Source organism: Haloferax sp. AS1 (assembly GCF_014530665.1).
Classification (GTDB): domain Archaea; phylum Halobacteriota; class Halobacteria; order Halobacteriales; family Haloferacaceae; genus Haloferax; species Haloferax volcanii.
Genome location: NZ_SPSA01000003.1, coordinates 344,279 through 401,949 on the forward strand (window position 1 = coordinate 344,279; position 57,671 = coordinate 401,949).

Sequence of the window (57,671 nt, forward strand, 5' to 3'; positions counted from 1 at the left end):
AACGCGTTGCCCAGAAGCGAGGCGTACAACAGCCCCAGAATCGTGAGCGTCGGGATGAACGCGTTCTTGAGCGTGTACTTGTACGTGACGAGCCACGAGGGGAGGCCGAAGCCGCGCTCGGCCTCGACGTAGTCTTGGTCTTTCACGTCAATCATGCTCGACCGGGTGATGCGCATCACCTGGCCGATGCCGGCGAGCGAGAGCGCGAGCGCCGGGAGGATGATGTGCGCCCACGCGTCGACGTGGGCCGCGAGGTTCCCCGACAGCAGGGTGTCCACGAGCAGGAAGCCCGTGAACCGCGAGACGCCCGAGCCGAACTCCGAGCCGAGCCGCCCCGTGATGGGGAGCCATTCGAGCAGGTAGCCGAATATCAGCTGGAACATGATTGCGATGAAGAAGCCGGGCACGCTCACGCTGAAGAACGCGACGAGCCGCGTCGCGTTGTCGGCGAGCCCGTCTTTGTTCTGCGCGGCGATGACGCCCAGCGGGATGCCGATGACGACGGTGAGGAACATCGACACCGTGATGAGTTCGAGCGTCGCCGGCAGGTAGTAGACGATGTCGGTGCTGACCGCGCGCTTCGTTTCGAGGCTCGTGCCGAGGTCTCCGACGAGCAGGCCCCGCATGTAGTCGAGGTACTGCAACGGAATCGGCTTGTTCAGGCCCATCTCGGCGGCGAGCGCCTGCACCTGCTCTTCGGACGCGAGCGCGCCGAGGGCCATTCGCGCGGGGTTCCCGGGGAGCACTCGTGACGTGGTGAAGATGATTATCGACAGGCCGATGAGACTCACGAGGATGCCCGCGAGCCGGCGCACGAGATACTGCCAGTACTTCATTCTTGGTAGAAGTCGGGGAACCAGTAGTCGAAGCTCATCGACGGCCGGAAGGTGTAGCCCGCCACGTCGGCGGCGAAGGCGTGTTTCTTCGACTGGACGAAGATGAACAGGTCGGGGTACTGGTTCGCGATGCGTTCTTGCACCTCGGCGTACAGCTCGGCGCGGGCGTCGGCGTCGACCGTCGAGCGCGCCTCGTCGATGAGGGAATCGACGTTCTCGTCTTCGAGGTGTTCCATACTCATCCACGTCGAGGCGGCCTCGGAGTGGTACTGGTTGTAAAACACCGTGTCGGGCGAGGGGTACACCGGCCCGTAGAACACCTGATTGATGTGGGGCGTGTCCTCGACGCTCGTGGCGAGTTCGGTCATCGTCCCCCACGTCTGGGGGTTCAACTCGACGTCGATGCCGATTTCGTCCATGTTCTGCTGGAACAGCAGCCCCATCTTCTCTTCGAGGCCGTAGTCCTTCACGTAGGTGTTCTGGACGGTGATGTCGCCCTCCTCGTAGCCGGCGTCGGCGAGAATCTGCCGCGCCCGCTCGGGGTCGTAGGTCGGCTGGACGATGTCGTCGTTGTGGACGCCGAACGACGACGGGAGCGGGCCCTGCGCGGGGAGCGACCCCGGCGCGATTTCGTTGCGTGCCGTCTCGTAGTCGAAGCCGTAGGCCATCGCCTCGCGGACCGCGGGGTCGTCGGTTGGGGCCTTCTGGGTGTTGATTTTGAAGTAGAACGTCGTCACCGTCGGCACCGACTCGACGCGGATGTCGTCTTCGGCAGCGAGCGCCTCGTAGGTCTCCTCGCTTTGGTACTGGCTCGACATGTCGAGTTCGCCCGTCTTCATCAGCGAGCGGACGGTCGGGTCGTTGGTGATGATTTGGACGGTGACGTTGTCGTACGCGCCGTCTTTGAACGACCCCCAGTAGTCGGCGTAGCGGCTGAACGAAATCTGCGCCTGCCGCTCGAAGCCCGCGAGTTCGTACGGACCTGAGCCGGCGTCGTTGTCGTTGAGGAACGACTGGCCGTAGTCGCCGCGGTCACCGAAGTCGCCGTCTGCGGCGTTGTCGAGGACCAGTTGTTTGTCCACGACGAACAGGAGCACGAGCGTCGCGAGGAACGGCGAGTGGACGCGGTCGAGCGTGAACGACACCGTCCGCTCGTCCTCGACGGTCACGTTCTCCTTCGAGAGCACGTTCCCGAGCAGCGACGAGTAGCCTTGGTTGATATCGAGGAAGCGTTCGGCCGAGAACTGCACGTCCTCCGCCGTAACGGGGTTGCCGCTGTGGAACGTCGCGCCCTCGCGGAGCGTGAACGTGTAGGTCTGGTTGTCGTCCGAGACGGTCCAGTCCTCCGCGAGGTGCCCCTGCAAATTCCCCTCCGTATCGGGGAACACGAGCGGGTCGTAGAGGTTGACCAACGCGAGCACCTGCGTGTAGTCGGTCCCCTTCGCGGGGTCGACGGTCCCGAAGCGCTGGGTCGCGCTCATGCGGAGCGTCGAACTGCCCGAGTCGCCGCCGGACGACGACTCCGTCTCTGTCTCCTCGTCGTCGCCGCCCGAGGCCGTGGTCTGTTCTTGGCCGTCGTAGCTCTCGCCGCCGCCGGAACAGCCCGCGAGACCGGCGATTCCGGCCGTCCCGAGCGCCTTGAGGAAGTTCCGCCGACTCGCCGCGTCTCCGAACCGAGCGCGGACCGACTCCGACGCCGAACCCACCTGCGACCGCATCTGTGTGATGTCTTTTCTCGACATACGTTACTCATTCTCACAGAGGTGCAATGGAACATAAAGATACCGTATAGTAACCTAAAACAATATTCCTGGTTCAAAACGGAATACTCGGTGAACAATATGGAACAATGTGGCTGTCTGTCGTCTGCCACACGTCTGGTCGTGTCTCCGTAATCGACGGACTGCACGACCGTCCGAAGCACGTCACCGGCTGTCGTGGACGATTGGAAGTATTAGTTTTCCGCCCGCTGGCGCTCGCTCGCCGCTCGCGCCCGCGCTCTCCCCGCTACTGCGACGAGAGTCCGTTCCCGACTATACAGTTCTCGGTCGTTCGAGACGGATTATTATAAGAATACAATGATATTTTGAAACCTGACAAATTTATCCCGGTCTCATAAGATTTCTAACATAAATTCATAAAACGGATTCTAAAACGCCTATTTATGGCTATAATATCGGTTTTATACCCTTACCACGGGATACTTATTAATCATTGTGACTCGACAACTGATTGCCTATATATCTGAAATCCTATATTTTAAGAAGACTATGTGTTTATTTACTTTTTATGTCCTCACACAAGACGCTGTTCCGAACCGTCTCTCCGGCTTGGTTGCACCCGACTCGTTCGCCCCGTTCCATCTCGCAGAAGTGATTCTGAAATCGGAAATCTAGTTGACAATTTGGCACGTGGAGTGACTCGGACGACGCTTAAGTCCCCGCGGGGAGAACGACCACTCGATGGCATGGGAGTTCGAGCGGGTCGCGGGTCCGTTTCGGGCCACCGAGGGCCCGATTTGGACCGGCGACGCGGTTCGATTCACGGAGATAATGGAGCATCAGGTCCTCGAATACGACCCGGGGACGGGAGAGACGAGCGTCTACATCGACTCGACCGCCGGCGCGGTCGGCCTCCACGAGGGACGCGACGGCGAACTGTACGCCTGCGAGGCCGAGGGCCACCGCATCGCCGCGTTGACACCGGGTGAATCCGCGTCGGTCGTCGTCGACGAGTTCGAGGGGACGCCGCTCAACGGGCCGAACGACCTCGAAATCGACCGCGACGGGGATATCTGGTTCACCGACCCCGACGACAAAGACCGGGGTCTGCTCGGTCACACCTCCGTCTTCCGCGCCGAGCGGGTGGATGCGGACGCGAGCGACGGCTGGCGACTCGTCCGCCTCACAGACGAGATGGACCGACCGAACGGCATCCTCCTCTCGCCGGACGAGTCGCGACTGTACGTCGCAGAATGCACCTACGGCCCGGACCAAGAGACCGACCTGCGGGCCTATCCGATTCGCGACGACGGGTCGCTCGGCCCCCGCGAGATACTGCACGACTTCGGTGACCATCGCGGTATCGACGGCATGACGCTCACGGAGTCGGGCGACATCGTCGCCTGCGCCGGCTGGGAGAAAGGCGGCCCGGGACCGTCGATATACGTGTTCTCCCCGGAGGGCGAGGTGCTCGAACGTCACCCGTTCCCCGAGAACCGCCCGACGAACTGCACGCTCGGCGGGCCGGACGGCTCGACGCTCTACGTCGCGGACATGACGGGCAGCCTCTACGCGGCCGAGACCGACCGCTCGGCGTACGTTCGCTTCTGACCGAAACGGGACCGCGAGGACAGAGACGCTGGAGTGGCTGTTGTCGGAATCGACCCCGACCGCGGCGACTCCGACGCGGGCGTCTCAGCGGAGAGGTTCGAACGCGTCGAGCCCCGCTTGGGACGCTTCCATGTCTTCGGACACCGCGCCGCCGCTCGCGCCGACCGCGCCGACGACGACGCCGTCGTGTTCGACCGGGAACCCGCCGCCGAAGACGACGACGCGACCGTTATCGGTGGTGTGGAGGCCGTACACGTCGCCGCCGGGTTCGGCTCCTTCCTTCAGTTCGTGGGTGGGCTTCTTCACCGCGGCCGCGGTGTAGGCCTTGTTCTGTGCGATGTTGCTCGCGACGAGCTTCGCGCCGTCCATCCGGCGAAAGCCGAGGAGGTTCCCCTCGCTGTTCGTCACCGCGAGGTTCAGCGGAACGCCGAGTTCCTCGGCTTTCTCCTCCATCGCGTCGAGAATCGTCTTGGCTTCGGCTAGCGTCAGCTCTTGTACCATCGACTCGACCGTCGGCGGCTCGGAGCAAAAATCCACCGCTCACGGGGAGAACCGCCGCCGGAACGGCCACAGACGGCGATGCGGCTATTCGAACCGAATCGAACGCTGCGGACTCGACTGCGCGTGTTCGCGTTCCCCTGTCGTCGTCGCGTCGGCTTGAACGTACGGGTTACCGCGGGAGGGCGTTCCCCGACCGCTCGAACGACGCCACGTCGCCGGCGTCGGCGGCGTCGATGAGGTCGTTGTTGACGAACAGGCGCTCGTCGGCCGTGTCCGACAGCGAGAGGAACGTTCCCGTTCCCTCGGTCGCCCGCGAGTTCCGAACCGTGATGTCCGTCGTGTCGGAGAGCGAAATCGCCGCCGCGTCGTCGTCGCGGTGGGCCTGTCGGCCGACGAAGCCGTCGACCAGCAGGCCGTCCACGTCCTCGCAGGCCAGTCCGCTCCGGTAGTAGTCGGGCAGGTCGCCGTCGTCGTCCCACTCGACGGTCACGTCGCGCATCGTCACGTCGCGGGCGTTCTCGACGTGGACGCCGGCGATGTCGTTGGCGAAGATGGGCGTGACGACCGAACTCGGCTGGAGGTCGAAGTTGCCGCCCACCTCGTCGGCGTGCTCGCTTCCGGCGAGGTCGATGCGGACGTTGTCGAACTCGATGGTCTCGATATCGGCGTCCGCGGAGCCGTAGACGAGCGCGCCGTTCTCGCTGCGCGCGACGATGTTCGAGAAGCGCACGTTCCGAATCCCGCCGAGGTCGGTGTCGCCGTCCCGCGGGACCGACGTGACGTAGATGGGCTCGCCTTTGCCCCACCACGGGCCGGGGAGCATGTTGGAGTTGACGACGATGTCGGTGAAAAGCACGTTCTCGACGACGCCCGAGTCGCGGTGCTGGATACCGAGGCCGCGGTTCGATTCCTGCACGACGATGTTCTGGAACAGGCAGTCGCGAATCGTGTCGTCGGTGCCCGAGCCGAACTTGATGGCGCAGGCGCTCGACCGGAGCGTGCAGTTCGTCACGACGATGCCCTCGCAGGTCACCGGCTCGTCGGGGCGCGCGCCGAAGGTGATGCTGTCGTCGCACGACTGGATGGTGCAGTCGGAGATGTGGACGTTCTTCGTGTCGCCGAGCGCGATGCCGTCGCAGTTCGGGATGAGCAGGTGGTTGAGGATGTCGACGCCGCGGATATCGACCTCCTCGGTCCCGTGGAACGACAGCGTCCACGCGGGCATGTCGCGGATGGTCACGTCGCGGACGCGGACGTTCGTACAGTTGTTGAACCGGAACATCGGCCCGGGCCGGAAGTCGGGCTTGGCGACGGGCCAGCCGTCCGTCCCCTCAGTCCGCGAGAGGTAGGCGTCGCCCTGCCGCGCCTCGTGGGGGCCGTTCGAGATGAGCGGGTGCGACGCGCTCTCGTTGGAGTGGCCCTGAATGGGCGTGTCCATCCGCATGAACTCGGTCCCGAGGCCGTCGAACTCGCCCTCGCCGGCGATGGTGACGTTCTCCCCGTCCTCGGCGAGGAAGAAGATGCGCTCGTTGTCGGGGCCGATGAACTTGTCCGTGTATTCGGACTCGTCTTTCGCGGGGCTGACGACCGCGCCGGCTTCCAGATAGAGCGTCACGTTGCTTCGGAGGTGGACGGTTCCGACGGTGTACGTCCCGCTGGGGACGGTGACGGTCCCGCCGCCGGACTCCGAGCAGTCGTCGATGGCCGTCTGAAACGCCTCGGTCTGGAGGTCGTCCGTCTCGTCGGCGTAGGCTGTCACGTCGAAGGCACTCGCTGCGGGTGGCATGTACCCGTACCGTCGCGGTGACCTATCTTTATACTACTGGTGGTCGGAGTTCGGCCGTGAGTGATGCTCGCCCAAACGTCCTGTTCGTGATGACTGACCAGCAGCGGTCGGACACGATTCAGGCGCTCGGAAACAGTCGAATCCACACCCCGAACATCGACCGCCTCGTCGACCGCGGCGTCTCGTTCACCAACGCCTACTCGCCGGACCCGATCTGCATCCCGGCGCGGCACACGATTCGAACCGGCTGTGAGGCCGTCTCGACGGGCTACCTCGGGAACGAAAAGCGCGACGCGCGACACCTCGAAGACCGGTGCGGCCCCTTCCTCGCCCGGAGCATGCGCGAGCGGGGCTACCGGACGTTCCTCGTCGGAAAGTACCACGCCCACCCGCGCGACATCGACCTCGGCTACGACCACCACCTGAGTTTCGAGGCGTTCCGCGAGGAGACCGGCCACGAGGTCAAGACGACCGCCCGGCAGGGCGCGATGGTCCATCTCCCCCAGCAGAACCGACTCCCGCCGGACGACAATTACGAGGCGTGGATGACCGACCGCGCGGTGGACCTCGTCGGCCGCGACACCGACGAGCCGTTTTTCGGCCTCGTCTCGTACGAACCGCCGCACCCGCCGTTCGCGCCGTCGCCGCCCTTCGACCGGATGTACGACCCCGAGCGGCTCGGAAACCCGGTGAAAGGTGACCTCGAAACCGACCACATGGACGAGAAGATTCCCGCCCAGAACCACCACTTCTGGACGACCCGCGAGGGCGGCATCGACGACACCACCGTCCGGGTCATCAAGGCGTACTACTACGGCATGATTTCCGAGGTCGACCGCCGCATCGGTCGCCTGCTCGACGCGGTCGAGGCCCGCGACGACGCCGACAACACCCTCCTCTGCTTCTTCTCGGACCACGGCGAACTCCTCGGTGACCACCGCGGCTGGGAGAAGTCGTCGTTCTTCGAGTCGTCGTGTCGCGTCCCGTTTCTCGTGAGTTGGCCCGCGGAGCTTCCGGCCGGCGAGCGCCGCGACGACCTCGTGTCGCTCACCGACCTGTTCGGCATTGCGACGACCGCTGCGGGCGACCCGGAACTCCGCGATGGCGTCGACGTGCTCGGGACGATTCGGGGCGACGCGGAGTCCCGCGAGCGACTGTTCGGCTACCACCGGACGCCGCGGCTCCCGCCGAACTTCACCGGGATGGTCCGCGAGGGCCGCTGGAAGTACGTGTTCATGCGCAACGGCGGCCGCGAACAGCTGTTCGACCTCGCGGCCGACCCGAACGAACTCGACGAATGCGCCGCCGACAACCCCGAGGTCGTCGCCGAACTTCGCGACGCGCTGGCGGCGAAGCTGGCCGACGCGAGCGCGGACGAGTTCGTCGAGAACGGGACGCTCCGGCGCGCGCCGTACCAGGAAATCGACATGGGTCGGCTCGTCCGCGAGCCGTACCCCGAGGAGCCGGCGGACGTGCTGGACTGACGCGTCGTCGTCGCCGGATTCTCTCTCGTCTTTTGCTCCTCCACGGCCCCTCGAAATCGCCGCTCCCGCCGTACTTTTATGACCGTTCCGCGTAACCGACTACCACGAATGGAGATCAGCGACATCCGTACCATCCGGTTCAGCTGTGCGTCCCACATCGACCCCGACGAGAAGGGTCACGGCCACCCCGGCGAGCCGAGGGAGTCGACGCGGACCATCACCCACGTCGTCGTCGACGGCGGCCCCGACGGCTACTGCCGCGGCGGCCACGAGGCGGCCAACGAGTTCGCCAAGAAGCACCTCGTCGGCGAGAACCCGCTGTACCGCGAGAAGCTCTGGCAACTGCTCTGTCGGGCCGAGCGACTGAACAAGGGAACGCTCACTGACAAGCGCGTCGCGCCCATCGACTGCGCGCTCTGGGACATCGCCGGCAAGGACGCCGGCCTCCCGGTCTACCAACTCATCGGCGCGGCCCGTGACTCGGTCCCGGCGTACGGCAGTACGATGGTCGGTGACGACGACCCCGACGGACTCGGCTCGCCCGAGGCGTACGCAGACTTCGCCGAGGAACTCGTCGCGGAGGGGTATCAGGCCGTCAAACTCCACACGTGGATGCCGCCGTTCGGTGACGACCCCGAACAGGACATCGCCGCCTGCCGGGCGGTCCGCGAGCGCGTCGGCGACGACATCGACCTCATGCTCGACGCCCACCACTTTTACAGCCGGAGCGAGGCCAAGAAAATCGGGAAGGCGCTCGAAGACCTCGACTTCCGCTGGATAGAAGAGCCGATGGACGAACACTCGATGTCCTCCTACGAGTGGCTCTCGAACGAACTCGATATCGCCGTCGTCGGTCCCGAGACCGCCGAGGGTCGGATGCACACCCGCGCCGAGTGGATTAAGCGGGACATCGCAGATATCATCCGCGTCGGCGTCTACGACGTTGGCGGCCTCACGCCGGCGCTGAAGGCGGTCGGCCTCTGCGAGTCGTTCAACATCGAGTGCGAGATTCACGGCCGCGACGCGCCGAACCTCCAACTACTCGGGACGATGGCGTTCCCCGGCCGGTACTACGAGCGCGGCCTCCTGCACCCGAAGCACGACTACGAGACGTACTTCCCCGGTCTCGAACACCCGCCGGACGAAATCGACGACAACGGCGTGGTCGAACTGCCGCAGACGCCCGGCCTCGGCTACGCGTTCGACTGGGACTACATCGACGCCAACCGCGTCGCGTAACTGCCTCGGCGGGCGGGACGGAACGACCCCGGGTGCGACGAGAGAGAACGACGACGCGACGGCGGTCGCTCGCGAAACGCTATCCCCGTTTTTCCGAGTGGTGATTCAGTTCGCCGTTCCGGTCGGTGGCCGAGTCTCGGAGGTCAATTGTACGCGCCCCAGAGTCGGAGCAACAGGTAGCCGCCGACGGCGACGCCGACGAGCGAGATGCCCCAGACGCCGAACATTCCTGCAATCGTCCCGTCGAGGACGAAACGCGCGAGGAGAATCATGCAGACGCCGGCGAGCGCGGTCATAATGAAGTTCCGGTTCGACGCCGCGGCCTTCCGGAGCGAAGGCACGCGCGATGCGTTGACTGACATACGTACCCACACGGTCGCTCTCCGCACACAAATAGATACTGCTCGCTCGGAGGTCGTTCGACCGGCTCGGACGGCTCTGCGGGGCGAAAACGTGGTGCTGGAAAGCGGCTGACGGTCAGCGGTCGGTGGTCGGCGGTCGATAGTTGGCCGCGCACGGCGTCCGCGACCCCGGTTCAGTCGTCGACGATGCTCGGACTGTCCCAGTACTCGTGGTCTTCGTCGGCGCGGAAACACCGCGCGGCGTGGCCGGTCTCGTCTTCGAACGCGCCCGGGTCGTTCGTCTCACAGACCTCGCGCGCCTTCGGACAGCGCGGGTGGAAGTGACAGCCGCTGGGCCGGTTCGTCGGGTCGGGGATGTCGATTTTCCGAATCGGAAGGTCGTCGTCCTCGTCTCCTTCGTAGAGGTTCGGGGTCGCCCACTTCAGCGCCTGCGTGTAGGGGTGCTGAGAGTCACCGATGACCTGCTCTATCGGCCCGACTTCGACGATGCGGCCGAGGTACATGACGGCGATGCGGCCGCCGGACTTCTCGGCGATGTACCGAGCGTTCGAGAGGTCGTGGCTGATGAAGACGTAGGAGGTGTTGAACAGGTCTTGCAGTTCGAGCATCAGGTCCATCATCTCCACCCGGAGGCTCACGTCGAGGGCGCTGATGGCCTCGTCGGCGAGGATGACGTCCGGGTTCAAAAGCAGCGACCGAACCAACACGACGCGCTGTTTCTCGCCGCCCGAGAGCTGGTGGGGGAACCGCTCGACGAAGTCCTCGGCGGGCGTGAGCCCGACGCGTTCGAGGAGCGCGTAGATGCGCTTTCGGCGCTCCTCCTCGCCGAGGTTCGGGTTCCACTTTTTCAGGGGGAGCATCAGCGAGGTGAGGATGCGCTGGTTCGGATTCAGCGCGCTGCCGGGGTCCTGGTGGATAATCTGGAGCGACCGCCGAATCTCCGAGAACGGGATGTCCGGGTCGCGGCTGTTTTTCGCCTCCCAGATATCCTGTCCGCGGTAGGTAATCGAGCCGTGGGTCGGCTCCTGCGCGCCGATGATGGCCTTTCCGAGCGTCGACTTACCGCAGCCGGACTCGCCGATGAGCGTGACCACGTCGTTTTCCCCGATGTCGAGCGAGATGCCGTCGACGGCGCGGACCGTCTGTCGCTCGCCGAACAGGCCGAGGAAGCCGCTGCTGTCCGTGAAGTGGACCGATACGTCGTCCACCGAGAGGATGGAGTTATCGACGCTCATTCGGCCTCACCGCCCTCTTCGGCCGCTTCCATCGCGGGAATCGGAATCTCGTCGGACACGTCGTCGTGGTAGAAACACGCGGTTCGGTGGCCGCCGCCGCGGTCCGCCATCGGTGGCTCCGCCTCCGCGCAAGACTCGTCGGCCATCGGGCACCGCGGCCGGTACGAACAGCCGGGGATGTTGGTCACCGGGTCGGGCTTCGACCCCGAGATGGACTGCATCTCCTCGATGGGGGCGTTCAGGTCCGGCGTCGCGTTGAGGAGCGACCGCGTGTAGGGGTGCGCGGCGTCGTACAGTATCTCCTCGGTCGAGCCGATTTCGACGATGTCGAACGCGTACATCACGACGAGCCGGTCCGCGAGCTTGGTGAGAAGCGGCAGGTCGTGGGTGATGAAGATAATCGTCAGGTCGTACTCCGCTTTGAGCTCCTTGAGCAGCGAGACGATAGAGCGCTGCATCAGGAGGTCGAGCGCGGCGGTCGGCTCGTCCATCACGAGCACCTCCGGTTCGAGGATGAGCGCGAGCGCGACGAGCGCGCGCTGTTTCATCCCGCCCGAGAGCTCGTAGGGGTACGAGTCGAGGACGCGGTCGGGGTCTAAGTAGAGGTCGCCCAGAATCTTGCGGGCGCGGTCGAGCCCCGCCTCCACGTCGCGGTTGTGGTCTTCGAGGGTCTCCCTGAAGTGGCCGCGGACCTTCTTGACGGGGTTGAACGAGCTCATCGCGCCTTGGAACACCATGGCGACTTCGCCCCAGCGGAACTTCCGCAGCTCTTCCTCGTCGAGGTCGAGCACGGAAATCGGCTCGCCGCCGTCGGGCGGGTAGTAGGTAACTTCGCCGGAGGTCTCGCCCGGGCTGACGACCGCGTTCATCAACGCGGACGACGTCATCGACTTGCCGCTGCCGCTTTCGCCGACCATCCCGAGCGTCTCGTTGCGGTAGATGTCGAAGTCGACGTTGCGGACGACTCTCGATTCGCCTCGGTTGGTCCCGAAAGTGACCTCCAGGTCGCGGACTTCGAACACGACGTCTTGGTCGGGGTCCGAGTCGTTCTGATTCGACGTTCGCATTGCTTGGTTGGTAGTCATCGTCTGGTTATAGGTGTTGGCACGGGGTCAGTCCCCGCCGGTCGCCTGCGATTGGTTGTTCTTCGAGGTGCCTTTCTTCGAGGTGTTCGCGTGGCGCGCCCGGAGGCGGACGTTGAACAGGCTGTCGAGCCCCTGCGACAGGAGGACGAGCCCGAACGACAGCAGGAAGATGCAGACCATGGGCGCGACCATCCACGGGAGCATGTCCGGGCGGGTGAGCGCGTTGCCCTCGTACGCGAGGTTCATCATGACGCCCCAGTTGAACGTGGTGAACGGCAGGATGCCGAGGAAGTACAACCCCACGGACTCGAAGATGATGCGCCGCGAGGTGAGCGCCCCGTTTATCATCACGTACGGCATGAGCTGCGAGAGGATGTCCCGACGGAGAATCGACGACAGCGGGATGCCCATGATTTCGGACGCCTCGACGTAGGACTCCTCGCGGATGCTCAGCACCTGCGAGCGGACGGTCCGCGCCAGCCCCGGCCAGTTGTCGATGCCGAGGAAGACCCCGACGATGTAGGGGTTCTCGGGCTGGAAGATGGCCGTGATGACGATGATGAGCGGCAGACCCGGAATCGTGATGACCACGTCGGTGACGGTCATCAGGAACGAGTCGATGCGCGTGCCGTGTTCGAAGCCGGCGACGACGCCCACGAGAGCGGCGAAGCCGACGCTCACGACCGCGCCCGCGAATATCATCTTGAACATGCCCGGCGTCGCGTGGATGAGCTGGGCGTGAATCGGCTGGCCGAACACGTCGGTGCCGAGCGGGTACGCCAGCGATTCGAACGGCGCGGCGAGGACGGGCGCGTCACCGCTCGTCGGTCGCTCGACGAGCCAGACGCCGACGGTGCCCATGAGGAGGAAAAAGGCGAGAATCGCGCCGCCGACGAGCGCGCGCCAGTCGTCGGCCGCGATGCGCGCGGGTGCGATAACGTTCATTTCGAGGAATCGCTTTGCGCGGTCGGCACCCGATTCGGGGTCCGGGTCGATGTCCTCCTCGTAGAGGTCTTTCAGGTCGAACGTGTCGGAATGTGCTTCACTCATGGTTACTCCTCACCCACCGAGATGCGCGGGTCGATGAGCGTGTACGTGAGGTCCGCGATGAAGATAGCGGTCAGCGAAATCGCCGTGAACACGAGGAGCGTGCCCATCAACAGCGGGTAGTCCTGCGTCTTGACCGCCTCGAACATCAGGAGGCCCATGCCCGGGTACGCGAACACCTCCTCGACGATGACGGCGCTGCTGAAGACGCCGGCGATGCCGATCATGAACTGCGTGTACATCGGGAGGATGGAGTTGTGCCCGAGGTACTGCGTGGCGATGCGGGTCTCGCGGAGCCCGCGGAGTTGCGCCACGCGGATGTAGTCCTCGCCGAGGACGCGAACCGCGTTCCCGCGCATGGCGAGCGCGCCGGAGGTCGCGAGCGCGCCCATCGAAATCGCCGGGAGCGCCGCGTGTTGCACGAGACTGAGCATGAACTCCGGATTGTACCCTGCGGCGATGCCCGAGCCGATTCGGCCGCCGGTCGGGAAGTAGTTGTTCTGGATGGCGAGGAAGTAGATGAGCACGACGCCGACGATGTAGTACGGAATCGAGTTGAGTCCGATGATGAGCGATGACACCGTGGAGTCGAACCGCGACTTCTCCCGGTAAGCCGTCATCACGCCGAGGAAGATGCTCAGCGAGTAGCCCAGCGCGAGCGCGTAGACGCTGATGAACATCGACCACGGGATGCGCTGCATGATGAGCGTCGTGACCTCCTCGTTTTTGAAGAACGAGGTGCCGAGGTCCTGCCGGAGAATCACGTCAGACGCGTAGTTGAAATACTGTACGTGCATCGGCTGGTCCGGGTTCACGTTCGTGTAGAGCTGTATCATCCTGTTCAGTCGGTCGATATCGACGCTCCCGCCGCTCTGCGAGAGGATCACGCTCCGCATCGCTTCCGTCGGGCCACCGGGCATGGCCTGGTACAGCAGAAACGAGACCGTCATCGTGACGAAAAACGTCAGTATCGCTTGCCCGAGACGCTTCAACAAATACTTTGGTGTCATTATTAATAGTTTGGCTTCTAGCGTGAGAGAGCTTAATTGTGGTGGTTAAGCCCGTCGAGGCTGCCGTCTCACCTCACTGCGAGTTGGAGCTAATCCATCCGTTTTTGAAGGAGAACTCGCCCGGTCGGTTCGTGTTGAGTTCGTAGTCGTCGCCCGTCGGCATGGAGAAGTCCTGCGTGTCGCCCCAGTAGCCGGAGTCTTCCTCGACGAAGACGAAGTCGGGAAGCGCGTAGTTGAACCACTGGACGAGGTCGCGGGTCCGCTCTCTGACCTGCTCTGCGGACTCGGAGTTCGGCAGGTCGTTCATCAGCTGTGCGGGCTGAATCTCTTTGCCGCTGCCGGAGATTTCGGTCGCGCCGACCTCGCTCGGGATGGTCGTCGTAAAGGGCTTGCCCGTCGGGCCGGTCTCGTTTCCACTGGAGGGGTCACCGACCTCGATGCCGTAGAAGTTGTTCGAGAAGTACGCCGTCGGGTGCCACAGCGCCTTCGCGACGTGCCATATCCAGAAGATGTCCGCCTCGTACGTTTGGAGGCGCTGGTAGTAGTCGGTCGAGCTGACCGTGCTGATTTCGGTCTGGATGCCGAACGCGTTGAGCTGGTCGTTGAAGACCTTCGTCGCCTGCACCTGGGTGTTGTTGTTCTGCGTCAGGACCGTGAAGGTGAACGACTCGCCGTCCGGGTCGACCCACGTCCCGTCTTCCTTGGTGTAGCCGGCGTCTTCGAGCAGTTGCGTCGCCGCGTCGAGGTCCTTGCCGACCGGGTAGTCGATGAGCTGGTCGACGAAGTCCTCGCCGAGGTACTCCTCGTGAATCGTCGAGCGCAGCGCCGTCTGGTTCTCGGCGGGTGCGCCGACGGTCCCGGCCTGCCGCATCGCGGCGACCATCGACTCGAAGTCCACCGCGTTGACGATGGCGCGCCGGACCGGGAGCCGCGCGATGTGCTCGTTTTTGAAGTTGAACGTGAACTTCTGCGTGCGGAACCAGTTGAGTCGGTAGACGTTCTCGATGTTGTCCGGGTACCGGGACTGCTGGGACTCCGACATGAGCACGTCGGGGTTCATGTCGAGCTGGTCGTTCACCGACAGCGACTCCACGTCGGCGGTCGTCTCGGGGATGATGCGCACCTTCGGGATGTCCGTCCGGCTCGCGTACGGGTGGTCTTCGAACTTCTCGAGGACGGTCTCCGAGGAGTTGAAGCCGGTGACGCGGTACAGCGCGTTGCCGAGCCCCTCGTCGATGAGCTGTTGGGTCGTGATGCTCATGTCGAGGAGGTCGCTCGTCACGCTCTCGCGCTCGCTCTCACTCGATGCTTCCTCGTAGCGGGTGAGGTATTCGCGGTAAATCGACCGCGGGGTGTTGACGAACGTCTCGGCGACGTTCGCCTTCATCAGGTTGGGCGAGACGGCCGTCTTGAACGTCCGCTCGATGGTGTAGTCGTCGACCAGCGTGTTGCTCTCGATGGGCGACTGCTCGGGCGATTGCAGGCGGTCGATTTCGAGACCGATGTAGTAGTCTTCGGCCGTCAGGTCGTCGCCGTTCCACCACTTGAACCCCTCGGGGAACGTCAGCGTGAGCGTCCGCCCGTCGACGGTCATGTCTTCGAGCAGGTCGGGTCGGACCGTCCCGTCGGCGTAGCCGCGCGCGACTTCCTCGAACAGTTGGTCCTGAAGGGTGTGCGCGTAGTTGCCGAGGCTGTACCGGTTGAACTGCACGTCCGTCGCGGGTCGGCCCGCGGGGTAATCGAGGGTGTCGTCGGCGATGCTCGCGCCGCCCTCGGTGGTCGTGCCGCCGTCCGTGCCGTCCCCGGTACTGCCGTCTTCGGTCGTCTGCCCGGAACTATCGAAGCAGCCGGCCAGTCCAGCCGTGCCAGCCACCGCCCCGTACTTGATAAGGTCTCGTCTACTCCAGTTGGTTGAACGCTTTCCAGCCATGCGGTATCATCTATCATGATACTCCCCGTTAATATAGATACTGGATTTGCCCATCCCAACCATGATAGAGAAAATAACAGTTCCCCGCCCGTTCGCGCTGGTTTTCGCCCCGTCTCACGCGCTCCTCGCCGTCCACAGCAACAGTCCGAGCATCACGACCGCTAATCCGCCGAACGTCGTCAGTTGGAGATAGACGAGCGCGTGGGTCGTCGTCCCCGGTTCGATAGACGGCAGCGAGAGGAGAAGCAGGGCGATAGAGGCCAGCGAGATGACGAGGACGAGCTTCATTCGGGTCTCGTAATCGCGGAGCACGTCGGCGAGACTCGTTTCGGGCATGTCTGCGTAGAGTACCGCGGTGTATTTCAGTATACTGCCCCGGCCAGCCTCACCCTCGCCGTCCCTTTCCCCGGTAGACTTAGATAAGGCGAGACGGAATGAGGGTGCATGGACAGAGGATTAGTACTCATCGAGAACACCGACTCGCACGCGGACCTCCTCCGGGAGGCCAGAGAACACGCGCTCGGCGCGGACGCCGACCTCGTCCTCCTCGTCACGCTCACCGAAGACGAGTTCGAGGAGACCCAGGAGGTCCTCGACACCATCGGCGACGTCGAGCACACGTCGTACACCGAACAGGACGCGTTCAAGGGCGCGATGAACGACGCCGAGGAGGTCGCCCGGAAGGTCTTCGCGACCGACGACGAGGTGTCCTACGAAATCGTCCCGCGAATCGCCGCCGAGAAAGAGCGCGCCGAGAAGGTCATCGAAGTCGCTGACGAGGAGGGCGCAGACCACGTGTTCATCCTCGGCCGGAAGCGGTCGCCGACCGGAAAGGCGCTGTTCGGCGACCTCGCGCAGTTCGTGATTCTCAACTTCGACGGCTACGTGACGCTTCACACCGAGTGAGCGTCGTCGCGGCGGACTGACCCGACTCTCGTTTTTTCTGCCCCCGCGACCGCGTAGCCGTCTGTACTCAGTCGTTCGAGACTACTCCGGCGGGCTGTCCCACTCCTCGCCGTCGTCCTGCGGGTGGTAGCCGATTTGCGAGCGGGCGTGTTCGAGGTCGTACCACCGGCGCTGGTTGTCGCTCACGCCGCTGAAGATACCGAATTCGACGTCGTCGTCTTGCAGACAGCAGTCGATTTCGTGGGCGAAGTCGCGGCGGGACTGCCACATCGCCTTCATGCGCCCGACGGTTTCCTCGTACTCGGCGCTCCCGCGTTCGAACTCGCCGTTCTCGACGGCGGCCTCGGCGTCGCCGTAGGGGTGGTCGTACTCCGGCATCCGGACGCTGCACACCCGGAGGGCGTAGAACTGCTTGGGGTATTCGTAGTTCTCGACGTAGTACCGACCCATGTCCTCGCCGTACGCCTTCGACGCGCCGTAAAACGAGTCGGGGCGGACGGGGTCCTCGTGGCCGATGACGAGTCCGTGACCCGGCTCGTATATCTCGGGGGAGAACTCGTCCTCGTAGCCGCCCATGACGTGGTTGGTCGAGAGGAAGACGAACGACTCGATTTCGTTCTCGCGGGCGACTTCGAGCGCGTTGTACATCCCGATGATGTTGGGCTCGAAGATGTCCTCCCACGTCCCGTCGGTGTAGGGGTACGCCGCCATGTGGACCATCGCGTCCTGCCCCGCCGCGGCGCCGTCGAGCGCGTCGTAGTCGGACACGTCGCCGACGACGGTGTCGTAGCCGCCGTAGGGGTGGTCGTCGGGGCGGTCGGAGCGGTTGAAGTACGTGAAGTCGTAGGCGTCGTCGTCGTGCAGGTGGTCTATGACTGCGGTGCCGCACCGGCCATAGACGCCGGTCATCAAGACGTCCATACGAATCCACTCTGACCAAATCGTAATAAATTGATGGGTGACCGCGACGTCCGACTTCAATTCGGGTACCGCTTCGGCCCGCCCGTTCGGGTCACGAAGCCTGACTGCCGCGCACCAGATGGACGACTCGCGGGCGCTCTCACGCGCGTGAACGCCGGATTCAGGCGTTGACGATGGGTTTATCACGGTTGACTCAGATTGACTGTACCATGCCACTCGCAGACGACCGTGTACGCAGTCGTCTCCGTGGCGTCGCCGTCGGCTTGCTCACGCCGTTCGACGACGACCTGGAGATTCAACACGACAAACTCGAAGCGAACGCGAAGTCGCTTTCCGGCGACGGTATCTCGTCGTTCCTCGCGGCCGCGAACATCAGCGAATACCACTCCCTGTCCCAACAGGAGCGCGTCGACGTGACGGAGACGGCGGTCGACGCGCTCCCCGACAGCGCCTGCGTCCTCGCCGGCGTCGGCGGGTCGACGAAGGCCGCGACGGACCTGATGGAAGCCTACGACCGCGTCGGCGTGGACGCCATGATGGTCATGCCGCCGGACCACACCTACGTCCACGAGCGGGGACTCATCCGCTACTACGAGAAACTCGACGCCGCGACCGACACGCCGCTCGTTCCCTACGTCCGCGGCTTCGACCCCTCGGTCTCCTTCCTCCGCGACCTCTCGCGCATCGAGGGCGTCGTCGGCGTCAAGTACGCCATCGAGGACCCGGTCAAACTCGGTTCCGCCGTCGCCGTCGCGGACGACGACGTGGTCTGGGTGGACGGCCTCGCGGAACCCTACGCCGTCTCGTTTTGGAACGAGGGCATCGAGGGGTTCTCGGCGGGCGTCAGCAATTTCCGCCCGGAAATCGGCCTCGCGCTGTTCGAGGCGCTCACCGAGGAGAACTGGGAACGCGCCCGCGAGATTCGCGACCTGACGCTCCCGTTCCAAGCTCTCCGCGGCGAGACGGGAACCGACAACGACCTTCCCGGCGCGATAAGCGTCCCGATAGTGAAGAAGGGCCTCGAACTGGCCGGCCTGCACGGCGGGTCGGTCCGCGAGCCGATTCGGTCGCTGTCGGCCGACGACGAGCGCCGCGCCGAGGAACTGTACGAGGAACTCGACGACGGCATCGCCCGCGTCATCGACTGACTCATCGACATCGACCCGGGCGCGCACCGACGACTCCGACCGCACCGATATCGACTGACCACGCTCACCGCACCTGCCTGACGCTACCCGACGGCAGCCGTCGGAAGCACCCCACCCCATTTTTCGCCGTCTCGACGTTCCCTCGCTCCCTGTTGAGCCGTTTTCACGTCTCACCGGCCCGCTCGTCCCCCACCGGACTCCCGGCCCGCACCAATCATAACACACCTTCAGCTCCGGCAGTTGAGCGGCTACATTCCCAGACTGACCGCACGAGGGCAGCGTCATACTCCATCTTGTTCGCCGGTGGGGAACGAACATCGGGCGAATCGTGCCCAATTATTCACTCTGGATGGGTTTTGCGTTCCCCGGTGGCGAATATTCGGATTTAGGCCTCTCTGTGGGCTCTAGATTGGGTTTGGGAGGGTTGGCGTTTTGGTCGGCTGTGCGTCACTCACGACGAACGCGCGAATTCGACGCTATATCCGCCCATATATTACAATCATATGACTGTAATTTTCCCGCCTCGGGAACCGATGATGCCACTTCGGCGTCTGTCTCCGTCCAGCACCGGCGCGCCCGTCGCCGCGCGTCGGTCGCCGGAGGTAGGGATAAGTAGGTGTGGCGTGTGCGTGACTCACACGGTATGCAGCACGACGATATCCAGCACGACGACGTTCAGTTCCACAACGTCAGGGCGCTCCAGCGGGTCAGACCGCACGAGGGACTTCGACTGCTCCGCGTTCCGGAGGCCGTCAGGAGCGGCCTGAACACCGGCGCGCAGACGCGGATGTCTCACCCGGCGGGAACCGAGATTCGACTCGTCCCCGATGAGACGGTTCGAATCACGCTCTCCTCCGAGGAGCGAGACAGCCTCGTTCGGCCGTTCTGGGGGGACTTTCAGGCGACGGGCGAGGAGTTCACGCTCGGGCCGGAGCCGAAGACGGTCGAACTGTCTCCCCCGGAGTCGCTGTCCGACCTCGACCCGGCGGCGACCGGCGAGATGCGTTACGCGCCCGAGGTGTGCCGACTCGTCTTCCCCGGCGACCACCGCGGCGGCCACATCTACTACCACGGCGTCGAGGGCGCGCGGCGGCCGCCGACCGCCGACGAGGTTCCGAGCCTCCGATACCTCGCGTACGGCACGTCGATTACCGAGGGCGAGGACCCGTCGGCGGAGATGCTCACGTACGTTAACCAGACGGCCCGGAGACTCGGTGCGGACCCGATAAATCTCGGCTCCTGCGGGACAGCCTACTGCGACCCCGCGATGGCCGAGCACATCGCCGCCCGCGACGACTGGGACGTGGCGACGCTCTCGCTGTCGGTGAATATGGTCGGCCGATTCTCGCCCGACGAGTTCCGCGAGCGCGCCGCGGACATGGTCGAAACCGTCGCCGCGGCGAACCCGTCCAAACCCGTCGCCTGTATCACGCTGTTCCCGCACGTGCGCGAGTACAAGCGCGACCACGAGGAAGCGACGCTCTCCGAGACGTTCCGCGAACACCTCCGCGACGTGGTCACCGAGTGCGGCTACGACAACGTCCACCTCGTCGAGGGTCCCGACCTCTTGCCGACCGCCAGCGGAATGACGACCGACCTCGTCCATCCCGGCGACGACGCGATGATTCGCATCGGCGAGCGCCTCGCGCGCGAGCTCGAATCTCTCATGGACGATTAACTGGAATACGCGGTTCTCAGGCGCTCTCGTGGTCGAACTACCCGAACGAAATCTCCGCGAGCGTAACACGGAAGAACCCCCCTGTTCGATGGACGTGTATGACCGTCGCCGCAAATCTGGGCTACATGCTCGGGGTGCTCTGCCTCGGGGCGCTAGCGAAGCGTCTCGGCCTCCTCGACAGCGGCCGCCGCGACAAACTCACGTTCTTCGCGTTCGCCTTCGCGCTCCCCGCGCTCGTGTTCACCTCGACGTACGACCAGCCGATTCGCGAAGTCATCGAGCCGACGCTCGTGTTGGGCTTTTGGCTCGTCCTCTTTACGATGCTCGCCGTCGGCTGGGTCGTCCACCGGCGGGTGTCGCCCGACTCGGTTCGCAGTGTCGCCATCGTCCAGTCGTACTACTCGAACCTCGGCTTCCTCGGGCTCCCGCTCGTCGATTCGACGTTCGGTTCGCTGGCGTCTGCGAAGGCGGCCGTCATCCTCGGCATCGGCGCGCTCACCCACGTCCCGCTCACTATCACGGTCCTCGTGCTCGTCAACGGCGCTGACGTATCGTTCAAAGAGGAGTTCGTCGGCGTGCTCAAGACGCCGGTCATTCCGGCGCTCGTGTTGGGGCTCGCCTTCTCCGGGCTCGGCCTCGGCGTCCCCGGCGTCCTTCTGACGGGGCTCGACGCGCTCTCCTCGCTCGCGCTCCCCGTGGCGCTGCTCTCCATCGGCGCGTCGCTCACGATTTCCACCGAGTCGTTCGACTTTCGCACCGTCGGGGCCGTCGTCGGCAGCAAAGTCGTCCTGATGCCGCTTCTCGCCTTCGCCGTCTTCTCGACGTTCGCGTCGAGTTGGTCGACGGTCCAAGCCGGCGTGACGATGCTCGCGACGCCGACCGCCGTCTCGTCGTTCATCTACGCGAACGAACTCGGCGGCGACGCCGATCTCGCGTCGATGAACGTGTTCGCGACCACCGCCGTCTCGGTCGCCACCCTGTTCGTCGTCCTCCAGTTCCTCCTTTGAGGCGGCGGCGACTCGTCGATACCAGTCCGAACCTCGCGAATTCGCTTCGCTCACACCTTGCGACGGCCACGAGCGCGCGGCGGCCATCCGCGCTCGCCATGAGAAGCTTACTTAGTGATGGCTGTGCATGGCTAGGTCGAATGTCGAGAACCTACGGTAACTTCATCGACGGCGAATGGACCGACTCCCAGTCGGGAGAGACGTTCGAAGTGACGAACCCCGCGGCGGCCGGCGAAGTCGTCAGCGTCCACCCGGCGTCCACCGAGGCGGACGTCGAGGCGGCGCTCGACGCGGCCGTCGCCGCGCAGGACGAGTGGGCGTCGACGCCCGGTCCGTCCCGCGGCGCGATTCTCCGCGAGGCCGGTAACAACCTCGACGCGCGGAAAGAAGAGGCGACCGAGGTGCTCGTCCGCGAGGAGGGCAAGACGCGCTCCGAGGCGGGCGGCGAGGTACAGCGCGCCATCGACATCTTCCACTACTACGGCGCGAAAGCGCGGGATTTCGGCGGCACCGTCAAGTCCGCGAGCGCCCCCGGGAAGGACCTCTACACGAAGCACGAACCCCTCGGGACGGTCGCGCTCATCACGCCGTGGAACTACCCCATCGCCATCCCGGTCTGGAAGCTCGCCCCGGCGCTCGCCGCCGGCAACACCGCGGTCCTCAAGCCGGCGTCCGAAGCGCCGGGCGTCGTCGCCATCGTCCTCGAATGTCTCGACGACGCTGGACTGCCGGCCGGCGTGGCGAACACCATCACCGGCTCCGGGAGCGAGGTCGGCGGCCCGCTCATCGAGAGCGAGCGCATCGACGGCGTCTCCTTTACCGGCAGCACCGCCGTGGGGACGATGGTCGCCGAGACGGCCGCGGTCGACCTCAAGCGCGTCCAGTGTGAGATGGGCGGCAAGAACCCGACCGTCGTCATGCCCAGCGCGGACATCGAAGACGCCGCCGAGACCGTCGGCGTCGGCGCGTTCGGCACGACCGGCCAGTCGTGTACGGCCACCTCGCGCGCCATCGTCCACGAGGACGTGTACGACGAGTTCGTCGCGGCCGTCTCCGACTACGCAGACTCGCTCGTCGTCGGCGACGGCCTCGACGACCCCGACATGGGCCCGCACGTCTCCGAGGACGAACTGTCTACGACGCTCGAATACGTCGACATCGGGTCCTCGGAGGGCGCGACGGTCGAAGCCGGCGGCAGCAGGCTCTCCGGCGACGACTACGACGACGGCTACTTCGTCGAGCCGACGGTGTTCTCCGGCGTCGAAAACGACGCTCGCATCGCCCAAGAAGAGATTTTCGGCCCCGTGCTGGCGGTCGTCAAGGCCGACTCGTTCGAGGACGCGCTCGCCCTCGCCAACGACGTCGACTACGGCCTGTCGGCCAGCATCGTCACGCAGGACCTCAGCGAGGGCAAGCGCTTCGTCAACGAGGTCGAAGCGGGCGTCGCGAAAATCAACGAGAAGACGACCGGCCTCGAACTCCACGTCCCCTTCGGCGGCTACAAGGACTCGTCGACGAACACCTACCGCGAGCAGGGCGACGCCGGCCTCGACTTCTTCTCGTCGGTGAAGACCATCTACGAGAACTACTGAGCCGCCGGCCCCGCGCCCTCAGGAGAACTTCGTGTTCAGTTCGATGACGTTCGCGGCGCTCCGGACGTAGTCCGCGAGTTCGCCGTGCAGGCGGTCCTCGGTGAACCGACTCGACGGGCCGGTGATGCTAATCGCGCCGAGAATCGTCTCGTCGTTCTTGACGGGCGCAGAGACGCAGCGCAGACCGTTGATGTTCTCCTCGTCGTCGATGCCGTACCCTTGCTCGCGGATGGTTTCGAGCTCCTCGAACAGCTCCTCCGGACTGGTGATGGTGTTCGCCGTCTTGGGCTCGTACTCCATCGCGGCCGCGATTTCCTCGATGCGCTCGGGCGGCAGGTACGCCAGAATCGTCTTGCCCAGCGACGTGGAGTACATCGGCTGTTGGGTCCCCACCCGCGACAGCGTCTCGACGGCGTGTTCCCCCTGCGCCTTGTGGAGGTACGAGACCTTGCCGTACTCCTCGACGCCGAACTGGACGATTTCGCCCGTCTCCTCGGCCAGCGAGTCGACCTCTTTTTGAACGATGTCGAAGTTGCCTATCTGGTCGCGGACGTGCGAAGCCACGTCGAGAAACCGCAGGCCCAGCCGGTAGCCGTCGCCCTCGCGCACGATGACGCGGCGCTCTTCGAGCGTCCGGAGGTGGCTGTGGACGGTGCTCTTCGAGTGGCCGAGCTCGTCGGCAATTCGCGTCACGCCGATGCCCGCCTCCTCCTGGAGGAGGTCGATGATATTGAACGCTATCTGGACCGAGCGGATTGTTCGACCGGGGCGTTTGTTCGGTGGGGAGCTCATGGTGTGGTAGTCGAACCAGAGCCGTATATATTTGTTCCCGCCTGGGGAACGTGTCTGTCGCGGCGAACGAGTACCCCCGGCTCCGGACTGGCTGACCGACTGGCCCGCGCGGCCGCCGTCCGGTGGTGGCGCGACGCCATGGGATACATTTTTCATCCTCGCACGTCTTCGTGTGGGTACTGTACTCATGCCAATAGACGAGCTTACACCAGTCCAGCGCGCCGCCTCGTACCTCAGGTCGCTGGACATCGACGGTCAGTCGTGGATTACCGGCGTCGCCATCAACGGCCTGCTCGCCGAGGGGGGAGCCGAGTCGGTCGAGCGCGCGAAGCACCTCGTCGACACCGCGGTGGCGACACAGAACGACGCCGGGCAGTTGAGCTACGGCCCGAGCTACCCGATAGAGGTGTTCAGCCACGGCCGCGAGTACGAGGCGAGCTGGGAGCTGACCGTCAAGAAGTGCATGAACACGAACAACAGCACCGCCATCGGTCACGGCGTCCTCGACTTCTACGACCGCACGGGCGAGGACCGCTACCTCGACGCGGCCGAGCGCGCCTACGAGTCGCTTCTGTCCTTCGAGCGGACCGAAGACGGCGGCATCCCCCACCACGACCCCGACCTCGCGGGCATCAAGTCGCTGTGGATAGACTCCGTCTACATGATGTGTCCCTTCCTCGCCCGCTACGGCGCGGCCGCGGGCGACGCCGACGCCTTCGACGAGGCGGTCGAGCAGATTCTGATTCACGCCGCGCACCTCCGCGACGGCCACACGGGGCTGTTCCGCCACATCTGGGTCGAACAGCCGAACCACTACCCGCAGGGCGCGTTCTGGGCGCGCGGCAACGGCTGGGCCGCCGCCGCCTCGGCGGACGTGCTCGAACGGCTCCCCGAGGACCATCCGAAGCGCGACGACCTCCTCGACCTGTTCCGGTCGCACTGCGAGGCGCTCCTTCCGCTCCAAGACGGTAGCGGTTTCTGGCACAACCTCGTCGACGACCCGCACACGCCGCTCGAATCGTCGGGGACGCTCATGTTCGCCTACGCGTTCGCCCGCGGCATCGACCTCGGCATCCTCGATGCGGAGACCTACCGCCGACCCGCCGAAGACGGGCTCGCAGCCGTCTCTCGCGTCGTCGGCGAGGAGGGCGCGGTCAACCGCGTCGCCGGCCCGCCGGGCGGCCCCGAGGCCCCGCTGACGGACACGCCGTACGGACAGGGCTGGTTCCTGATGGCCGCGGCCGCGCTCGACTGAGACCTTCGTCCCCAGCGTTCGTTTCGACTCTTTCGGCCCGGCACCACAGTTATGCGCTCCGGCGCACATTGACGAACGAACTCCCGCGACAGGAGACACTATGACTTACCACGCAGGCATCATCGGAACCGGCGGCATCGCAGGAATGGGCATCCTCGGCATGCACGACGAGGCGGCCATCGGCAAGGAGAAAATCGACGCGAGCCACGCGGGCGGCTACGCCGCGACCGACGACATCGAACTCGTCGCCGTCGCAGACGTGGACGAGTCGAAACTGGACACCTTCGGGGAGGCGTGGGACATCCCCGCCGACCGCCGGTACGTCGGCCACGAGGCGATGCTCGACGCCGAGGACCTCGACGCGGTGTCGGTCTGCACGCCGTCGTTCCTCCACCGCGACCACGTCGTCGACGCCGCGCGCTCCGCGGCCGACCCCTCGGTCGTCTGGTGCGAGAAACCCATCGCGTCGGCCGTCAGCGACGCCGAGGAGATGGTCGCCGTCTGCGACGACACCGACACGGAACTCGTCGTCAACCACTCGTTTCGGTTCACGGACAAGCTCCGTCGGCTCCGCGACCTCGTCCGCGAGGAGGAAATCCTCGGCGACGTGAAGTCCGTGAGCGCGCAGTACCGCATGGAACTCATGCGGAACTCCACGCACGTCCTCGACACCCTCGTCTACCTCCTCGACGCGCGGGCCTCGCGGGTGAGCGGCCACATCACCGGCGAGAACGAGGCGCTCGACGCGCTGGACGCCACGGAGTCGGTCGTCGACGCCGGCGGCGGCGGGCACGTCGTCATGGACGACGGCACGTTCGTCACCGTGGACTGCACGATTCCGCGCGACGTCTCCTCGATGACGCTGAGTTTCATCGGCACCGAGGGCAAACTCTACATGAACAACGACGACGGCGAGTGGCGCTACTGGTCGCTCGAAGACGGCGACCACGTCGAGCGACCGCTCCCCGGTATCGAGGGCGCGTGGACGTGGGAGGGCGACTACAAGGGCTCCTTCGCAAACGCGGCGGCCCACGTGCAGGAACTCCTCGACGGCGACGCCGAAAACTACTCGCCCGGCGTCGCGGCGACTCGCTCGCTCGAAATCATCGTCGGGTTCTACCTCTCGCACTACACCGACTCGACCGTCGATGTCCCGCTTCCGGGGCCGCTCCGCGAAGTTCCGATTACGTCCTGGTAGCCCGCGGGCGGTCGGTTTGTCGCTCACCACGTGTGACCATCCGACATCACCGGATACCGGATTCCTGTCGTGGGTCACTGACAACGCCCTAAATATTCGTGACAGACGCGCTGTCGGTACAGAGTAGCGCCGTTTCGTCACGTTCTCCCCTGGCGGGCGTCAGCGTTACTGACTCACGTCCGGTCACCATATTATTCCCGAATCAATTTAAATGGAACCAACTCTGAATTACAGTTCTATGTGCGTAATGATTTGCGGCGTACGACCCGCGTTGCCGGCGAGAGCACTCAATTCGCCCTTGCGTCCTCGCCTCGACGGACAACCGCAACTGGTCGATTCCACCCCGGACGGACTTCCGTCATCGCCGGACAATCATCCGGTAGAACCGGAGCCGCAGGAATCTTCTGGAATCGTCCCGGCGTGGGGATTGAAACGGCCGAAAACGAGTATCTATGGGTATCTATTCGACACTGTTGGTCTTGATATATTCGGTCGGAACGGCGTTTCGTCCGCCATGCCCGGACAATTCTCGTCTCCCGGGCGTCAGACCATCCGGTAGACTTCGTCCATCCAACTGTCGTCGGTCTCGACGGTGATGCCGCTCATGACCTCGCCCCAGTCGGCCTGCGCCTCGCTGTTGTCCATGACTTCTTGGATGGCCTCCGGGTCGTCGACTTCCATGAAGCCGAAAACGTGGCCGTCTTTCTCGAAGACGCTGTACGTTTGCAGGCCGGCGTCGGAGTCCAAGTAGGCGGATTCGAGCGCCTCGGGGACGTTCTCGTGTTTCGTTCGGTACTCTTCTCGCTTGCCGTCTTTAATCTCCAGGTGGAACGCGATTCGCGCCATACGGCCTCCGATTCGGCGGCCCCCGTCTTAGCTTTTCGGCGGGTAAGATTTAGTACGGGAACGCCCGTCGTCGATTGTAATGATAGATACCCACACCCACGCGTGGGGTGCCGCGAGCCCGGACCACCCGTGGACCAACGGCCCCATCTTGGACCTCGTCGACAGCTTCGACGTGCACACCGTCTACACCGCCGACCGCCTGCTCGCCGACATGGACCGAAACGGCGTGGACGAGGCCGTCGTCGTGGGCTACCCCATCTGCGACTGGACGGACAACTGGTACACCCGCCGGGTCGCCGCCGAGTACGACCGACTCCACGGCATCGTGATGCTCGACCCCTTCGCCGCCGACGCCGTCGAGCGACTCGACCGCTGCATGGAGACCGACGGCGTCCTCGGCTTTCGTCTCGGCGCGGCCTGTCCGTACGACCGCATGTGGGAGACGTTCGACCCGAGCGTGACGTGGCTCGGAGAGAGCGTCGAGGAGACCGCGTTCTGGGAGGCCGCGGTCGAGCACGACGCCACGGTTCAGATTCTCTGCGACCACGGCCAACTCGACCAGGCGCTCGAACTCGTCGAGGCGTACCCCGACCTCACCTACCTGTTCGACCACTTCGCTCACGCGGGCCCGGACACCCCCACCGACGAGGGGACGTTCAGCCGGTTCGCCGACCTCGCGGAACACGACTCGGTCGCGGTGAAGGTCTCGGAAATCGTTCACATGTCCGACTCGGCGTTCCCCTACGCCGACATGCACGACCACGTCCGGTGGCTCCTCGACACCTTCGGGCGCGAGCGGGTCGTCTGGGGCTCCGACTACCCCAACGTCAGCGACGTTGCCAGCTACGCCGAGGCGTGTAACTGGCTCAAACAGGTCGACTCGTTGTCGAAAGCCGACCGGTCGTGGCTGACCGAGAAGTCGTTCCGGCGGCACGTCGACCTCGGGTGAGTGTAATCGGTCGTCACAACGTGCCTCGCCCGCCCCATCGTCGATTCGGTGGCTGCTATTCCCGCTCCAGATTGCATCGGTATATTTATTATAATGAATTATAGTGGTTTGTAATGGTACACCATGGCAAACAGTAGTTCATCGAACCGGCTCAGCAGGCGGCGATACGTGACTGGGCTCGGAGCGGGTCTCACCGCGGCGTTGGCTGGTTGTATGGGTGGCGGAAACGACGGTGGCAACGGTGGGGGTTCCGGCGGAGGGGACGGCTCCGGCGGCTCCGGGGGCTCCGGCGGCGGTGGTTCGGGCTCCCAGTCTATCGACTTCTGGCTGTTCGGCGGCATCCCCGCCGAACGGGAGTACATCAGTAACCACTACGGCAGTTACGGCGAGCACGACGTCACCTACCAGCACCAAGAGTGGGGACAGAAGTACCAGATTATCGCCTCCGCGGCGGCGAACAACAACCTCCCGGACGTGATGGCCGGCCAGACCCAACAGATTCCCGACTACGTCGGCGCGAGCGCCATCCAACCGCTCGACCAAGAGCAGTTCGCCGACGAGCTAGAGGAGATAAACAGCCGGTTCATCCAGGCGAACGTCGATACGCAAATCTACGACAGCCTCGGTGACACCGAAGGGGAGCGGCAGTGGGGGCTCCCCGGCGGCTACGCCGACCTCGGCCCGTTCGTGGACATCCGAACCGACTATCTCGAACAGACGAGCTTCGACAGCCCGCCGCGCAACTGGGAGGAACTCATCCAACTCGGCGAGGAGATGCAGGAGCTAGACGAGGTGTCGGCGGCGATTACCGCGCCGGGGACCGACTTCGGCCTGACGACCGGCTACTTCATCGGCTTCGTCTACGCCAACGGCGGCCGGTACTTCGACCCCGAGACGCTGGAGGCGACGGTCGACCAACCCGGCTTCGTCGACGCCGTCAGGCTCTATCAGGACATCGCGGACGCCGGGCTGTTCCCCAACTCGATAGCCGAGAACGACCACATCGGTGCGGGACGGCTCCTCCGCGAGGGCGAGTCCGGCATCTTCATCACGTACTCCCACGCCAACGCGGTCTACCAGACGACCGGCGCGCCGCAGGAGTGGCTCGACGGCGAGGGTCACACCGTCACCCGCGCGCCGCTGCCGGACAGCCCGTCGGGGAGCTTCGAACCCCGCGACCTGCTCTTACAGAACGCGCAGGGGTTCATGCTCGGCAACGGCACCGATTCGGAGGCCGAGCTCCGGGCCGCCTTCGACTTCACCGAGTGGTGGAACTCCGAAGAACAGCTCGCGCCGTGGACCTACGACGCCGAGAACGACGTGGGCATCCGCGGGCGCGTCCCGACGCTCGAAAGCGCCTTCGAGGACCCGAGCGACCTCTTCCGGAGCCAGTTCGGGGACCTCGTGACGCTGTACGAGAACGACGACCTGTTCACGCGCACCTCGCGGTTCCCGTCGTTCTCGGGCATCGCGTCGGTCCAGAGCATCATCAACACCGAGGTCATCCAGCCGGTCGTCCTCGGCAACGCGACGGCCGAAGAGGCTTGCAGCGCCGCCAACGAATCGGTTCAGGAAGTCATCGACGAGGAGCTGGCCTGACCATGCGATTCGGACCGTCGCTCGAACGACCGCGGGCCCGCGGTGGTGAGACGAAGCCATGAGCTACTCGAAGCAGGCGAGAGGGTCGTTCGAGAGCGTCTCCGAACGGATTCCCGAAGGGGTCAAGGTGTACCTCCCGGTCCTACCGGTGACGGCGCTCGTCGGACTGTTCATCCTCTACCCCATCGCGCAGGCCATCTACTCGAGCTTCTTCAACAAGGACCTGCTCGCGCCCAGCGAGGCCGAGTTCGTCGGACTGGCGAACTACGCCGAAATCTGGTCGAGTCCGACCATCCATCAGGTCCTGTGGAACACGCTCGTCTGGGTCGTCGTCGGTAGCTCCGCCGCTATCGTCCTCGGCTTCTTGATGGGCTGGCTCCTTCACGAGAAGCTCCCGTACACGAGCGTCGCGAGCGCCATCGTGCTCATCCCGTGGGTCCTCCCGCGGGTCGTCGGCGCGTCCATCTGGCAGTTCATGTTCGGCGGGTCGCAGGGTATCATCAACGAACTGCTCGTCCAACTCGGCGTCGTCGACGAGTACATCGTCATGCTCGGCTCGACGGAACTCTCGTTGTGGCCGCCCATCATCGGGATGATTTGGCGGCTCGCACCCCTGTTCGCGCTGTTGACGCTCACGTCCTTGCAGGGAATCGACGAGCATCTCTACGAGGCCGCGCGGATGGACGGTGCGACGCCGTGGGAGCAGTTCCGGTTCATCACCATCCCGATGATGCGGTACAACCTCGCCATCGGGTTCCTCCTGATGCTCATCTACAACATCAGGAACTTCTCGATGATTTGGGTGATGACGAAGGGCGGCCCCGGCGTCTCCAGCAGCACGCTCCCGGTCATGATTTACCGGACGGCGTTCGTCGACTTCGACGTGGGGCTGGCGTCGGCGCTGTCGCTCATCCTGTTCGTCGTCCTGCTCGTGTTCTCGTACTACTACATCCAGGTGTACGACCAAGTGCGGGGTGACGTCTGATGGCGGCACAAGACTCCGACGCCGACCCGGCCGCCGAGTTCCGGCGGAACGAGTCGTGGCTGTTCGACACCACGGCGGGTGCGTACGTCCGCAAGACGGCGGTCGCGCTCCTGACGCTCGTCGTCTTCGCGTTCGTCCTCTTCCCGCTGTACTGGATGGTCGTGACGGCGTTCAAGACCACCGCGGAGATTCAGCAGATTCCGCCGACGGTGTTCCCGAACGACTTCTCGCTTGAGGGCTTCCGGCTCGTCGTCGAGTCGTCGATTCAGGCGGGCGGCTACACCTCGCTGTTCGCCAACCTGTTCGGCTGGCAGGCGTCGTCGGCCATCGACATCGACATCCTGTCGCTCGTGTTGAACAGCCTGAAAGTCGCCGTCGGCGCGGGCGCAATCGCGCTCGTCCTCGGGACGGCCGCGTCGTACGTGCTGTCGCGCCGCGACTTCGTCGGGAAGAACGCGCTGATGAGCATCTTCCTCGCGTCGCTGATGTTCCCGGGGACCGCCATCATGGTCCCCGAGTGGGAACTCGTCTCGGCGCTCGGCCTGTTCAACACGCACCTCGTGTTGATTCTCATCTACGGCGCGATGACCGCGCCGTTCGTCGTCTGGCTGATGAAGGGCTTCTTCGACGACTTCCCGGACTCGATTATCGAGGCCTCCCGCATCGACCAGTGTAGCTCGATAGAGACGTTCTGGTACGTCATCGTGCCGATGGCGCGGAACTCGCTCATCGCGTCGTTCATCTTCGCGTTCCTCCTCGCGTGGAACGAGTTGGTGTTCGCGCTGACGCTCCTCGACAACTCCCGGTACACGGTTCCGCCGGGGCTCCTGACGTTCGTGCAGGGGTTCAACACCCAGTGGAACGTCGTCGCCGCGGCCTCCATCATCATCTCGCTTCCCGTCCTGCTCGGACTGGCCTACATCCAGCGCTACTTCGTGCAGGGACTCACCGGCGGCGCTATCAAGGGATAACACCCTCTCAGCCGCCGTCTTTCAGTGCCGCACACCGCGGCCAATTTTCGCATTCAGTCGCTAGCTTTAAGAGGTGTACTACGGTAATGTTTTACAATGACACACCTCACAGTAGACGGTGTCACGAAGATTTTCGGCGACCCCGACAAGGACGGAGTCGTCGCGGTCGACAGCCTCGACATCGACGTCGAAGACGGGGAGTTCCTCGTTCTGCTCGGACCGAGCGGGTGCGGGAAGACGACGACGCTCCGGATGATCGGCGGGCTGGAGACGCCAACCTCCGGGGAGATTCGCTTCGACGACGTCGTCGTCAACGACATCAAAGCCCGCAACCGCGACGTGGCGATGGTGTTCCAGGACTTCGCGCTCTATCCGCACATGACCGTCCGGGAGAACCTCGGGTTCGGCCTCAAGCGGGAGGACAACGGGATGTCGAAGGCGGACATCGACGAGCGCGTCGAGGAGGTCGCCACGATGCTCGAAATCGAACAGCTCCTGAACAACAAGCCCGCACAGCTCTCCGGCGGCCAGAAACAGCGCGTCGCGCTCGGCCGGGCTATCATCCGCGAGCCGCGGCTGTTCCTGTTCGACGAGCCGCTGGCGAACCTCGACGCGAAGCTCCGCAAGACGATGCGGACCGAAATCGACGAACTGCAGTCCGAGGTCGGAATCACCTCCGCGTACGTCACCCACAACCAGGAGGAGGCGATGACGATTGCCGACAAAATCGCCGTTCTCAACGACGGCGCGCTCCAGCAACTGGGACGCCCGGAGGAAGTGTTCAACGAGCCGGCGAACCTCTTCGTCGCGCAGTTCGTCGGCAGCCCGGACATGAACATCTACGACGGTGTCGTCGCCGACGCCGACGGCGGCGCTCGCGTCGAACTCGACGGCGTGAGCTTCGACCTGCCGAGTGACGCCCTCGATACGGAGGTGCCGCCCGGGCGCGTCAACGTCGGGTTCCGCCCGCAGGACTTCTACCAGACGAACAAGCGCCGCGCCGACGGGCTGACGTTCGACGTGGAGGTCCGCGTCGTCGAGCCGGTCGGCACGAAAGCAATCGTTCACGGAAACGGACCGATGGGCGACGTCACCGCCGAAATCGGCGAGTTCCACGGACTGTCGTCCGGCGACACGCTGTCGCTTTCTATCGCGCCCGAACACGTCTACTTGTTCGACGCCCAGACGGAGGCGCTGCGCAAGGGGCGGCGTATCGAGAACCGAGCCGCCGTCCAGTCGCAGTCCCAGTCGTCCGAGTCCGACGGCGTCGAAATCTGAGCCGAACGTCCGGGAGACATCACCTTCGCCTATCGGACGGGCTTTCGAAGCCCACTCAGCCGCGGCTTCAGCCGCGCTACGGCCGAAATCTCCCACCCGCACCCAAACATATTAATCGGTGTGTTCACATGGTGTAAAACGAGACGAACCCACACGGTTATTCGCAACTATGAAAGCCATCATTCAGACCGGGCCGCGCTCGGTAGAGACACAAGAGCGGGAGGTACCCACTCCCGACGCAGACGAACTGCTCATCAAGGTCCACACCGCGGGACTCTGCGGGAGCGACGCTCACGCCTACAAGTACGACGGCGGCTACGAGTGGATTCCCATCCCGCGAATCATGGGCCACGAGTACTCCGGGACGGTCACGGAGGTCGGCGCGAACGTCGAGACGTTCGAGGTCGGCGACAAGGTCGTCGAGGAGCCGATTCACGACTGCGGTCACTGCTTCCAGTGTCGGAACGGTCAGCCGAACGTCTGTCAGAACTTCTCCATTACGGGGATGCACCGCGACGGCGCGTACACGGAGTACGTCACCGTCACCCCCGAGCACGTCCACGCGGTTCCCGAGGGCGTTCCCCTCCGGCACGCCGCCATCACGGAGCCGACGAGCATCGCCACCCGCGCGGTCCTCGACCAGTCGGTGACGACGCCCGGCGACAACGTCCTCGTCGAGGGGCCGGGCCCAATCGGCGTCCTCGTCGCCGCCGTTGCCGACTCCCTCGGCGCGAACGTCGTCGTCTCCGGACTCGGTCAGGACGCGGCGTATCGCCTCCCGCTGCTCGAAGACCTCGGCATCGACACGGTGAACCTCGAAGAAGAAGGCGGCCTCGACGGGCGGGTCGAGTCGCAGACCGACGGCATCGGCTTCGACGTGGTCTTTGACGCGACGGGTCACCACAGCGGCGTGGTCTCCGGGAACGACGTGGTCCGCAAGGGCGGCCAAATCGTCGTCGTCGGCATCCCGAACTCGGCTAGCGAACTCAGCCTCACCTCGACCGTCCGCGGCGAGGTCGACATCAACACCTCCTACGGCTCGACGTGGACGAACTTCGAGCAGGCGCTTCGCCTGATGGAGCGCGGCGAAATCGCGGTCGAGAAGATTCTCGACACCTCTTACAGCGTCGACGACCCCGCCGCGGCGTTCGAAGCGTTCCTCGGTTCGGAGACCTGCAAGCCGGTCTTCCAGTTCGACGGCTGAACGGCCCCGCATTCCGGCCGCGAACCGCTCGACGACAGAAACTATTTTACCCGTGCCGATTGGATGTGAGGTCGTACCAAACAAATCATGGAGATTACAGACATCTCAGCGACGAAAATCAGCAACGAGTCGTGGGGCGAGTTCATCGAGTTCCCGCTCGTCACCATCATGTCGAAGTACGACGAGTACCGCAACGTCGACGGTGAGAACCCGCAGGCCCGCCGCAAGTGGATGGGCCCCGTGGGCGACGTGGTGGTCGAGGTCGAGACGGACGCGGGCATCACCGGCGTCGGCGTCGGTAACTGGGGTACCGGAGCCATCGCCACCGTCGTCGAGGAGACGCTGTCGAAAATCGTGGTCGGGGAAGACCCGATGCAGCGCGAACTCCTCTGGGAGCAGATGTACCGCGCTACGCTCCCGTTCGGCCGGAAGGGCGTCGCGGTCATGGCCATCAGCGCGGTCGACCAGGCGCTGTGGGACATCGCCGGGAAGGACGCCGGCAAGCCGGTGTACGAACTGCTCGGCGGCCCCACCAAAGACGAGATCCCCGCCTACGCGTCGAACCTCCACCCCGTCGACATGGAGAAGCTCGAACGCGAGGCGGTCCAGTACGTCGAGGAGGGCTTCGACGCGATGAAACTCCGCTTCCTCCACGGCCCCGAGGACGGCCGCGCGGGCATGAAGAAGAACGAGGAAATCGTCGCGACGGTCCGCGACGCCGTCGGCGACGAAATCGAAATCGCGGGCGACGCCTACATGGGCTGGTCGGTCAAGTACGCAAAGGAGATGACCCAGCGCCTCGGCAAGTACGACATGGCGTGGGTCGAAGAGCCCGTCATCGCCGACGACATCTCCGGCTACGCCGAGGTCCGCGAGGCCGCGCCGATGCCGATTTCGGGCGGCGAACACGAGTTCACCCGCTGGGGCCACGAGGACCTCCTCGAAGAAGGTGCGGTCGACATCCTCCAGCCCGACGTGGGTCGCGTCGGCGGTATCACGGAACTCCAGAAGGTCGCCGACATGGCCGAGGTCCACGACGTGCCCGTCATCCCGCACGCCGGCACGAACCCGACGCTCCACGCCATCGCCGGTCACACGAACATGCCGATGGCGGAGTACTTCCCGACTCCCGAGTGGTTCGAGGAGCGCCAGGAGAAACGCGAGTCGACCTACGCCGACGCCATCTTCCAGAACCCGCCGTCGCCGGAGAACGGGTCGATTCCGCTGCCCGACGAGCCCGGCGTCAGCACGCAACTGAACCGCGAGGCGCTCGAACACTTCGCCATCGAGTAACGATGTCGGACATCAGCTTCGAGTACAACGTCCCCGTCTTCGCCGGCGCGCCCGACGAGGGGACCGAGCCGACGCACCGCGACACCCCGCAGTACGAGGCGCTCGACTGGGAGACGACCAAGATGGGCGTCCAGAAGGCGGAGGAACTCGGCTTCGATGCGGTGTGGGCACCAGACCACCTGCTGTTGGGTCGCGACCACGCCGAGTACGAATGTTGGACGCTGCTGTCGGCCATCGCCGGCTTCACCGAGGACATCAACCTCGGCTCGCTCGTCCTCTGTAACGACTACCGCAACCCGGCGCTCGTCGCCAAGATGGCGGCCACGCTCGACGTGATTTCCGACGGGCGGCTGGAACTCGGCCTCGGCGCGGGCTGGCACGAACCGGAGTACGACGCCTACGGTTGGGAGTACCGCGACGGCTTCGAGCGCCTGATGCGACTCGACGAGTCCATCCGTCTCATGAAGCGCATGTGGGCCGCCGGCACCGACGGCGCGAGCTTCGACGGGAAGCACTACCAAATCGAGGACGCCTACTGCGTCCCCGGTCCCGTGCAGGACCCCCATCCGCCCATCCTCGTCGGCGGGCAGGGCGAGGAGGTCACGCTCAAACTCGTCGCCAAGCACGCCGACGTGTGGAACACCGACGTGTTCAACGGCGACGTGGAGACGCTCGAACACAAAATCGGCGTCATCGAAGACCACTGCGAGACCGTCGGCCGCGACCCCGACGACATCGAGTACTCGTGGGACGGCCACGTTATCTGCACCCGCGACGAGGAGAAGTTCGACCGCCTGCTCGACCTGATGACGCCCATCCAGTTCGAAGAAGAGTACCAAGACCAAGCGCCCATCGTGACGGAGGAAGACGCCCGCGAGTACTTCATCATGGGGACGCCCGAGGAGTGCGCGGAGGCCATCGAGCGCCGCATCGACGCCGGCGTGACGAAGTTCCAGGGTTGGTTCATCGACTTCCCCGACACCGGCGGCATGGAACTGTTCGCGGACGAAGTCATCCCGCAGTTCAACTGAGGCACCCGCGAGTCGAGCGCGCCGCGCTCGGGTCGCGCTCGCGTCGCCCTTGCGCACTCGCTTTCTTTTTTCGCATCCTCTCGTCAGTCGTCTCCCCGACAGGTACAGAATTTGGATTATTTAAATTATACAAAACATTCTCCCTCCCCGAGTTCGGCGCTCGTGACCGTTCCACCGTTTCCGGCAATAGCGGAAAGACATTTGAGGGATGAGGGTTCATAACCAACTATGACGAAGGACGTCCCGGTCAACGCGGTCAAAATCTCGCTCGAACTCGTCGACCTCCTGCGGGAACTCGACGGGGCGGGCGTCTCGGAGGTAGCCAAGCGACTGGACAAGCCGACCAGCACGATTCACGACCACCTGCGGACGCTGGAGCAACAGGAGTACCTCGTCAAGGAGGGCGACACCTACTACGTCAGCACGCGATTCCTCCAATTGGGCGCGCACGCGCGCTCTCGACAGAAGGTGTTCAACATCGCCCGCCCCGAGATAAACGAACTCGCGCAGGTGACCGGCGAGCACGCGAATCTGATGATCGAGGAACACGGTATCGGCGTCTTTCTGTACCGCTCGCGGGGTCCCGACGCCGTTCGTCTGGACACCCACGCCGGGATGCGCGTCCCGTTGCAGACGACGGCGCTCGGGAAGTCTATCATGGCGAACCGGCCGCGGGAGGAAGTCGAGGGCATCTTGGACCGCCACGGACTGGAGGCGGTGACCGACCGCTCTATCACCGACCGCGAGGAACTGTTCGACGTGTTGGAGCAGGTCCGCGAGCGCGGTTACTCCTACGACGACGAAGAACGGGTCAAGGGCATGCGCTGTGTGGCCGCGCCGATACTCAACGAGGACGACTACGCCATCGCCGCCGTGAGCGTCTCGGGGCCGAAAAGCCGGATGCGCGAGGAGCGCTTTACCGAGGAGCTGCCGAACCAGATTCTCAAGAGCGCGAACGTCATCGAGGTGAACCTCACGTACTCGTAGTCGGCGGGTCGGCGGCCTCGGGCCGCCCGCCTCGCTCCCGTCGTCGCAATGCTGCGTAGAGCGCAACAGTTACGTACCACGGTGTGGCAGAGTGTAACGATGCAACTCGTTCGATACACCGCGGGCGGTGCTCCCGAGTGGGGCGTCCGCCGCGACGACGATGTCGTCCCGCTTTCCGGCCTCCGCGAAGACGTGACCGTCCAGAACCTCAACAGCCCCGGCTTCCTCACCGTCGTCGAGGACGCCGCGGACGCCGCCGAGGACCAGTCGGTCCCCGTCGAGGAGGTGAAACTCCTCGCGCCCGTGCCGCGCCCCGGTAAAATCGTCTGCGTCGGCCTCAACTACCACGACCACGCCGAAGAACAGGACGAGGAAGTCCCCGAACGCCCGCTCCTGTTCGGGAAGGCCGGTACGTCCGTCACGAACCCCGGCGACCCCATCGTCCACCCGGCGGCCATCGACGAGGTAGACTACGAGGTCGAACTCGGCGTCGTCATCGGGCAGACGGCCAAGAACGTCGACGCCGAGGACGCTTTCGACTACGTCGCGGGCTACACCGCCATCAACGACGTGAGCGGCCGCGACGCGCAGTTCGACGACGGCCAGTTCTTCCGCGGCAAGAGCTACGACACGTTCGCCCCGATGGGGCCGACGTTCGTCCCCGAGGGCGACGTCGACCCGCACGACCTCGACGTCGCCTGCCGCGTCAACGGCGAGACGAAACAGGAGTCCAACACCTCCGAGTTCATCTTCGGCGTCGACGAGGTCGTCGAGTACATCAGCGGCATCACGACGCTCCGCCCGGGCGACGTCATCTCCACCGGCACGCCCGGCGGCGTCGGCATCTTCCGCGACCCGCCGGAACTGCTCGAACCGGGCGACAGCGTCGACGTGGAAATCGAGGGCATCGGCACGCTCACCAACCCGGTCGTCTCCGAGCGCGACGAGTAACCGCCCGCCGTACAGCACAATTATTTATAGGACATCCCGGTACTACCGACTATGAGCACGCACACAGACACCCGACTGAGAGACAGGCATATCGTCGTGACCGGCGGCGCGCGCGGCATCGGCCGCGGCATCGCGGTCCGCTGCGCCCGCGCCGGGGCCGACGTATCGATTTTCGACACGAAGCCCGAGGTGGCCGCCGAGACGGCCGACCTCGTCCGCGAGGAGGGCGGCGAGGCCGAGGTGTACGAGGTCGACGTGACGGACGCCGAAGGCGTCGAGACCGCCGTCGACGCCGCAATCGAGGCGCTCGGTGACATTCACGGCCTCGTGAACAACGCGGGCGTCCAGCAGGCCGTCCCGCTCCTCGAAACGACCGAAGACGACTGGGACCTCCACTTCGAGGTGAACGCCAAGGGGACGTTCCTCGTCTCCAAGGCCGTCGCCAGCCGGATGGTCGACGGCGACATCGAGGGCAGCATCGTCAACATCTCGTCGGTCGGCGCGGAGCGACCGTTCGCCGGACAGGGCGCGTACGGCGCGTCGAAGGCGGCCGTCCTCGCCTTCACGACCGTGCTGGCGAAGGAGCTGAGCGACCACGGCATCACCGTCAACGCGCTCAAACCGGGCACCGTCGAGACGCCGATGGTCGAGGAATGGCTCGACGAGCACGCCGAGCAGTCGGGCAAGTCGCCGGACGAAATCCTCGCGGAGACGCTCGACGTGCACATCCTCGACCGAATCGGCCAACCCGAAGAAGTGGGCCACGTCGCGGTCCTGCTCCTCTCCGAGGAGGGCGACTGGATAACCGGCGAGTCCATCGCCGTCGACGGCGGCTACCTCAAACACTAGTGTTCGCCGCGACGACTTCGAGAGCCGCCCGAAGCGTCCGAAATCGATGCTTTCGACTCCCCGAGCCGGAGCCGGAACCCGAGCGTTCGGCCACAGTACTCACACGCAGTCCGGCATTATCGGATATTGATTGTGTAGAATCTGGCGGCCGGGCGAACTGAACCGCGGCGTGCCCGTCGCGGCGCGCGCGACCGCCGCGAGGATGCGAAATCAAGCGACTCGGAGATGTCCGCACCGACTCGCGCCGCCGCAGTTGGTGGCCTGTCGTCGCCGTCCGTGACTCGTCCAATTCACCTCTGGCACTCAGCGACGAGCTCGTGGCTTTGAGCACCGGATTTCGCCTCCGTGGCAATAATTATTATAAACATAACTCATATATCGGTGTGTCGTGTAACAGCACGTGGGTGGAGCAATCCGACCCATGTGTAATCAGCATCCCGTGCATCCAGCACGATAGCCATCAGTACGTCAGTCATACTGTACGCACGGTAGCCCCCACCGAGTACGCCTGCCCAACTGATACTCGTGAACACGTGGCGCGGCTACCTACCGAGCACAACGTCCCATTGATGCTCTATTTTTCGGTCGTCTCCCGTCGGCTACGTAGCGTCTGCCTTCCCGACTCCGGCCCCGCGTTACTGCCCAGTCTCCGCGCGAGTCGTCGAATCCCATCTATTCCGTCCGACATTGCCGGATATTACTAGTTCGATTCCGACGAACGCGCCTCACCGAGTGTGGCGAATCGCTCTCCAAACCTGAAGATATTTCACGCCACCGTGTGAAAAGCGAGTAATGGGTACCGACCAAAGCACGAACCGTCGCCTAAGCAAGGTAGAGCGGGTCATCGAGACGTACGACTTGGACGGATTCGGCGAGCAGCTCGCCGACCGCTGGACGGCTCCCGAGGACAGCGACAGCCTCCGGGACCTCGCGGATCTGATGAACGAGAAGGTGCTCGACGCCGCGCTCCGCAAGGCGGGCGAGGACGTCCTCGAAGGCGAGGTCGAGAACCTGTACACGCTTCTCACCGGCGACGAGACCACGGAGGGGATGCGCGTTCAGGCGAAGAACACGCTCCAGTCCCGCGGCGTCGACGTCGACCAACTGCTCTCGGATTTCGTCTCTCACCAGGCGGTCTACACCTACCTGACGGATATTCGCGGCGTCTCGAAGGACTCCTCGTCCGGAAACAGAATCGACAACGTCATCGAGTCCATCCAGCGACTCCGCGGCCGACTGGTCGCGGTCATCGAGCAGAGTCTGAGTTCGCTCCGCAACACGAGCAAACTCCGACTCGGTGACTTCGATGTCCTCGTGGACACGCAAGTGTACTGCCGCGACTGCGGGACGCAGTACGAGGTCGTCGAACTGCTCCAGCGCGGCGGGTGCGACTGCGACGAGAGCGAATCGAACTAACTGATTACATACTTAGCGCTGTCACATTATCCTCGACTCAACGGGTGATTTTATATTGGTGTACCTGTTGGGTCAAGGTATGAGCTCAGAACAAGTGTCAAAATCCAAAGTCCACCTTTCGGTCGAGAATATCGGTGGCATCGACGACCTGTCAACGTCGTTCGAGCCGGGCGTGACCGTCTTGGCGGGTCGAAACGCCACGAACCGAACGTCGCTCTTGCGGTCCATCATGGCCGCCCACGGGAGCGACGACGTGGCGCTCAAAGGCGACGCCGACGAGGGCTCCGTCGAACTCACTATCGGCGACGAGACGTACACTCGAACGTTCGAGCGGCAGGGCGACACGGTCATCTCCGGCGGGAACCCCGTCCTCGACGACCCGGACCTCGCGGACCTCTTTGCGTTCCTGCTCGAAACGAACGACGCCCGACAGGCGGTCGCCCGCGGCGACGACCTCCGGGACCTCATCATGCGTCCGGTGGACGTCGAGTCGATAAACGAGCAGATCGAGTCGCTCCAGCAGGAGAAACGCGACATCGCCGACGAGCTCTCGACGCTCAGCAACCTCTCCGACCGCCTGCCGCAGCTCGAACGCCGGCGGACGAAGCTCGAAGACCAAATCGAGGAGAAGGAAGACGAACTCGCGGAGAAAGAACAGGAGGTCGAGGAGTACGACGCCAGCGTGAGCGAGCGTCAGGAAGTCGAGAGCGAACTCGAATCCAAGCTCGGCGACCTCCGGAGCAAGCGCCGCGACATCAACGACGTGGACCGCCGCATCGAGACGGAAAAACAGAGCCTCGACGCGCTCGAATCCGAGGAAGCGGAGCTTGAGGACGACGCCGAGGACCTCCCGGAGGTCGCCGGCGGCAAAATCGACGAAATCGAGTCCGAAATCAGCCGCCTCCGAACGCGCCGGCAGGAGATTCAGTCGACCGTCAACGAGCTTCAGTCCGTGATTCAGTTCAACGAGGAGATGCTCTCGGGCACGTCCTCGGACGTCGTGGACGCGCTCCGCGACGCCGACGACGCCGGCGGGAGCGTCACCGACCAACTGCTCGGCGACGACCAGGTCGTCTGCTGGACGTGCGGTTCCGAGGTCGACAAGTCCGAAATCGAGGGGACGCTCGAACGCCTCCGGACGCTCCGCGAGGAGAAGCTCGAAGACAACCGCGACCACCGCGAACAGCTCTCCGAACTCGAAGACGAGAAGTCCACCTACGAGCGCCGCCAGCGCGAGCGCGACCGCATCGAGCGCCGCCTCTCCGAAATCGAAAGCGAGCGCGAGACCCGCCAAGAGCGCATCGAGGAGCTCAAATCCGACCGCTCGGACCTCGAAGCCGAAATCGACTCGCTCGAACAGACCGTCGACGAACTCGAAAGCGAGGAACACGGCGACCTGCTCGACCTCCACCGCGAGGCGAACCAGCTCGAATACGACCTCGGCCGCCTCCGCAGCGACCTCGAAGACGTCGAAGACGAAATCGCCGACATCGAGCGCCAACTCGACGAGCGCGACGAACTCGAAGCGGCCCGCGAGGACATCGAAGACGAACTCGAAGAGCTTCGGACGCGCATCAAGCGCCTCGAATCCGAGGCCGTCGAGGAGTTCAACACCCACATGGACGACGTGCTCGACGTGCTCGAATACGACAACCTCGAACGCATCTGGATCGAGCGCACCGAAAAGCGGGTTCGGGAGGGCCGAAGGAAGGTCACGAAATCGGTGTTCGACCTCCACGTCATCCGGACGAACGAAGACGGCGTGAGCTACGAGGACTCCGTCGCCCACCTCTCGGAGTCCGAGCGCGAGGTGACCGGCCTCGTGTTCGCGCTCGCGGGCTACCTCATCCACGACGTCTACGAGACGGTGCCGTTCATGGTCCTCGACTCGCTCGAAGCCATCGACTCGAACCGCATCTCGCGGCTCGTGGACTACTTCGCGGACTACGCCGACTACCTCACCGTCGCTCTCCTCGAAGAGGACGCGCAGGCGGTCGACAGTTCCTATCCGCGCTACTCGCCGGCGTAACGACGCCGACAGCGCTTCGTTTTTCTCGTTTTTCATCCCCGCGTCGAGTCGCGTCGCGAACGGCGCATCTCGTTTCGAGTTACACTATTAGGTGTGTCACGAACTGGACATTGACGGCGACAGGGCGACGCGCTCAGGAGAGCGCGATGCTCAGTTCCAACTCCTCTGCGATGCCGAGGAGGACTTCGGTGAGACGGTCGAACTGCTCACCTTTCATCCGGTTGGAGGGGCCGGCGACGCTCAGCGCGCCGAACACGTCGCCGTCCGGCCCCATGACGGGCGCACCGACCGCGCGAACCCCGCTGATCTGCTCTTCGACGTTCAACGCGTAGCCGCGCTCTCTGATTTCGGCGAGTTCGTCGAACAGCGCCTCCTCGTCGTGAATCGTCTGTTCGGTCTCCTTCGGGAGGCCGATTCGGTCGACGATTTCTCGGACCCGTTCTCGCGGCATGTTGGCGAGGATGGCTTTCCCGCTCGCCGTCGAGTGGAGATAGACGCGCTTTCCCACCGTCGACTGCGTCCAGACGCCGTGTTTTCCGGGTGCGGTGTGGACGTACACGCCCCGCCCGTGTTCCTCGACGGTGAAAATCGAGCGCCGCTCCGACTCCTCCGAGAGGACGTTGGTGTAGTGTTCGGCCTTCCCGAATCGGCGTTTCCGCGTTCGGACGAAGTTCCCGAGACCGAGGAATCGAAGCCCGAGATGGTAGGTATCGCCCTCTTTAACCACGTATTCCTGCGCTTCGAGAGTCGTCACGTGAGTGTGTGCGGTGCTCGGCGCGATGTCGAGTTCGCGGGCGATTTCGGTCACGCCCGCCCCGTCGCGCTCCCTGAGTAGTTCGACGATTCTGAGGGTTGTGACCGTCGTTTTGAGCGAGCGGTCGTTCGCGGTTTCGGTCATTATCTGCGGGTCGTCACCATTGCACATAGTATTTTCGCCGCTCCCGAATACCAGTTGTTCGATAACGAATGCGGGCCACGCTGACGCCGAAACGAGTTGTTTGTGAACTATGTGCATGCTTTGCGGCTGGATTGGGGTGCGACGCCTCGCCTCGAAGACGGCGAGGTCAACGACCGAAAACCGGCAGAGAGCGGTCCGGAAGCGTCCGAAACGCGGGAGCGACGACGCTCGTCAGATTTCGGCGTCTCCCGGTGTTTGGATTCGTTCCTCGTGAATCGTGCGTTCAGTGGGTGATTCGAAGCCCGAACGTTCACCGCTCCGGAAGTGTTATTATCGTTTATCCAGTCCAATCGCACGAGACGCAATGAACCACAACGAGACGTTCGAGACGGTCGAGTCGCTGGAGGCGGAACTCGTCTCACTCACCGAGTCGCTCTGGGAGCAGCCGGAGCTCGGCCTTCACGAGACCGAATCCGCCGAGTTGCTCTCGTCGGTCCTCCGCGACGCGGGATTCGACATCACCGAGGGCATCGGCGGGATGCCGACGGCGTTCAGCGCGACCTACGGCGAGGGCGAACCGCACGTCGGCATCCTCGGGGAGTACGACGCCCTGCCCGGGCTGTCGCAGACGGTGTCGTCGAACAGGGACCCCGTCGAGGCCGGCGCGCCGGGCCACGGCTGCGGACACAACCTGTTCGGCGTCGCCGGCGTCGGGGCCGCCCTCGCCGCGAAGCGCGCCATCGACGACGGGCGGGCCGAGGGAACGGTCACGTTCTTCGGCTGTCCCGCCGAGGAGATACTCGTCGGCAAAGTGTTCATGGCCCGCGACGGGGCGTTCGACGACCTCGACGCCGCGCTCACGTGGCACCCGAGCCATCTCAGCGCGCCGTTCATGGCGCAGACGCTCGCGATGAACTCCGTCGAGTACACGTTCCACGGCGAGTCGGCGCACGCCGCCGACAGCCCGCAGTCGGGTCGGAGCGCGCTCGACGCCGTCGAACTGCTGAACACCGGGTCGGAGTTCATGCGCGAGCACGTCTCCGACGACGCCCGCATCCACTACACCATCCCCGACGGCGGCGGCGCGCCGAACGTCGTCCCCGCGGAGGCGACGGCGTGGTTCTACGTCCGCGCGCCGACCCGCGACGAGGTCGACCGCATCACCGACTGGCTCGACGACGTGGCCGAGGGCGCGGCGCTCATGACCCAGACGACGGTCTCCCGGCGGTTCCACACGGGCTGTTACGACTACGTGGCGAACCACGCGCTGTCCGATGCACTGCTGGAGAACATGCGACTCGCCGGCCCCATCCCGTACACCGACGAGGACCGCGAGTTCGCCGCGGAGCTTCAGGAGACGCTCTCGGCGGAGACAATCGAGGCGCGGACGGCACAGCTCTCCGAGGAGCGGCGCGAGGCGGCGCGCTCGTCGGTGCTGTATCCGGACGCCCAGCCCTCCTACGACGTGGGGACCGTCCTCAACGGCTCGACGGACGTCGGCGACGTGAGTTGGATTACGCCGACCGCGCAGTTCTGGGCGGCGTCGTGGCCGGTGGGGACGCCCTCGCACACGTGGCAGGCCGTCGCCGCAAACGGGAGCTTCGGGTCGAAGGCCGCGGTGTACGCCGCGAAGGTCCTCGCGGCGACGACGCTCGACCTGTTTTCGGACGAGGCGCTGGTGGCGGCGGCCCGCGAGGAGTTCGAAGCGTCCGTCCCCGGCGACTACGAGTGTGCGCTGCCCGAGGGGACGGAGCCGCCGTTCCACCTCACGTTGTAGGCGGCGAGCGTCGGGAAAATCAGCTCTCGTTTCGGTTTGCGGTTTCGCTCGATTTCGTCCGTCTATCCGTCTCTCCGCCTCTCCGTCGCCGAGGCCCGCGTTACTCCAGTTCCGACCGGAGATGCGTCAGGATGCAGTCGGTCGTCGACTCGATGACTTCTTCGAGGAACTCCGGGTCGGACTGCGTCGGGTCGCCGAGGCCGCCCTCGACGGTCAGGTCGTCGAAGTGGGCGTACTGGCGGACCTCGTATCGGTTCTTCTTCGTCTGCGGCGTCTTGCGGTCGCCGCGGACGAGGTCGGGACGGTAGTGCTCGATGACGCTCGTCTCGTACTCGCCGGCGTGGCCCCACTCGGTGCCGAACCGCGCCTCTAACTGGTCGCGGGCGAAGTCGGTCCAATGTGCGTAGTACGAGTCGAGTCCGTGGTCGCGCTGGAGTCGGTCGAGGGCGAGTTTGTGCGGCTCGATGTTGCCTCCGTGGAAGTTGGCGACGAGAAACCGGGTCCCGCCGTGGCGCTGGACTGACCGGCCCACGTCGATGATTATCTCCTGGTACGTGTCGGCTCCGAGCGAAATCGTCCCCGCGTAGTTGATGTGGTGCTCCGAGTAGCCGTACGGGAGCACCGGCAGCACGAGGAGATTCAGGTCGTGTTCCGGGGCCGCCGCGGCGAGCTCCGCGGTCAGGTTCTCCGCTCGGATGGAGTCGACCGAGGTCGGGAGGTGCGTCGAGTGCTGTTCGGTTGCCCCACAGGGGAGCACGACGAAGTCCGCCTCGTCGAACGCGGTTTCGGCTTCCTGCCACGTCATCTCCGCTAGGAGCGACTGTGACTCCGTTGAGTCCATAGGGAGATACGCACAGCTTCCATATATAATATTTTTTGAATCGGAATTTTTAGCAGACAACGGGAAACGAACACACGGTATGCAAACGCTTATGTTGGTGATGCCGAAATGATTCGGCGTCAATGATGAGAGAGAGTGTCTCACGTAGAGATATACTGAAAACGACGGGTGCGTCGATACCCGTCTTGCTCGCCGGCTGTACGTCCGACTCCGGGTCCGAAACGACGAGCGAGGGCGACGGCGGTGGCGGCGAAACGACCGCGGGCGGCGCGACCGAGACGGCCGCCGGCGGTTCCGACGCGACGATAAACATCGGCCAGGCGCTGAACCCCGTCCGATTCGACCCGATAACGCAGCTTTCGAACCCCGACGCGCTCGTCGCGAACCGGGTGTTCAGTCAGCTGTACACCTACGGCGAGGGGACCGACGTGGTCCCGAATCTGGCGACGAGTATGCCGACCATCGAGCGGGACAACACCCGATACATCGTCGAAATCGTCGACAACGCGATGTTCCACAACGGCGACCCGGTCACCGCCGAGGACGTGGCCTACTCGTTCCGCGCGCCCATCGAGGAGGAGACGCCCCTCCTGGGCATCTTCAGCGTTATCGACACCGTCGAGGCAATCGACGAGACGACCGTCCAGTTCGACCTCTCGAACCCCTACGCGATGTTCCAGCACGTCCTCACCCATCAGGTCGTGCCGGAGGCCGTCCGCGAGGAGGACAAAGAGGCGTTCAGCACCCAACGGCCCATCGGCTCGGGGCCGTTCAAGTTCGTCGAGTGGGAAGAGAGCAACTACGTCACGCTCGAACGCTGGGACGACTACTGGGGCGACGAACTACCCGACGTCGCGGGCGTCGAGTTCACCCCCATCACGGAGTCGACGACGCGCGTCACCAACCTCCGGACGGGCGACGTGGACGTTATCGAGACGATTCCGCCCCGACTTTGGGAGACCGTCGAGGGCACCGAAGACACGAGCATCTCCGAGGTGGAGAGCGTCGGCTACTTCTACGTCGCGTTCAACTGTAACGAGGGGCCGACAGCCGACAAGCGCGTCCGCGAGGCCATCGATTACAGCTTCTCGATGGACGACGCGGTCGACCGCTACATCGACCCGGCCGGACTCCGCCAGTACGGCCCGCTTCCGGGGCCGATGGTCGAAGAGTGGGACATGCCGCTCGAAGAGTGGATGGAGATTCCGAACGACAAGGACGTCGAGCAGGCGACGGCGCTGTTCGAGGAGGCCGGCGTCCCCGCCGACTGGGACGCGAAGATTATCGTCCCGCCGGACGACAACCGCGAGAACATCGGCCTCTCTATCGCCAACGGCATCAAGGAGGCCGGCTACGAGGCCCACGTCGAACGGCTCGACTGGGGCGCGATGCTCAGCCGCGCCTACACCGGCAACGCCTCGGACTACAACATCTACGTCCTCGGGTGGGTCCGCTACCCCGACCCCGACGACTTCATCTACAACCTGTTCCACGAGGACTCGGAGGGCGTGAACCAGGGCGTCTACTACAAGAACGACGAGGTGATGGAGCAGATTCAGGGCGCGCGGGAGTCGACCGACCGCGACGAGCGCCAACAGCTCTACCAGTCGGCCATCTCGACGCTCCTGGCGGAGAAGGTCCACCTCCCGGCGTTCAACTACAAGAACTCCTACGGCGTGAAGTCCACCGTCAGCGACTTTCAGGTCCACCCGGTCTCGCCGCAGAACCCGCGGCTCCTCACCGGCTACAACAACGTCTCCGTCGACAGATGACGGTACCCTGTCGGTAACAGTTACCAAACGTTATATGCTCACTCCCCATCCACTCCACTCATGACGACAACCGGTTACATCGGACGACGATTACTCCAAATCGTCCCGGTCTTGCTGTTCGTCGTTACGGTCACGTTCGTCCTCATCAACTCGATACCCGGCGACCCGGTTCGCATCTTGGTCGGGCCGAGCGCCGACGCGGCGGCCATCGAGGCCGCCCGCGCGAGATACGGCCTCGACCAACCGCTGTACATCAGGTACGTCAGGTACGTCGCGGCGGTCGCCACGGGCGACTTCGGGACGAGCATCCACTACGGTGGAGTCGCGGTGACGGAGAAAATCTTCGAGCGGCTTCCGGTGACGCTGCTGCTCCTCGCGTCGAGTTTCACCCTCGCCATCGGCTCGGCGATTCCGCTGGGCATCTTCGCCGCCAAGAACCGTAACAACGGCTACGACCACCTCGCCCGTATCACGTCGCTCATCGGCGTCAGCACGCCGAGCTTCTGGGTCGGCCTGCTTCTCATCATCGTGTTCGCGTACTACGGCGACCTCCTGCCGCCGAGCGGACTCGTCATGCCGTGGGCCGACCCCGCGTCGGTGGAGGGGGCGGCGTCGAGACTGGACGTGCTCGCGACCGCCGCGTCGCATCTGATTCTCCCCTCTATCACGCTGGGGACGCTTCAGATGGCGGCCATCACGCGCATCGAGCGGTCGTCGATGCTCGAAGTGCTCAACAAGGACTACGTCCAACTCGCTCGCGCGTACGGCGTCTCCGAGCGGACGATTCTCCGCAAACAGGCGTTCAGGAACGCGCAACTGCCGGTGCTCACGGTCATCGGCATCCAGATGACGACCGCTCTCGGCGGCGCGGTGCTGACCGAGACGGTCTTCAACATCAATGGGATGGGGAACCTCATCATCACCGCGGTCCGGGCGCAGGACTACCAGCTCATCATGGGCACGACGATATTCTTCGCCATCGTGTTCGTTCTCGGCGTGCTCGTCGTGGACGTGCTGTACGCGGTCATCGACCCGCGCATCTCCTACGGGGGTGGTGCCGGTGAGTGATTCGACGGCCGCCGCCGGCGACTCGGCCCGCACGGGCGGCGTCGCGGACGCCGACGAGCGCTCCGCCGTCTCGCGCACCTCGCAGGTGCTTCGACAGCTCAAGCGCAACTCGGCGTCGCGCGTCGGTCTCTACGTCATCGGGCTCGTGACGCTCGTCGCGCTGGTGACGACTATCGACGCCGACCTGTTCGACTACCAGTTCGCGGCGACGTTCTGGTACCACCCGGAGAACGACCCGTCGGGGAGCACCATCTTGCTCCCGCCGGTCGGCATCGAAAACAGCTTCGGGACGGGGACGTGGGCGCATCCGCTCGGGACGGACCACCGCGGCCGCGACGTACTCGTCAGGCTGGTGTACGGCACCCGCATCGCCGTTCAGGTAGGTCTCATCGCGACGGGCATCGGGATGACCATCGGGACGGTCGTCGGCGCGGTCTCCGGCTACTACGGCGGCTGGGTCGACGACGTGCTCCAGCGGTTCGTCGAATCGCTGTACGCGATTCCGTTCCTCATCCTCGTCATCGCAATCATGTCCGCGTTCGGCCGCGAGCTCGGTATCGCCATCATCGGCGTCTCCATCACGACGATTCCGGTGTTCACGCGCCTGATTCGCTCGCAGGTGCTGAGCGTCCGGGAGATGGAGTACGTCGAGGCCGCGAAGGCCGCCGGCGTGCGCGACCGGCACATCATCTTCCGCCACATCATCCCCAACAGCTTCGCGCCGGTGCTCGTCCAGTCGACGCTTCAGGTCGGCGTGAACATCCTCATCGTCGCGTCGCTGTCGTTCCTCGGCTTCGGGGTCCAGCCCCCGACGCCGTCGTGGGGGCAGATGCTCGCCCACTCGCGGCAGTACATGATCGTCAACCCGTGGTTCAGTCTCTGGCCCGGCCTCGCGATTCTCGCGACGGTCGTCGGCTTCAATCTGCTGGGCGACGGCCTGCGCGACGCAATCGACCCGCGGTCGAACGACTGACGATGAACGGACGACACCTCTCACCGACCGTTCGCCCCGGGGCCGGGAGTCGCCCGGCCGCCGTCAGTCGCTCGCCCGCCGAACTATCGCTCCCTCCCCGGGGCGGCGTCGGCACTCGCTCTTGCGGTTTTGCAGAGGCACCCATCTCACGCACCGACGCCCCCCACGATTCCACGACCAATGTCTGATACGCTACTCACCGTCCGCGACCTGCACACCCACTTCCGCACCGACGCGGGGACCGTTCGGGCCGTCGACGGTATCTCGTTCGAGGTACAGCGCGGCGAAGTGCTCGGCATCGTCGGCGAAAGCGGCGCGGGAAAGAGCGTCGCGGCGCGGAGCATCATGCGCCTCATCGACTCGCCGGGCGTCATCGTCAACGGCGAGGTCCGCTTCGAAGACGACCTGCTCGTCGGCGTCGAGCGCGGCGACGACCCCGACGGCGAGCCCCGACAGGACCCCGAGATGCTGTCGAGCCGCGAGATACGCGAGCGCATCCGGGGCCGCGAAATCGCGATGATATTTCAGGACCCCACGGAGAGCCTCAACCCGGTGTTCACCGTCGGCGAGCAGTTGAGCGAGATTATCGGGCTCAACCGCGACGTGTCGGCGGCCGAAGCCGAGGCCATCGCCGTCGAGCGCCTCCGCGAGGTCGGCATCCCCGAGGCCGAACGCCGGATGGACGACTACCCCCACGAGTTCTCCGGGGGGATGCGCCAGCGCGTCCTCATCGCCATGGCGTTCGCGTGCGAACCGAGCCTCGTCATCGCCGACGAGCCGACCACCGCGCTCGACGTGACCGTCGAGGCGCAGATTCTCGACCTCGTGAAGGACCTCGCGGCGCGCTACGACACGTCGTTCGTCTGGGTCACCCACGACATGGGCGTCGTCGCCGAGATATGCGACCGCGTGGCCGTGATGTACCTCGGCGAAATCGTCGAGCAGGCGACCGTCGACGACCTCTTCCACGACACGAAACACCCCTACACCGAGGCGCTTCTCGGGTCGATTCCGCGGCCCGACCGCGACGTGGACGGCCTGTCGCCCATCGAGGGCATCATGCCGGAGGCCATCAATCCGCCGCAGGGCTGTCGCTTCCACACGCGGTGTCCGCACGCCCGAGAGGCGTGTCTGCACTCCCACCCCGACGCTCGGCGCGTCGACGGCGGCGGTGACGAAGACGGTGACGTGGCGATGCAGATGCAGACTGCCGACGGGACGACCCTCGCGGACGCGGAAGTCGCCGCCGCCTCGTCCCACCGAGCGGCGTGTCTGCGGAACGACGCGTTCGCGGAGGCCGGCTACTGGGAGAGCGCCCCGCTCGACGACGCCGAGTCGGAGTCGGCTTCGGCCGCCGCCGAATCGGAATCAGAGTCAGAGCCGGAGTCGGCGTCGGCGTCCGCCTCCGCAGGTGACGCCGCCGACGCCGCCGTCACCGCAAACGCCGCCGCCACCGGGTCCACCTTCGACCCCGACGCCGACCCGCTGCTCAGCGTGCGCGACCTGCGGAAGTACTTCGACGCGAGCGACGGCTTCCTCGACCGTCTCCGGTTCGACCGCGACGCGGGACTCCTCCCCTTCTCGGCCGACCGCGAGCACGTCCGCGCGGTCGACGGCGTCTCGTTCGACATCCTGCCCGGCGAGACGCTCGGCCTCGTCGGCGAGTCGGGCTGCGGGAAGTCCACGCTCGCGCGGACGCTCCTCCGGCTGGTCGACCCGACCTCCGGCGACATCGTCTTCGACGGGGAGAACCTCGCCGAACTGTCGAAAGAGGAGCTACGGAAGCGCCGCAAGCGCATGCAGTTCGTCTTCCAGGACCCGCAGGCGTCGCTCGACCCGCGGATGACCGTCGGCGAAATCGTCGAGGAGCCGATGCGGGCCCACGGGCTCTACGAGGGCGACCGCGAGGGGCGGGCGCGCGAACTGCTGGAGACGGTCGGTCTCGACGCCGACCACTACAACCGCTACCCGCACCAGTTCTCCGGCGGCCAGCGCCAGCGGGTCAACCTCGCGCGGGCGCTGTCGGTCGACCCCGACTTCATCGTCTGCGACGAGCCGACCTCGGCGCTCGACGCGTCGGTGCAGGCGCAGGTGCTCAACACGATGAAGGAGCTTCAAGACGAGTTCGGGCTGACGTACCTGTTTATCAGCCACGACCTGAGCGTCATCCGCCACGTCTGCGACCGCGTGGCCGTGATGTACCTCGGCGAACTGGTCGAACTCGCCGACAAGGACGACCTGTTCGAGTCCCCGAAGCACCCCTACACCCGGGCGCTCCTCTCGTCGATTCCGGTGCCCGACCCGCGGGTGTCCCGCGAGACCGTTCCGCTGTCCGGCGACGTGCCGTCGCCGATTCACCCGCCGAGCGGCTGCCGGTTCCACACCCGATGTCCGAGCCTCGTCGCCCCGGCGGAACTCGACCTCAGTGACGACGAGTGGGACCGCGTGCGCCGGTTCGTCAGAGCCGTCCAGCGCGAGTCCCCGGACGCGGCCGACGACGACGCGAGAGCGACCTACTTCCCCGACGGCCTCCCCGCCGGCGACGCCGGAGAAGCCGTCGAGCGCGCGCTCTCGCTCGCGGCCGACGGCGCGTGGCGCGACGCCGCGTCGCTCCTGACCGAGACGTTCGTCGAGCCGAGCGTCTGCACCTCCGAGGTGCCGGCGCTGGAGTCGCCCGACGAACTCGACCGTATCGTCAGCTGTCACCACTACTCCTGAAAAAGCGCCGCCGGCTTTATTTCGCCCTTAGGCCGACCCGAACCGGTCTGCGACTTCGGCCACGGTTTCGAAGGCGACGCCCGGCGTGTCGGCGACGTGTTCGACGAACGATTCGAGCCGGACGAGCCGGTGTGACTGCCCGATGACCTGCGGGTGCATCGTGAGGACGAAGACGCCGTCATCGACGTTGTCGACCATCCAGTCGAACTGCTCGCGCCACTGGCGGAACACCGCTTTCTCGTTCGCGTAGCCCCGCTTGCGGTTGAAGGCGAACGCCGGGAAGTCGTCGCGTTGCCACGAGACGGGTACCTCGACGATGTCGGTCTCGGTGCCGCGCTCGAAGGGGGCGTCGGCGGGCGCGGCCCACCCCTCGCGGACGCGGTACGGCTCGAAGTCGGTCGCCATCTGGCTGGAGTCCCACTCGAAGCCGAGTTCGTCGAGGATGCCGAGCGTGTGGGTCGAGAAGTCCCACGACGGCGAGCGGTAGCCAGTCGGCCGCCGCCCCGTGAGGTCCACGATGCTCTCGACGCCGCGTTTCACGTCGTCGTACTCCGCCTCTCTCGACTCGTACTGTCCCGGGCGGGTGTGCGACCAGCCGTGGTGCTGGATGTCGTGGCCGCGGCTCCACACCTCCTCGGCGGCCTCCGGGAAGCTGTCGATGGTGTGGCCCGGCGTGAACCACGTGGTCTCGACGCCGAACTCGTCCAAGCGGTCGAGGACGCGGGGCGCGCCCACGTCGACGCCGAACAGTCCTCTCGACAGTTTCGTCGGGCTGTCCGGCGACTCGAAGGAGTGTATCCACGAGGAGACGCCGTCGAAGTCGAACGTGAGGCAGACGCTGTGGTGAGTCACGCTTCGACGTACGAAAATCGATGTGATAGCTGTTTCCCTGCCGCACCCGAACGCTGGCGGCCTCTCGTCTCTCGTTCCGCGAGCTACCGAAACGCCGGCGCGACCTCTTCGGCGAACAACTCGGCGCTCGTCGTCTCGGGGAAGTCGACGAACTCCACGACGACCTCGTCGAAGCCCATCTCGACGAACGTCGCCAGTCGCTCGCGCACCTGTTCGGGCGTGCCGACGAGCGGGAACTCGCCCTCGGCGACGTTCTCGGGCTTGAACCGCGGGAAGTGCTCGTCGAGGAGAGCGTCGAGTTCCGCCTCGTCCTCGCGTAGCAGACACCGCGCGAACCACGAGCGCTCTATCTCCCCGAACGGTCGGCCGTAGCCCTCGCAGTGGCGTTCCAGCACGTCCAGTTTGTGTTGCATCACCTCCGGCGGTCCCCAGAAGTTCCACGAGTCGGCGTACTGGGCGGTGATTCGGAGCGTGAACGACTCGCCGCCGCCGCCGACCATGATGGGCGGGTGCGGGTCTCGGACGGGGTGCGGCCGGCACATCGCCTCGTCGAGGGTGTAGTAGTCGCCGTCGAAGCTGACCGTCTCCTCGGTCCACAGGCGCTTGAGCATCCGAATCGACTCCTCCAGCATCCGAAGGCGAGTCGGCGCGTCCGGCCAGTCGTAGCCGTAGGCCCGCGCCTCGCTTTCCTTCCAGCCGGCGCCCATGCCGAGTTTCAGCCGCCCGTCGCTCACGGCGTCGAGCGTGGCGGCCTGCTTGGCGAGGAGCGCGGGGTTTCGGAAGTGGTTGTTCACCGTCTTCGGGTAGAGGTACACGTCCTCCGTCTCGCGGGCGATGGCGGCCAGCGTGACGAAACACTCCGTCGTGGGGCCGCTGCCGGTCATGACGTGGTCGGGGACGGCGACGCCGTCGAAGCCGAGGCCCTCCATCGCCACGGCGAACTCCACCTGCGCGTCCCACGAAATCTCGTCGCAGAACGCCAACTGGGAGTGAACGGAGTCGCCGGCGCTGGTCGGAACGTTGACTGCGAACTGCATACGAACGGCTCACGCGCGACCACGAAAACAGTTACCACTTCTCTCGCTTTCTCACTCTCACTACCTCACTCAGTTTCTCATTTCCCCACTGGTCTCCTCACTCGCCGCCACCCCAACACGTACTACGGTCCGCGCCCTCCCGAACCACATGACGGACCACCAGCGCGCGGCAATCGTGACCGGCGCGTCCAGCGGTATCGGACGGGCGGTCGTCGAGCGACTCCAAGCGGACTATGACTACGTCGCCTGCTTCGACATCGAGACCGGCGAGACCGACTGGGACGACGAAGGCGTCCACGAGTTCGCGGTCGACGTACGCGACCCCGACGCGGTCGCGGACGCGGTGGCGGCGGTCGAATCGGTCGCCGACGTGGCGGCGCTCGTGAACAACGCGGGCATCTCGCGGGCCGTCTCCCTCGCGGACCTCGACCCAGACGAGTGGGACCGCGTCCTCGACGTGAACCTCAAAGGGCAGTACGTCGTCGCCCGCGCCGTCGCCCCGGGCATGGTCGAGCGCGGCGAGGGTGCCATCGTCAACGTGTCGAGCGTCGCCGGCCTCCGCGGGAGCGCCACCGGCGGCGTCCACTACTCCTCGTCGAAGGCGGGCGTCTTCGGGCTGACCAAGGGGCTGGCGAAACAGCTCGGCCCCGAGGTGCGCGTCAACTGCGTCGCGCCGGGGATCGTCGAGACGCCGCTTCTCACCGAGTCGAATCTCTGGACCGAAGAGGCGCTCGCCGAGTACGCCGCCGACCTCCCGCTCGAACGCATCGGAACGCCCGAGGAAGTCGCTGACGTGGTCGCGTTCCTCTGCGACGGCGCGAGCTACGTGACGGGGACGGTGCTGACGGTCGACGGCGGGTCGATGCTCCGGTGACCGAGGCCGCCGGTCGCCGGACGCCGAGCGAACAGCCAGTACCCGCGAACCGACCGAGACATACTAAATTCAAAGATAATATTCTAATTTGATAGTTCGGCGCCCAATCTCTCGTATTCTCCGACCAGCACTGTCTCGGCGCTGCTCACTCGGCCGTCTCCGGACCAGCCAGCGCGTCTATGACGAAAACGGCTAGTACAGCGCCTTCACCCGACTTGTAGCGCCGTCACAACTCGATGGCGAACTCTGAACCGAGCTGCGTCACCGAATCGGCTCGCGTCGGCGCGCGTCGGCGTGTCTCTGTGCGTGCCGGTGCGTTCCGGTACGTGCCGGTGCGACTGACCGCTTGAAGTTCGGCCGTTGTCTCCTGAACCGCCTCCGTTCGCGGCCGCGTGGTCGGTGTCACTACCGGTCGAGTCGTCGTTCTCGATTTCGTATTTTTATCCGATATTTTAGGGAACTGAGAAACTATCGACAAAACAATATTTTTAACATCCGCGTTCGTCCCGCACCGTCGGGTCTTTCAAAACATATTACGTCACCGCCGGTGTACCGGACGCTCGGGCACAACCATGGACTATGTCAACGAAGGCGACACGGTCGTCGTCAGGCTGGACCCCGGCGAACAGGTCCTCGACTCGCTGGCCGCGGTGCGCGACGAACTCGACATCGAACACGGCTTTCTCACGGGTATCGGCGCGGTCGACGCCGTCACGCTCGGCCACTACGACGTGGACGACCAGGAGTACCTCGAAGAGGAGTTCACGGGCCAGTTCGAGGTGACGAGCTTCCTCGGCAACATCGGCCCCGACAAGATTCACACGCACATTCAGGTCGGCACTCGCGACTTCGAGACGCTCGGCGGCCACTGTTCCGGCGCGCGCGTCTCCGGGACGTTCGAGGTGGTCATCCACCTCGGCGAGACGCCGCTAACCCACCACCTCGACGAGCGGACCGGCCTCGACGTGTTCGACATCTGAGCCGGCCCGGACCGAGCCGGCCCGGACTGAATCGAACTGAATCGAACTGAATCGGACCGAGCGCGTCGCGGTGCGGACGCTCGGTCGCTTTTTCCCACGCCTGCCGTGAGTCGAGAGCGTCGCGTCCGTCGGCTGGCGTGAGGCAGTTCGGAGAAAGAAAAGACGGCGCTGTCGGGGCGTCGGCCGGTGGTGGAGGGCCGAAGCGAGGGGGGCCGGAGGGCGAGGGCGTGTGTCGGCGGACTGGCCGACGCCCCGAGCGCACCGAACGAGGGTTCCGGGGGTTGTCCGCCGACGCGGGTTCCGCCGCGGAGACGCGACCGGGGACCGCTGGTCGCGCCGCCGTCGGCGGGTCGCAACCGCCGGTGCGTTGGAGGGCGCGGCCGGCGGCAACTATTCGTAGTCGACATCCTATATTGGCGGTTCCTCGGTTACTACCGTTACTTACGTAAGTAGCGTGAATAGCGTGTATTCTCCGGAAGTTCGGGGTTACGGGCGTTCTCTCGTTCGCCTCCGGGCGAATTACCCAATCGAATGACTTTCGACCCGGGGGGTCGTGGCCGAGAGTGACAGATGAAACGACACCTCCGCGTTCACATCGTCCCCCTGTGGCGCGAACACGACCGCATCGTCGGCCCCATCGAGGACGACCGACCGGACAAGGTCTACCTCCTCGAACACGAGGACTCCGCGGTCGAGCGCCCGACCTACCACGAGGCGGTCGTCGACCGCATCGCCGACGTAGTCGGTTCTCCGCCCGACGTCGAATACTTGGACCTCTTCGATATGTACGAGGTGATGGGCGCGATTACGACCATCGCCGACTGGCACCCCGACGACTTCGTCCGCGTCAACGTCACCGCCGGCACCAAGCGCGCGGCCGTCGGCGCGACGATGGCCTGCATGGACGAACACACCGACGCCGAACCGTACGTCGTCGACCCCGAGGTCCGGCCGCACGGCCTCGACGCGCCGGTCACGGAGGGCTTCGCGCAGGCGTCGCTCCTGACGACCTACCAAATCGACTCGCCGTCTCCCGACCAGGTCGCCGCGCTCGCCATCATCGAGGCCCACGACACCGACGCCAAGCACGCGAAAAAGAAGACGCTCATCACCGAGGCGGCTCGCTACGGCCTCGAGTTCATGCGCGGC

General features: G+C 65.0%; 49 protein-coding genes (2 of these 49 running past the window's edge). 31 read left to right on the top strand and 18 right to left on the bottom strand.

Annotated features, from left to right (window positions below; translation table 11 throughout):
- A protein-coding gene (locus E4P24_RS18445) for an ABC transporter permease (protein WP_004968525.1) crosses the window boundary here: on the bottom strand, window positions 1-836 show its 5' portion. It extends 196 nt beyond the left edge of the window; 836 of the gene's 1,032 nt are visible here — the first part of the coding sequence; the start codon lies at window positions 834-836; the stop codon falls past the left edge of the window.
- On the bottom strand, window positions 833-2,554 hold the full coding sequence (locus E4P24_RS18450) for an ABC transporter substrate-binding protein (protein WP_008609275.1): 1,722 nt from the start codon (window positions 2,552-2,554) through the stop codon (window positions 833-835). The genes E4P24_RS18445 and E4P24_RS18450 overlap by 4 nt, the downstream gene beginning before the upstream one ends.
- Before the next feature lie 744 nt (window positions 2,555-3,298).
- On the opposite strand from E4P24_RS18450, the gene E4P24_RS18455 reads away from it, so the two are divergent.
- Window positions 3,299-4,168 (top strand): SMP-30/gluconolactonase/LRE family protein, encoded by an 870-nt coding sequence (locus E4P24_RS18455; RefSeq protein WP_188149007.1) that lies wholly within the window; start codon window positions 3,299-3,301, stop codon window positions 4,166-4,168.
- A gap of 84 nt (window positions 4,169-4,252) precedes the next feature.
- Here the strand turns inward: E4P24_RS18455 and E4P24_RS18460 are convergent, their stop codons facing one another.
- Together E4P24_RS18460 and E4P24_RS18465 are read right to left on the bottom strand one after the other, a co-directional pair.
- Window positions 4,253-4,669, bottom strand: coding sequence for a heme-binding protein (locus E4P24_RS18460; protein WP_004041071.1), 417 nt, complete (start codon window positions 4,667-4,669; stop codon window positions 4,253-4,255).
- Between the two features lie 169 nt (window positions 4,670-4,838).
- The gene (locus tag E4P24_RS18465) at window positions 4,839-6,455 is read right to left on the bottom strand and encodes a glycosyl hydrolase family 28 protein (protein WP_223174120.1); all 1,617 of its coding nucleotides are present in this window, start codon (window positions 6,453-6,455) and stop codon (window positions 4,839-4,841) included.
- Window positions 6,456-6,511: 56 nt separating this feature from the next.
- Between E4P24_RS18465 and E4P24_RS18470 the strand changes: the two genes are divergently transcribed.
- Together E4P24_RS18470 and E4P24_RS18475 are read left to right on the top strand one after the other, a co-directional pair.
- Window positions 6,512-7,939, top strand: a complete 1,428-nt coding sequence (locus E4P24_RS18470) for a sulfatase-like hydrolase/transferase (RefSeq protein ID WP_188149008.1) — start codon at window positions 6,512-6,514, stop codon at window positions 7,937-7,939.
- 108 nt (window positions 7,940-8,047) lie between these two features.
- Window positions 8,048-9,178: an enolase C-terminal domain-like protein gene (locus tag E4P24_RS18475; protein WP_006599996.1), complete on the top strand. Its 1,131-nt coding sequence runs from the start codon at window positions 8,048-8,050 to the stop codon at window positions 9,176-9,178.
- 143 nt (window positions 9,179-9,321) lie between these two features.
- On the opposite strand, the gene E4P24_RS18480 is transcribed toward E4P24_RS18475, so the two are convergent.
- The 7 genes from E4P24_RS18480 to E4P24_RS18510 all read right to left on the bottom strand — a co-directional run bounded on the left by E4P24_RS18480 (window position 9,322) and on the right by E4P24_RS18510 (window position 16,183).
- Complete coding sequence (locus E4P24_RS18480) at window positions 9,322-9,540, bottom strand: hypothetical protein (RefSeq protein ID WP_004041067.1); 219 nt, start codon at window positions 9,538-9,540, stop codon at window positions 9,322-9,324.
- 173 nt (window positions 9,541-9,713) lie between these two features.
- Complete coding sequence (locus E4P24_RS18485; protein ID WP_188149009.1) at window positions 9,714-10,775, bottom strand: ABC transporter ATP-binding protein; 1,062 nt, start codon at window positions 10,773-10,775, stop codon at window positions 9,714-9,716.
- Window positions 10,772-11,842, bottom strand: a complete 1,071-nt coding sequence (locus E4P24_RS18490; RefSeq protein ID WP_004041065.1) for an ABC transporter ATP-binding protein — start codon at window positions 11,840-11,842, stop codon at window positions 10,772-10,774. The genes E4P24_RS18485 and E4P24_RS18490 overlap by 4 nt, the downstream gene beginning before the upstream one ends.
- Window positions 11,843-11,887: 45 nt before the next feature.
- Window positions 11,888-12,910, bottom strand: a complete 1,023-nt coding sequence (locus tag E4P24_RS18495) for an ABC transporter permease (protein ID WP_008573163.1) — start codon at window positions 12,908-12,910, stop codon at window positions 11,888-11,890.
- Between the two features lie 2 nt (window positions 12,911-12,912).
- Window positions 12,913-13,917 (bottom strand): ABC transporter permease, encoded by a 1,005-nt coding sequence (locus E4P24_RS18500; protein WP_013034964.1) that lies wholly within the window; start codon window positions 13,915-13,917, stop codon window positions 12,913-12,915.
- A 73-nt stretch (window positions 13,918-13,990) separates the two neighbouring features.
- Window positions 13,991-15,790 carry an ABC transporter substrate-binding protein gene (locus E4P24_RS18505; RefSeq protein WP_115861496.1) on the bottom strand — a complete coding sequence of 600 codons (1,800 nt, stop codon included), beginning with the start codon at window positions 15,788-15,790 and terminating at the stop codon, window positions 13,991-13,993.
- 171 nt (window positions 15,791-15,961) lie between these two features.
- Window positions 15,962-16,183, bottom strand: coding sequence for a hypothetical protein (locus E4P24_RS18510; RefSeq protein WP_004061687.1), 222 nt, complete (start codon window positions 16,181-16,183; stop codon window positions 15,962-15,964).
- A 108-nt stretch (window positions 16,184-16,291) separates the two neighbouring features.
- Here E4P24_RS18510 and E4P24_RS18515 point away from each other — a divergent pair, with 108 nt between their 5' ends.
- Complete coding sequence (locus E4P24_RS18515) at window positions 16,292-16,753, top strand: universal stress protein (RefSeq protein ID WP_188149010.1); 462 nt, start codon at window positions 16,292-16,294, stop codon at window positions 16,751-16,753.
- Between the two features lie 81 nt (window positions 16,754-16,834).
- On the opposite strand, the gene E4P24_RS18520 is transcribed toward E4P24_RS18515, so the two are convergent.
- Window positions 16,835-17,674, bottom strand: coding sequence for an NAD(P)-dependent oxidoreductase (locus tag E4P24_RS18520; protein ID WP_006599993.1), 840 nt, complete (start codon window positions 17,672-17,674; stop codon window positions 16,835-16,837).
- Window positions 17,675-17,883: 209 nt separating this feature from the next.
- On the opposite strand from E4P24_RS18520, the gene E4P24_RS18525 reads away from it, so the two are divergent.
- The 4 genes from E4P24_RS18525 to E4P24_RS18540 all read left to right on the top strand — a co-directional run bounded on the left by E4P24_RS18525 (window position 17,884) and on the right by E4P24_RS18540 (window position 23,099).
- Window positions 17,884-18,822 (top strand): dihydrodipicolinate synthase family protein, encoded by a 939-nt coding sequence (locus E4P24_RS18525; RefSeq protein ID WP_188149011.1) that lies wholly within the window; start codon window positions 17,884-17,886, stop codon window positions 18,820-18,822.
- A gap of 643 nt (window positions 18,823-19,465) precedes the next feature.
- Complete coding sequence (locus E4P24_RS18530; protein WP_006599991.1) at window positions 19,466-20,500, top strand: SGNH/GDSL hydrolase family protein; 1,035 nt, start codon at window positions 19,466-19,468, stop codon at window positions 20,498-20,500.
- A gap of 98 nt (window positions 20,501-20,598) precedes the next feature.
- Window positions 20,599-21,507, top strand: coding sequence for an AEC family transporter (locus E4P24_RS18535; RefSeq protein WP_115803559.1), 909 nt, complete (start codon window positions 20,599-20,601; stop codon window positions 21,505-21,507).
- 140 nt (window positions 21,508-21,647) lie between these two features.
- Window positions 21,648-23,099, top strand: coding sequence for an aldehyde dehydrogenase family protein (locus E4P24_RS18540; RefSeq protein WP_188149012.1), 1,452 nt, complete (start codon window positions 21,648-21,650; stop codon window positions 23,097-23,099).
- Window positions 23,100-23,117: 18 nt separating this feature from the next.
- Here E4P24_RS18540 and E4P24_RS18545 read toward each other — a convergent pair whose 3' ends face one another.
- Complete coding sequence (locus tag E4P24_RS18545) at window positions 23,118-23,891, bottom strand: IclR family transcriptional regulator (RefSeq protein WP_115803557.1); 774 nt, start codon at window positions 23,889-23,891, stop codon at window positions 23,118-23,120.
- Between the two features lie 187 nt (window positions 23,892-24,078).
- Here E4P24_RS18545 and E4P24_RS18550 point away from each other — a divergent pair, with 187 nt between their 5' ends.
- Window positions 24,079-25,146 carry a glycoside hydrolase family 105 protein gene (locus E4P24_RS18550; protein WP_188149013.1) on the top strand — a complete coding sequence of 356 codons (1,068 nt, stop codon included), beginning with the start codon at window positions 24,079-24,081 and terminating at the stop codon, window positions 25,144-25,146.
- A gap of 100 nt (window positions 25,147-25,246) precedes the next feature.
- Window positions 25,247-26,344 carry a Gfo/Idh/MocA family protein gene (locus tag E4P24_RS18555; RefSeq protein WP_008607086.1) on the top strand — a complete coding sequence of 366 codons (1,098 nt, stop codon included), beginning with the start codon at window positions 25,247-25,249 and terminating at the stop codon, window positions 26,342-26,344.
- 543 nt (window positions 26,345-26,887) lie between these two features.
- Here E4P24_RS18555 and E4P24_RS18560 read toward each other — a convergent pair.
- Window positions 26,888-27,190: an L-rhamnose mutarotase gene (locus E4P24_RS18560; protein WP_188149014.1), complete on the bottom strand. Its 303-nt coding sequence runs from the start codon at window positions 27,188-27,190 to the stop codon at window positions 26,888-26,890.
- A gap of 79 nt (window positions 27,191-27,269) precedes the next feature.
- Here E4P24_RS18560 and rhcC point away from each other — a divergent pair, with 79 nt between their 5' ends.
- From rhcC to E4P24_RS18625, 13 genes are all read left to right on the top strand, one after another.
- On the top strand, window positions 27,270-28,139 hold the full coding sequence (gene rhcC, locus E4P24_RS18565; protein WP_004061663.1) for an L-rhamnono-1,4-lactonase: 870 nt from the start codon (window positions 27,270-27,272) through the stop codon (window positions 28,137-28,139).
- Between the two features lie 213 nt (window positions 28,140-28,352).
- Entirely contained in the window at window positions 28,353-29,738 is a 1,386-nt protein-coding gene (locus tag E4P24_RS18570) for an ABC transporter substrate-binding protein (RefSeq protein WP_188149015.1), read from the top strand.
- Between the two features lie 58 nt (window positions 29,739-29,796).
- Window positions 29,797-30,723 (top strand): carbohydrate ABC transporter permease, encoded by a 927-nt coding sequence (locus E4P24_RS18575; protein ID WP_006599986.1) that lies wholly within the window; start codon window positions 29,797-29,799, stop codon window positions 30,721-30,723.
- Complete coding sequence (locus tag E4P24_RS18580; protein WP_004061658.1) at window positions 30,723-31,694, top strand: carbohydrate ABC transporter permease; 972 nt, start codon at window positions 30,723-30,725, stop codon at window positions 31,692-31,694. The genes E4P24_RS18575 and E4P24_RS18580 overlap by 1 nt, the downstream gene beginning before the upstream one ends.
- 96 nt (window positions 31,695-31,790) lie before the next feature.
- A complete protein-coding gene (locus E4P24_RS18585; protein ID WP_188149016.1) occupies window positions 31,791-32,972 on the top strand; it encodes an ABC transporter ATP-binding protein in 1,182 nt (393 codons plus the stop codon).
- A gap of 169 nt (window positions 32,973-33,141) precedes the next feature.
- A complete protein-coding gene (rhcE, locus tag E4P24_RS18590) occupies window positions 33,142-34,176 on the top strand; it encodes a 2-keto-3-deoxy-L-rhamnonate dehydrogenase (RefSeq protein WP_004061652.1) in 1,035 nt (344 codons plus the stop codon).
- Between the two features lie 87 nt (window positions 34,177-34,263).
- Window positions 34,264-35,469 (top strand): L-rhamnonate dehydratase, encoded by a 1,206-nt coding sequence (gene rhcD / locus E4P24_RS18595; protein ID WP_115803552.1) that lies wholly within the window; start codon window positions 34,264-34,266, stop codon window positions 35,467-35,469.
- A gap of 2 nt (window positions 35,470-35,471) precedes the next feature.
- On the top strand, window positions 35,472-36,500 hold the full coding sequence (locus tag E4P24_RS18600) for a TIGR03560 family F420-dependent LLM class oxidoreductase (RefSeq protein ID WP_006599982.1): 1,029 nt from the start codon (window positions 35,472-35,474) through the stop codon (window positions 36,498-36,500).
- A gap of 228 nt (window positions 36,501-36,728) precedes the next feature.
- The gene (locus tag E4P24_RS18605; protein WP_008609140.1) at window positions 36,729-37,487 is read left to right on the top strand and encodes an IclR family transcriptional regulator; all 759 of its coding nucleotides are present in this window, start codon (window positions 36,729-36,731) and stop codon (window positions 37,485-37,487) included.
- Between the two features lie 99 nt (window positions 37,488-37,586).
- Window positions 37,587-38,438, top strand: a complete 852-nt coding sequence (gene rhcF / locus E4P24_RS18610) for a 2,4-diketo-3-deoxy-L-rhamnonate hydrolase (protein ID WP_188149017.1) — start codon at window positions 37,587-37,589, stop codon at window positions 38,436-38,438.
- Between the two features lie 51 nt (window positions 38,439-38,489).
- Window positions 38,490-39,287 carry an L-rhamnose 1-dehydrogenase gene (gene rhcB, locus E4P24_RS18615; protein ID WP_188149018.1) on the top strand — a complete coding sequence of 266 codons (798 nt, stop codon included), beginning with the start codon at window positions 38,490-38,492 and terminating at the stop codon, window positions 39,285-39,287.
- A 792-nt stretch (window positions 39,288-40,079) separates the two neighbouring features.
- A complete protein-coding gene (rdfA, locus tag E4P24_RS18620; RefSeq protein WP_004061642.1) occupies window positions 40,080-40,703 on the top strand; it encodes a rod-determining factor RdfA in 624 nt (207 codons plus the stop codon).
- 79 nt (window positions 40,704-40,782) lie between these two features.
- Window positions 40,783-42,732, top strand: a complete 1,950-nt coding sequence (locus tag E4P24_RS18625) for an archaea-specific SMC-related protein (RefSeq protein WP_115861512.1) — start codon at window positions 40,783-40,785, stop codon at window positions 42,730-42,732.
- Between the two features lie 133 nt (window positions 42,733-42,865).
- On the opposite strand, the gene E4P24_RS18630 is transcribed toward E4P24_RS18625, so the two are convergent.
- Window positions 42,866-43,630 (bottom strand): IclR family transcriptional regulator, encoded by a 765-nt coding sequence (locus E4P24_RS18630; protein WP_188149019.1) that lies wholly within the window; start codon window positions 43,628-43,630, stop codon window positions 42,866-42,868.
- A 364-nt stretch (window positions 43,631-43,994) separates the two neighbouring features.
- On the opposite strand from E4P24_RS18630, the gene E4P24_RS18635 reads away from it, so the two are divergent.
- Window positions 43,995-45,407 (top strand): amidohydrolase, encoded by a 1,413-nt coding sequence (locus E4P24_RS18635; protein WP_004061636.1) that lies wholly within the window; start codon window positions 43,995-43,997, stop codon window positions 45,405-45,407.
- A gap of 100 nt (window positions 45,408-45,507) precedes the next feature.
- Here E4P24_RS18635 and E4P24_RS18640 read toward each other — a convergent pair whose 3' ends face one another.
- On the bottom strand, window positions 45,508-46,212 hold the full coding sequence (locus E4P24_RS18640) for a creatininase family protein (protein WP_188149054.1): 705 nt from the start codon (window positions 46,210-46,212) through the stop codon (window positions 45,508-45,510).
- Between the two features lie 221 nt (window positions 46,213-46,433).
- On the opposite strand from E4P24_RS18640, the gene E4P24_RS18645 reads away from it, so the two are divergent.
- The 4 genes from E4P24_RS18645 to E4P24_RS19270 all read left to right on the top strand — a co-directional run bounded on the left by E4P24_RS18645 (window position 46,434) and on the right by E4P24_RS19270 (window position 52,779).
- Entirely contained in the window at window positions 46,434-48,020 is a 1,587-nt protein-coding gene (locus E4P24_RS18645) for an ABC transporter substrate-binding protein (RefSeq protein ID WP_188149055.1), read from the top strand.
- A 60-nt stretch (window positions 48,021-48,080) separates the two neighbouring features.
- Complete coding sequence (locus E4P24_RS18650; protein WP_049896000.1) at window positions 48,081-49,088, top strand: ABC transporter permease; 1,008 nt, start codon at window positions 48,081-48,083, stop codon at window positions 49,086-49,088.
- Window positions 49,081-50,061, top strand: a complete 981-nt coding sequence (locus tag E4P24_RS18655; protein ID WP_186372494.1) for an ABC transporter permease — start codon at window positions 49,081-49,083, stop codon at window positions 50,059-50,061. Before E4P24_RS18650 ends, E4P24_RS18655 begins: the two co-directional genes overlap by 8 nt.
- Before the next feature lie 180 nt (window positions 50,062-50,241).
- Window positions 50,242-52,779: an ABC transporter ATP-binding protein gene (locus E4P24_RS19270; RefSeq protein ID WP_115803546.1), complete on the top strand. Its 2,538-nt coding sequence runs from the start codon at window positions 50,242-50,244 to the stop codon at window positions 52,777-52,779.
- A gap of 27 nt (window positions 52,780-52,806) precedes the next feature.
- Here the strand turns inward: E4P24_RS19270 and E4P24_RS18665 are convergent, their stop codons facing one another.
- Both E4P24_RS18665 and E4P24_RS18670 read right to left on the bottom strand, forming a co-directional pair.
- Window positions 52,807-53,631, bottom strand: a complete 825-nt coding sequence (locus E4P24_RS18665; RefSeq protein ID WP_115803545.1) for a polysaccharide deacetylase — start codon at window positions 53,629-53,631, stop codon at window positions 52,807-52,809.
- Between the two features lie 83 nt (window positions 53,632-53,714).
- The gene (locus E4P24_RS18670; RefSeq protein ID WP_188149020.1) at window positions 53,715-54,668 is read right to left on the bottom strand and encodes an LLM class flavin-dependent oxidoreductase; all 954 of its coding nucleotides are present in this window, start codon (window positions 54,666-54,668) and stop codon (window positions 53,715-53,717) included.
- Window positions 54,669-54,816: 148 nt separating this feature from the next.
- Between E4P24_RS18670 and E4P24_RS18675 the strand changes: the two genes are divergently transcribed.
- From E4P24_RS18675 to E4P24_RS18685, 3 genes are all read left to right on the top strand, one after another.
- Window positions 54,817-55,542: an SDR family NAD(P)-dependent oxidoreductase gene (locus E4P24_RS18675; RefSeq protein ID WP_188149021.1), complete on the top strand. Its 726-nt coding sequence runs from the start codon at window positions 54,817-54,819 to the stop codon at window positions 55,540-55,542.
- A gap of 572 nt (window positions 55,543-56,114) precedes the next feature.
- Window positions 56,115-56,522, top strand: a complete 408-nt coding sequence (locus E4P24_RS18680; RefSeq protein ID WP_004041026.1) for a PPC domain-containing DNA-binding protein — start codon at window positions 56,115-56,117, stop codon at window positions 56,520-56,522.
- 570 nt (window positions 56,523-57,092) lie between these two features.
- Window positions 57,093-57,671, top strand: partial view of a DUF6293 family protein gene (locus E4P24_RS18685; protein ID WP_008610322.1) — the 5' portion only. It continues 285 nt past the right edge of the window; the window shows 579 of its 864 coding nt (coding positions 1-579); it begins with the start codon at window positions 57,093-57,095; the stop codon falls past the right edge of the window.

Bases quoted from the DNA above. Each gene is read 5' to 3' on its own strand.
- E4P24_RS18450 (WP_008609275.1), bottom strand. From the start codon at position 2,554: ATGCGGTCGCAGGTGGGTTCGGCGTCGGAGTCGGTCCGCGCTCGGTTC.
- E4P24_RS18455 (WP_188149007.1), top strand. From the start codon at position 3,299: ATGGCATGGGAGTTCGAGCGGGTCGCGGGTCCGTTTCGGGCCACCGAG.
- E4P24_RS18460 (WP_004041071.1), bottom strand. From the start codon at position 4,669: ATGGTACAAGAGCTGACGCTAGCCGAAGCCAAGACGATTCTCGACGCG.
- E4P24_RS18465 (WP_223174120.1), bottom strand. From the start codon at position 6,455: ATGCCACCCGCAGCGAGTGCCTTCGACGTGACAGCCTACGCCGACGAG.
- E4P24_RS18475 (WP_006599996.1), top strand. From the start codon at position 8,048: ATGGAGATCAGCGACATCCGTACCATCCGGTTCAGCTGTGCGTCCCAC.
- E4P24_RS18480 (WP_004041067.1), bottom strand. From the start codon at position 9,540: ATGTCAGTCAACGCATCGCGCGTGCCTTCGCTCCGGAAGGCCGCGGCG.
- E4P24_RS18485 (WP_188149009.1), bottom strand. From the start codon at position 10,775: ATGAGCGTCGATAACTCCATCCTCTCGGTGGACGACGTATCGGTCCAC.
- E4P24_RS18490 (WP_004041065.1), bottom strand. From the start codon at position 11,842: ATGCGAACGTCGAATCAGAACGACTCGGACCCCGACCAAGACGTCGTG.
- E4P24_RS18495 (WP_008573163.1), bottom strand. From the start codon at position 12,910: ATGAGTGAAGCACATTCCGACACGTTCGACCTGAAAGACCTCTACGAG.
- E4P24_RS18500 (WP_013034964.1), bottom strand. From the start codon at position 13,917: ATGACACCAAAGTATTTGTTGAAGCGTCTCGGGCAAGCGATACTGACG.
- E4P24_RS18510 (WP_004061687.1), bottom strand. From the start codon at position 16,183: ATGCCCGAAACGAGTCTCGCCGACGTGCTCCGCGATTACGAGACCCGA.
- E4P24_RS18515 (WP_188149010.1), top strand. From the start codon at position 16,292: ATGGACAGAGGATTAGTACTCATCGAGAACACCGACTCGCACGCGGAC.
- E4P24_RS18520 (WP_006599993.1), bottom strand. From the start codon at position 17,674: ATGGACGTCTTGATGACCGGCGTCTATGGCCGGTGCGGCACCGCAGTC.
- E4P24_RS18525 (WP_188149011.1), top strand. From the start codon at position 17,884: ATGCCACTCGCAGACGACCGTGTACGCAGTCGTCTCCGTGGCGTCGCC.
- E4P24_RS18530 (WP_006599991.1), top strand. From the start codon at position 19,466: ATGCAGCACGACGATATCCAGCACGACGACGTTCAGTTCCACAACGTC.
- E4P24_RS18535 (WP_115803559.1), top strand. From the start codon at position 20,599: ATGACCGTCGCCGCAAATCTGGGCTACATGCTCGGGGTGCTCTGCCTC.
- E4P24_RS18540 (WP_188149012.1), top strand. From the start codon at position 21,648: ATGTCGAGAACCTACGGTAACTTCATCGACGGCGAATGGACCGACTCC.
- E4P24_RS18545 (WP_115803557.1), bottom strand. From the start codon at position 23,891: ATGAGCTCCCCACCGAACAAACGCCCCGGTCGAACAATCCGCTCGGTC.
- E4P24_RS18550 (WP_188149013.1), top strand. From the start codon at position 24,079: ATGCCAATAGACGAGCTTACACCAGTCCAGCGCGCCGCCTCGTACCTC.
- E4P24_RS18555 (WP_008607086.1), top strand. From the start codon at position 25,247: ATGACTTACCACGCAGGCATCATCGGAACCGGCGGCATCGCAGGAATG.
- E4P24_RS18560 (WP_188149014.1), bottom strand. From the start codon at position 27,190: ATGGCGCGAATCGCGTTCCACCTGGAGATTAAAGACGGCAAGCGAGAA.
- rhcC (WP_004061663.1), top strand. From the start codon at position 27,270: ATGATAGATACCCACACCCACGCGTGGGGTGCCGCGAGCCCGGACCAC.
- E4P24_RS18570 (WP_188149015.1), top strand. From the start codon at position 28,353: ATGGGTGGCGGAAACGACGGTGGCAACGGTGGGGGTTCCGGCGGAGGG.
- E4P24_RS18575 (WP_006599986.1), top strand. From the start codon at position 29,797: ATGAGCTACTCGAAGCAGGCGAGAGGGTCGTTCGAGAGCGTCTCCGAA.
- E4P24_RS18580 (WP_004061658.1), top strand. From the start codon at position 30,723: ATGGCGGCACAAGACTCCGACGCCGACCCGGCCGCCGAGTTCCGGCGG.
- E4P24_RS18585 (WP_188149016.1), top strand. From the start codon at position 31,791: ATGACACACCTCACAGTAGACGGTGTCACGAAGATTTTCGGCGACCCC.
- rhcE (WP_004061652.1), top strand. From the start codon at position 33,142: ATGAAAGCCATCATTCAGACCGGGCCGCGCTCGGTAGAGACACAAGAG.
- rhcD (WP_115803552.1), top strand. From the start codon at position 34,264: ATGGAGATTACAGACATCTCAGCGACGAAAATCAGCAACGAGTCGTGG.
- E4P24_RS18600 (WP_006599982.1), top strand. From the start codon at position 35,472: ATGTCGGACATCAGCTTCGAGTACAACGTCCCCGTCTTCGCCGGCGCG.
- E4P24_RS18605 (WP_008609140.1), top strand. From the start codon at position 36,729: ATGACGAAGGACGTCCCGGTCAACGCGGTCAAAATCTCGCTCGAACTC.
- rhcF (WP_188149017.1), top strand. From the start codon at position 37,587: ATGCAACTCGTTCGATACACCGCGGGCGGTGCTCCCGAGTGGGGCGTC.
- rhcB (WP_188149018.1), top strand. From the start codon at position 38,490: ATGAGCACGCACACAGACACCCGACTGAGAGACAGGCATATCGTCGTG.
- rdfA (WP_004061642.1), top strand. From the start codon at position 40,080: ATGGGTACCGACCAAAGCACGAACCGTCGCCTAAGCAAGGTAGAGCGG.
- E4P24_RS18625 (WP_115861512.1), top strand. From the start codon at position 40,783: ATGAGCTCAGAACAAGTGTCAAAATCCAAAGTCCACCTTTCGGTCGAG.
- E4P24_RS18630 (WP_188149019.1), bottom strand. From the start codon at position 43,630: ATGACCGAAACCGCGAACGACCGCTCGCTCAAAACGACGGTCACAACC.
- E4P24_RS18635 (WP_004061636.1), top strand. From the start codon at position 43,995: ATGAACCACAACGAGACGTTCGAGACGGTCGAGTCGCTGGAGGCGGAA.
- E4P24_RS18640 (WP_188149054.1), bottom strand. From the start codon at position 46,212: ATGACGTGGCAGGAAGCCGAAACCGCGTTCGACGAGGCGGACTTCGTC.
- E4P24_RS18650 (WP_049896000.1), top strand. From the start codon at position 48,081: ATGACGACAACCGGTTACATCGGACGACGATTACTCCAAATCGTCCCG.
- E4P24_RS19270 (WP_115803546.1), top strand. From the start codon at position 50,242: ATGTCTGATACGCTACTCACCGTCCGCGACCTGCACACCCACTTCCGC.
- E4P24_RS18670 (WP_188149020.1), bottom strand. From the start codon at position 54,668: ATGCAGTTCGCAGTCAACGTTCCGACCAGCGCCGGCGACTCCGTTCAC.
- E4P24_RS18675 (WP_188149021.1), top strand. From the start codon at position 54,817: ATGACGGACCACCAGCGCGCGGCAATCGTGACCGGCGCGTCCAGCGGT.
- E4P24_RS18680 (WP_004041026.1), top strand. From the start codon at position 56,115: ATGGACTATGTCAACGAAGGCGACACGGTCGTCGTCAGGCTGGACCCC.